General features: G+C 65.4%; 52 protein-coding genes and 1 pseudogene (2 of these 53 cut by a window edge). 33 read left to right on the forward strand and 20 right to left on the reverse strand.

Annotated features, from left to right (window positions below):
- Nucleotides 1-1,051, forward strand: the 3' portion of a protein-coding gene (locus BA022_RS00505; protein WP_088886218.1) for a methyl-accepting chemotaxis protein. Its footprint begins 509 nt before the window's first position; the window shows 1,051 of its 1,560 coding nt (coding positions 510-1,560); the start codon falls outside the window, past its left edge; it ends in the stop codon at nucleotides 1,049-1,051.
- Nucleotides 1,052-1,172: 121 nt separating this feature from the next.
- Here the strand turns inward: BA022_RS00505 and queF are convergent, their stop codons facing one another.
- The 5 genes from queF to BA022_RS00530 form a co-directional block, all read right to left on the reverse strand.
- Entirely contained in the window at nucleotides 1,173-2,018 is an 846-nt protein-coding gene (gene queF, locus BA022_RS00510) for an NADPH-dependent 7-cyano-7-deazaguanine reductase QueF (RefSeq protein ID WP_088886219.1), read from the reverse strand.
- A 58-nt stretch (nucleotides 2,019-2,076) separates the two neighbouring features.
- The gene (locus tag BA022_RS00515) at nucleotides 2,077-2,946 is read right to left on the reverse strand and encodes a 2OG-Fe(II) oxygenase (RefSeq protein ID WP_088886220.1); all 870 of its coding nucleotides are present in this window, start codon (nucleotides 2,944-2,946) and stop codon (nucleotides 2,077-2,079) included.
- A 22-nt stretch (nucleotides 2,947-2,968) separates the two neighbouring features.
- A complete protein-coding gene (locus tag BA022_RS00520; RefSeq protein ID WP_011806411.1) occupies nucleotides 2,969-3,355 on the reverse strand; it encodes a hypothetical protein in 387 nt (128 codons plus the stop codon).
- Nucleotides 3,356-3,386: 31 nt separating this feature from the next.
- On the reverse strand, nucleotides 3,387-4,169 hold the full coding sequence (gene yaaA, locus BA022_RS00525) for a peroxide stress protein YaaA (protein ID WP_173370366.1): 783 nt from the start codon (nucleotides 4,167-4,169) through the stop codon (nucleotides 3,387-3,389).
- A 147-nt stretch (nucleotides 4,170-4,316) separates the two neighbouring features.
- Nucleotides 4,317-7,397 (reverse strand): Rne/Rng family ribonuclease, encoded by a 3,081-nt coding sequence (locus BA022_RS00530; protein ID WP_088886221.1) that lies wholly within the window; start codon nucleotides 7,395-7,397, stop codon nucleotides 4,317-4,319.
- A gap of 589 nt (nucleotides 7,398-7,986) precedes the next feature.
- On the opposite strand from BA022_RS00530, the gene BA022_RS00540 reads away from it, so the two are divergent.
- The 4 genes from BA022_RS00540 to BA022_RS00555 are packed head-to-tail and all read left to right on the forward strand — an operon-like array spanning nucleotide 7,987 to nucleotide 11,092.
- Nucleotides 7,987-9,006: an RluA family pseudouridine synthase gene (locus BA022_RS00540; RefSeq protein ID WP_088886222.1), complete on the forward strand. Its 1,020-nt coding sequence runs from the start codon at nucleotides 7,987-7,989 to the stop codon at nucleotides 9,004-9,006.
- Entirely contained in the window at nucleotides 8,999-9,667 is a 669-nt protein-coding gene (locus BA022_RS00545) for an HAD family hydrolase (protein WP_088886223.1), read from the forward strand. The genes BA022_RS00540 and BA022_RS00545 overlap by 8 nt, the downstream gene beginning before the upstream one ends.
- Nucleotides 9,667-10,044, forward strand: coding sequence for a Rieske (2Fe-2S) protein (locus tag BA022_RS00550; RefSeq protein ID WP_011806407.1), 378 nt, complete (start codon nucleotides 9,667-9,669; stop codon nucleotides 10,042-10,044). Before BA022_RS00545 ends, BA022_RS00550 begins: the two co-directional genes overlap by 1 nt.
- 4 nt (nucleotides 10,045-10,048) lie before the next feature.
- The gene (locus BA022_RS00555) at nucleotides 10,049-11,092 is read left to right on the forward strand and encodes a S49 family peptidase (RefSeq protein ID WP_088886224.1); all 1,044 of its coding nucleotides are present in this window, start codon (nucleotides 10,049-10,051) and stop codon (nucleotides 11,090-11,092) included.
- An 84-nt stretch (nucleotides 11,093-11,176) separates the two neighbouring features.
- Here the strand turns inward: BA022_RS00555 and BA022_RS00560 are convergent, their stop codons facing one another.
- Nucleotides 11,177-11,983: an SAM-dependent methyltransferase gene (locus tag BA022_RS00560; RefSeq protein WP_088886225.1), complete on the reverse strand. Its 807-nt coding sequence runs from the start codon at nucleotides 11,981-11,983 to the stop codon at nucleotides 11,177-11,179.
- Nucleotides 11,980-12,579: a Maf family nucleotide pyrophosphatase gene (locus BA022_RS00565; protein WP_088886226.1), complete on the reverse strand. Its 600-nt coding sequence runs from the start codon at nucleotides 12,577-12,579 to the stop codon at nucleotides 11,980-11,982. Before BA022_RS00565 ends, BA022_RS00560 begins: the two co-directional genes overlap by 4 nt.
- Nucleotides 12,580-12,605: 26 nt before the next feature.
- Here BA022_RS00565 and BA022_RS00570 point away from each other — a divergent pair, with 26 nt between their 5' ends.
- The 28 genes and pseudogenes from BA022_RS00570 to narI all read left to right on the forward strand — a co-directional run bounded on the left by BA022_RS00570 (nucleotide 12,606) and on the right by narI (nucleotide 43,526).
- Complete coding sequence (locus BA022_RS00570) at nucleotides 12,606-13,157, forward strand: YceD family protein (RefSeq protein ID WP_088886227.1); 552 nt, start codon at nucleotides 12,606-12,608, stop codon at nucleotides 13,155-13,157.
- Between the two features lie 132 nt (nucleotides 13,158-13,289).
- On the forward strand, nucleotides 13,290-13,472 hold the full coding sequence (gene rpmF, locus BA022_RS00575) for a 50S ribosomal protein L32 (protein WP_011806402.1): 183 nt from the start codon (nucleotides 13,290-13,292) through the stop codon (nucleotides 13,470-13,472).
- 122 nt (nucleotides 13,473-13,594) lie between these two features.
- A complete protein-coding gene (gene plsX / locus BA022_RS00580; protein ID WP_088886228.1) occupies nucleotides 13,595-14,626 on the forward strand; it encodes a phosphate acyltransferase PlsX in 1,032 nt (343 codons plus the stop codon).
- An 18-nt stretch (nucleotides 14,627-14,644) separates the two neighbouring features.
- Nucleotides 14,645-15,622 carry a beta-ketoacyl-ACP synthase III gene (locus BA022_RS00585; protein ID WP_011806400.1) on the forward strand — a complete coding sequence of 326 codons (978 nt, stop codon included), beginning with the start codon at nucleotides 14,645-14,647 and terminating at the stop codon, nucleotides 15,620-15,622.
- Between the two features lie 57 nt (nucleotides 15,623-15,679).
- Nucleotides 15,680-16,633: an ACP S-malonyltransferase gene (fabD, locus tag BA022_RS00590; RefSeq protein WP_088886229.1), complete on the forward strand. Its 954-nt coding sequence runs from the start codon at nucleotides 15,680-15,682 to the stop codon at nucleotides 16,631-16,633.
- Nucleotides 16,630-17,370: a 3-oxoacyl-ACP reductase FabG gene (gene fabG, locus BA022_RS00595; protein WP_088886230.1), complete on the forward strand. Its 741-nt coding sequence runs from the start codon at nucleotides 16,630-16,632 to the stop codon at nucleotides 17,368-17,370. The genes fabD and fabG overlap by 4 nt, the downstream gene beginning before the upstream one ends.
- 103 nt (nucleotides 17,371-17,473) lie before the next feature.
- Nucleotides 17,474-17,713 (forward strand): acyl carrier protein, encoded by a 240-nt coding sequence (acpP, locus tag BA022_RS00600; RefSeq protein ID WP_003058049.1) that lies wholly within the window; start codon nucleotides 17,474-17,476, stop codon nucleotides 17,711-17,713.
- A gap of 58 nt (nucleotides 17,714-17,771) precedes the next feature.
- Complete coding sequence (gene fabF / locus BA022_RS00605; protein ID WP_088886231.1) at nucleotides 17,772-19,016, forward strand: beta-ketoacyl-ACP synthase II; 1,245 nt, start codon at nucleotides 17,772-17,774, stop codon at nucleotides 19,014-19,016.
- Between the two features lie 621 nt (nucleotides 19,017-19,637).
- Entirely contained in the window at nucleotides 19,638-20,273 is a 636-nt protein-coding gene (rpoE, locus tag BA022_RS00615) for an RNA polymerase sigma factor RpoE (protein WP_088886233.1), read from the forward strand.
- A 40-nt stretch (nucleotides 20,274-20,313) separates the two neighbouring features.
- The gene (locus BA022_RS00620) at nucleotides 20,314-20,937 is read left to right on the forward strand and encodes a sigma-E factor negative regulatory protein (protein WP_088886234.1); all 624 of its coding nucleotides are present in this window, start codon (nucleotides 20,314-20,316) and stop codon (nucleotides 20,935-20,937) included.
- 65 nt (nucleotides 20,938-21,002) lie between these two features.
- Entirely contained in the window at nucleotides 21,003-22,028 is a 1,026-nt protein-coding gene (locus tag BA022_RS00625; protein ID WP_088886235.1) for a MucB/RseB C-terminal domain-containing protein, read from the forward strand.
- A 139-nt stretch (nucleotides 22,029-22,167) separates the two neighbouring features.
- Nucleotides 22,168-23,598, forward strand: coding sequence for a DegQ family serine endoprotease (locus tag BA022_RS00630; RefSeq protein WP_418236226.1), 1,431 nt, complete (start codon nucleotides 22,168-22,170; stop codon nucleotides 23,596-23,598).
- Nucleotides 23,599-24,038: 440 nt separating this feature from the next.
- Nucleotides 24,039-25,847: a translation elongation factor 4 gene (lepA, locus tag BA022_RS00635; RefSeq protein WP_011806391.1), complete on the forward strand. Its 1,809-nt coding sequence runs from the start codon at nucleotides 24,039-24,041 to the stop codon at nucleotides 25,845-25,847.
- Nucleotides 25,848-25,852: 5 nt separating this feature from the next.
- Complete coding sequence (lepB, locus tag BA022_RS00640) at nucleotides 25,853-26,830, forward strand: signal peptidase I (protein WP_088888474.1); 978 nt, start codon at nucleotides 25,853-25,855, stop codon at nucleotides 26,828-26,830.
- Nucleotides 26,831-26,857: 27 nt separating this feature from the next.
- Nucleotides 26,858-27,235: a DUF4845 domain-containing protein gene (locus BA022_RS00645; RefSeq protein WP_088886237.1), complete on the forward strand. Its 378-nt coding sequence runs from the start codon at nucleotides 26,858-26,860 to the stop codon at nucleotides 27,233-27,235.
- Between the two features lie 5 nt (nucleotides 27,236-27,240).
- Nucleotides 27,241-27,927, forward strand: a complete 687-nt coding sequence (gene rnc / locus BA022_RS00650; RefSeq protein ID WP_088886238.1) for a ribonuclease III — start codon at nucleotides 27,241-27,243, stop codon at nucleotides 27,925-27,927.
- Entirely contained in the window at nucleotides 27,924-28,937 is a 1,014-nt protein-coding gene (era, locus tag BA022_RS00655) for a GTPase Era (protein WP_011806387.1), read from the forward strand. The genes rnc and era overlap by 4 nt, the downstream gene beginning before the upstream one ends.
- Before the next feature lie 253 nt (nucleotides 28,938-29,190).
- Complete coding sequence (gene recO, locus BA022_RS00660) at nucleotides 29,191-29,979, forward strand: DNA repair protein RecO (RefSeq protein WP_011806386.1); 789 nt, start codon at nucleotides 29,191-29,193, stop codon at nucleotides 29,977-29,979.
- 216 nt (nucleotides 29,980-30,195) lie between these two features.
- Nucleotides 30,196-31,884 carry a DUF4153 domain-containing protein gene (locus BA022_RS00665; protein ID WP_228403675.1) on the forward strand — a complete coding sequence of 563 codons (1,689 nt, stop codon included), beginning with the start codon at nucleotides 30,196-30,198 and terminating at the stop codon, nucleotides 31,882-31,884.
- A 139-nt stretch (nucleotides 31,885-32,023) separates the two neighbouring features.
- Nucleotides 32,024-32,803: a pyridoxine 5'-phosphate synthase gene (locus BA022_RS00670; protein ID WP_088886240.1), complete on the forward strand. Its 780-nt coding sequence runs from the start codon at nucleotides 32,024-32,026 to the stop codon at nucleotides 32,801-32,803.
- A gap of 51 nt (nucleotides 32,804-32,854) precedes the next feature.
- Entirely contained in the window at nucleotides 32,855-33,247 is a 393-nt protein-coding gene (acpS, locus tag BA022_RS00675; RefSeq protein WP_088886241.1) for a holo-ACP synthase, read from the forward strand.
- Nucleotides 33,248-33,314: 67 nt separating this feature from the next.
- Nucleotides 33,315-34,406, forward strand: a complete 1,092-nt coding sequence (nagZ, locus tag BA022_RS00680) for a beta-N-acetylhexosaminidase (RefSeq protein ID WP_088886242.1) — start codon at nucleotides 33,315-33,317, stop codon at nucleotides 34,404-34,406.
- A gap of 14 nt (nucleotides 34,407-34,420) precedes the next feature.
- A complete protein-coding gene (locus BA022_RS00685; RefSeq protein ID WP_088886243.1) occupies nucleotides 34,421-35,473 on the forward strand; it encodes a 6-phosphofructokinase in 1,053 nt (350 codons plus the stop codon).
- Nucleotides 35,474-35,852: 379 nt separating this feature from the next.
- Nucleotides 35,853-36,152: a carboxymuconolactone decarboxylase family protein gene (locus tag BA022_RS00690; RefSeq protein ID WP_228403677.1), complete on the forward strand. Its 300-nt coding sequence runs from the start codon at nucleotides 35,853-35,855 to the stop codon at nucleotides 36,150-36,152.
- 541 nt (nucleotides 36,153-36,693) lie between these two features.
- Nucleotides 36,694-40,499: pseudogene (locus tag BA022_RS00695) on the forward strand (nitrate reductase subunit alpha).
- Nucleotides 40,496-42,019: a nitrate reductase subunit beta gene (narH, locus tag BA022_RS00700; RefSeq protein ID WP_088886244.1), complete on the forward strand. Its 1,524-nt coding sequence runs from the start codon at nucleotides 40,496-40,498 to the stop codon at nucleotides 42,017-42,019. The pseudogene BA022_RS00695 and the gene narH overlap by 4 nt, the downstream one beginning before the upstream one ends.
- Before the next feature lie 2 nt (nucleotides 42,020-42,021).
- Nucleotides 42,022-42,750, forward strand: a complete 729-nt coding sequence (narJ, locus tag BA022_RS00705) for a nitrate reductase molybdenum cofactor assembly chaperone (RefSeq protein ID WP_088886245.1) — start codon at nucleotides 42,022-42,024, stop codon at nucleotides 42,748-42,750.
- Nucleotides 42,747-43,526: a respiratory nitrate reductase subunit gamma gene (narI, locus tag BA022_RS00710; RefSeq protein ID WP_088886246.1), complete on the forward strand. Its 780-nt coding sequence runs from the start codon at nucleotides 42,747-42,749 to the stop codon at nucleotides 43,524-43,526. Before narJ ends, narI begins: the two co-directional genes overlap by 4 nt.
- A 301-nt stretch (nucleotides 43,527-43,827) precedes the next feature.
- Here narI and BA022_RS19255 read toward each other — a convergent pair whose 3' ends face one another.
- The 13 genes from BA022_RS19255 to BA022_RS00775 all read right to left on the reverse strand — a co-directional run.
- Nucleotides 43,828-44,049, reverse strand: coding sequence for a hypothetical protein (locus BA022_RS19255; protein WP_088886247.1), 222 nt, complete (start codon nucleotides 44,047-44,049; stop codon nucleotides 43,828-43,830).
- A gap of 329 nt (nucleotides 44,050-44,378) precedes the next feature.
- Entirely contained in the window at nucleotides 44,379-45,092 is a 714-nt protein-coding gene (locus tag BA022_RS00720) for an ABC transporter ATP-binding protein (protein ID WP_011806378.1), read from the reverse strand.
- Nucleotides 45,092-45,859, reverse strand: a complete 768-nt coding sequence (livG, locus tag BA022_RS00725; protein WP_088886248.1) for a high-affinity branched-chain amino acid ABC transporter ATP-binding protein LivG — start codon at nucleotides 45,857-45,859, stop codon at nucleotides 45,092-45,094. The genes BA022_RS00720 and livG overlap by 1 nt, the downstream gene beginning before the upstream one ends.
- Nucleotides 45,856-47,097, reverse strand: coding sequence for a high-affinity branched-chain amino acid ABC transporter permease LivM (locus BA022_RS00730; RefSeq protein WP_011806376.1), 1,242 nt, complete (start codon nucleotides 47,095-47,097; stop codon nucleotides 45,856-45,858). Before BA022_RS00730 ends, livG begins: the two co-directional genes overlap by 4 nt.
- Nucleotides 47,097-48,023 carry a high-affinity branched-chain amino acid ABC transporter permease LivH gene (gene livH / locus BA022_RS00735; RefSeq protein ID WP_088886249.1) on the reverse strand — a complete coding sequence of 309 codons (927 nt, stop codon included), beginning with the start codon at nucleotides 48,021-48,023 and terminating at the stop codon, nucleotides 47,097-47,099. The genes BA022_RS00730 and livH overlap by 1 nt, the downstream gene beginning before the upstream one ends.
- A gap of 101 nt (nucleotides 48,024-48,124) precedes the next feature.
- On the reverse strand, nucleotides 48,125-49,246 hold the full coding sequence (locus tag BA022_RS00740) for a branched-chain amino acid ABC transporter substrate-binding protein (protein ID WP_011806374.1): 1,122 nt from the start codon (nucleotides 49,244-49,246) through the stop codon (nucleotides 48,125-48,127).
- A 362-nt stretch (nucleotides 49,247-49,608) separates the two neighbouring features.
- Nucleotides 49,609-50,277 carry a mechanosensitive ion channel domain-containing protein gene (locus BA022_RS00745; RefSeq protein WP_088886250.1) on the reverse strand — a complete coding sequence of 223 codons (669 nt, stop codon included), beginning with the start codon at nucleotides 50,275-50,277 and terminating at the stop codon, nucleotides 49,609-49,611.
- A gap of 39 nt (nucleotides 50,278-50,316) precedes the next feature.
- Nucleotides 50,317-51,342, reverse strand: a complete 1,026-nt coding sequence (locus tag BA022_RS00750) for a GGDEF domain-containing response regulator (RefSeq protein ID WP_088888475.1) — start codon at nucleotides 51,340-51,342, stop codon at nucleotides 50,317-50,319.
- Nucleotides 51,343-51,415: 73 nt separating this feature from the next.
- Nucleotides 51,416-52,963 (reverse strand): lysine--tRNA ligase, encoded by a 1,548-nt coding sequence (gene lysS / locus BA022_RS00755; protein ID WP_088886251.1) that lies wholly within the window; start codon nucleotides 52,961-52,963, stop codon nucleotides 51,416-51,418.
- Nucleotides 52,964-52,999: 36 nt separating this feature from the next.
- Nucleotides 53,000-53,638 carry a sugar transferase gene (locus BA022_RS00760; RefSeq protein WP_088886252.1) on the reverse strand — a complete coding sequence of 213 codons (639 nt, stop codon included), beginning with the start codon at nucleotides 53,636-53,638 and terminating at the stop codon, nucleotides 53,000-53,002.
- Between the two features lie 8 nt (nucleotides 53,639-53,646).
- A complete protein-coding gene (locus BA022_RS00765; RefSeq protein ID WP_088886253.1) occupies nucleotides 53,647-54,810 on the reverse strand; it encodes a DegT/DnrJ/EryC1/StrS family aminotransferase in 1,164 nt (387 codons plus the stop codon).
- A 69-nt stretch (nucleotides 54,811-54,879) separates the two neighbouring features.
- On the reverse strand, nucleotides 54,880-55,578 hold the full coding sequence (locus tag BA022_RS00770; protein WP_088886254.1) for a methyltransferase domain-containing protein: 699 nt from the start codon (nucleotides 55,576-55,578) through the stop codon (nucleotides 54,880-54,882).
- Nucleotides 55,575-56,446: the 3' portion of a glycosyltransferase family 2 protein gene (locus BA022_RS00775; RefSeq protein ID WP_088886255.1), read on the reverse strand. 154 nt of this gene lie beyond the right edge of the window; the window shows 872 of its 1,026 coding nt (coding positions 155-1,026); the start codon falls outside the window, past its right edge — the gene reads right to left on this strand; it ends in the stop codon at nucleotides 55,575-55,577. The genes BA022_RS00770 and BA022_RS00775 overlap by 4 nt, the downstream gene beginning before the upstream one ends.

Here is a 56,446-nt window from a genome sequence, read left to right on the forward strand (position 1 = left end):
ACGCATGGCCGTTACGCTGGCGGTGCTGTCCATCGCGGTACTGTTGCCCGACGCGCTGGGCCTTGCGGGCTGGGCGGCCGTGGCGTGGCGGGCTGCCGCGCTGGGGCTGGGCGCGGGCGTCATGCTGAACTACTTTCACAGCCACTTCTCGACCGCGCTGGAGGAGGCCGAGCGGTTTGCCGGCGACATCGCGGGCTGCAACCTGGCCACCACGGCGCGCACCGACTATTCGGCGTCGCTGGGCGCGCTCATGCGCCGTCTGGTGCAGATCCAGATCAACCTGCGCGCCGTGGTGGGCGATGTGCGCAACGAAGTGCAGGGCTTTTCTGCCGCCGCCACGCAGGTGGCGCAGGGCGGACGCGAACTGTCGGCGCGCACCGAAGCGCAGGCCGGCAGCCTGCAGCAGACCGCCGCCGCCATGGAGGAACTGGCCAGCACCGTGGCCCACACGGCGGATGCGGCGGCGCAGATGGCGAGCGAGAGCGAGCGCAATATGGCCGTGGCCAGCCGCGGCGGCGCCGCCATCGCCGAGGTGGCGCAGTCCATGGAGCACATCCGCCGCTCGTCGGCGCGCATGGGCGAGATCATCGGCGTGATCGAGAGTATTGCCTTTCAGACCAACCTGCTGGCACTCAACGCCGCGGTGGAGGCCGCGCGCGCGGGCGAGCAGGGCCGCGGCTTTGCCGTGGTGGCGGGCGAGGTGCGCGCGCTGGCGCAGCGCAGTGCGACCGCCGCCAAGGAGATCAGCGGCCTGATCGGCCAGACGGTGGACGGCATCGCCGATGGCAACCGGCGCATGGCGCAGGCGGGCCGCACCATCGAGGAGATGGTGGATGCGGTGCGGCGCGTGAGCACCCAGGTGCAGGAGATCACGACCGCCACGCGCGAGCAGTCCGAAGGCATCGGCCAGGTGAACGAGGCCATCGTCCAGCTCGACAGCGTGACGCAGCAGAACGCCGCGTTGGTGGAGGAGTCGGCCGCCGCGGCCCAGGCGCTGCGCGCAGGCGTGACCTCGTTGGGCCGCAGCGTGGATGTGTTCCGCCTGGGCTGACGGGCTGTCCAGCGCGGGGCGCTTTCGGTGAAAAGGCACGCGCGGCTACTGGCTGCATGGGGCCGTGGCGGTGCCGGGCCCTGTGCTGCTACGGGCGCGCTGCTGCCCTGCCAGGGCCGCTTTATTGCCGCGCGGTGCGCACGTTGCGCGGCAGCTGCTGCGGGTGACTGGTGCGCAGGGGGTTGATGTCCAGACCGCCGCGGCGTGTGTAGCGCGCGTACACGGCCAGCTTGATGGGGCGGCAGCGCGTCCAGATGTCCATGAAGATGCGCTCCACGCACTGCTCGTGGAATTCGTTGTGGTTGCGAAAGCTCACCAGGTACTGCAGCAGGCCGGCCTGGTCGATTTGCGCGCCGCTGTAGGTGATCTGCACGCTGCCCCAGTCGGGCTGGCCGGTCACCAGGCAGTTGCTCTTGAGCAGGTGGCTCACCAGCGTCTCGGTCACCGGGGCCTCGTCATGGTGGGCGGCCAGCAGCTCGGGCGCGGGCTGGTAGCGCGTGCATTCCACGTCCAGGCGGTCCAGCAGCAGGCCGTCCAGCTCGTGGATGGGCTCGCGGTCGAAGGCCTCGGGCAGCAGCAGCGTCACGCCCACGGTGCCAGGGTGCTCGGCGCCGCGCCACACGGCCTCGCTCACGTCGGCGCGGATGCATGCGCGCACTTCGGCCTCACTGGCAAAGCGGGTGTTGTTGAAGCTGTTCAGGTACAGCTTGAACGACTTGCTCTCGACGATGTGGGGCGTCTCGCAGGGAACGGTGATGTGGGCGATGGCCACCTGCGGCTTGCCGCGCAGGTTGAGCCACGACAGCTCGAACGCCGTCCACAGGTCCGCGCCGAAGAAGGGGGCGTTGCCGTCGATGCCGATCTCGGCGCGCTTGTCCGCGCGCGGGATGGGAAACAGCAGCGACGCGTCGTACTGGTCGGCATAGGCCGAGGCCTTGCCGAGTTGGGAGTGTTCCGGGGTGTTCATGGTGTGCTATGGATTGGATAGCTGCTGGCGCTTGTCGAATAAGCGCTAGAGGCCCATTTCATTTGAATTCCCGTTCGCGCAGCCATTTGGTGGCGATCCACTTCTCGCCCTCGATCACCGAGGCGCCGCCGTGCAGCGTGCGCGTGCTGGGGTGGGGCCGCTCGTAGCTGAAGAACACCGCATTGCCCTGGCGCGGCGCCACTTCCAGGGGCACGTCGGGAAAGGTGGTGCCGCCGCCCTTGAGCGGGTTGTTCAGGTAGATCACCAGCGTCGCCACGCGCTGGCCGCCGCGGCGCACGATGGTGGAGGTGCCGGGCTGGTCGGGGTCGAAGTAGTCGTAGTGCGGCTTGTATTCCGCGCCGGGGCGGTAGTGCAGCACCTGCAGGCCTTCGCCGTTCTCGATGGGCCAGCGCACCAGGCGGGCGATGCGCTCTTCCAGCCGCTGCACCACGGGCGTCTCGCCGCGCTGAAAGAACATGCCGTCGCTGGTGCGGTCCGCGTTCACCTCTTCGCCGCCGGTGGTGGTCTGCACGGTGAGCGAGCGCGCCATGCGCGGCCGTGCGGCATCGATGATGGCCTGGCATTCCTCGGGCGACAGCAGGTTGCCGAACAGCACCACGCGCGGGTGGGCCATCGACATCAGCACCTCGACCTGGCGGTCGCCCACGTCGATGAAGAGCGGCGCGTCGGCGATGTCGGGCTCGGGCACCGGCACGGCGGGCGGCAGGCCTTGCGGCTGCACTGCGCCGTCCAGATGCGCGCGCAGTACCTCCTCCACCGCGCGCACGGCAACGCTATCGGCCCAGCCCGCATTGCGCATGGCCTCGATCAGTGCGGGCGTGGCGATGCCGGCGCCGTACTGGTCGAGGATCCACTGGCGCAGCTCGGGCGTAACGGACTGGGAGGAGGCGAAGCTGTGATCGGGCATGGGCTTTCGTTGGGGCAGGGTTTCAGGTGCGCTTGAGGCCCAGCACCTGCAGTTCGGCATCGCTCAAGCGCGACAGCACGTCGCTGCGCAGCGTCTGCAGGCGCTGGTGGTGGCGAAAGTCCAGGTCTACACCCTGCAGCGGCTGCACGCCGTCGGACGCGAGCGCATAAGCCTCGCCGGCCGTCTCGTTCACCAGCAGCCACATGCGCCGCACCTGGCCCCGCTGGCCGCCATGCGTGTGCTGGGCGGCAAACGCCTCCGCATCGGCGCGCCGGGTGAAGGTGGCTTTCAGGAATTCTTCACGCATGAACGTGATCCACACGCCCCAGCCTTCGCGCACGGTGGCCTCGAAGGGCTGGTCGACGGCTTGGGTGGCGGGGTAGTGCGCGGTTTCGACGGCGTGGTTCATGGGGGGCGTCCAGGAAAGGAGGGGAACCCGTCTAGCTGCCGGCGGCGTGGCGGCGGAACACGAGCCGGTCGGGCTGGGACGAGGCCGGGTGGAAAGCATAGCCTTCTAGGTCGAATTCCTCCAGCCGCCGCGGGGTGGCCGCGCGCTGCTGGATGGCCCAGCGCGCCATCAGGCCGCGCGCGCGCTTGGCGTAGAAGCTGATGATCTTGTACTGGCCGGCCTTGTGGTCCTCGAACACGCATTCGATCACGCGCGCCTTGAGCACCTTGCGGTCCACGGACTTGAAGTACTCCTGCGAAGCCAGGTTGACCACCACCGGCGTGGCGTCCGCGGCCAGTCGCTGGTTCAGGTGTTCGGCGATGCGCGCGCCCCAGAACTGGTAGAGGTTGGCGCCGGCATCGGTCGCCAGGCGCGTGCCCATCTCCAGGCGATAGGGCTGCATGCGGTCCAGCGGTCGCAGCACACCGTACAGGCCGCTCAGGATGGCGACATGCTGCTGCGCCCACTGCAGGTCTTCGAGGGAGAGCGACTGCGCCTGCAGCCCTTCGTACACGTCGCCGTTGAAGGCCATCACGGCCTGGCGCGCGTTGGCGGCCGTGAAGCGCGGCTGCCAGGCCGCATAGCGCGCCACGTTGAGGGCGGCCAGCGGGTCGCTGATCGACATCAGCGCGGCCACTTCCTGCGGCGACTTCTCGCGCAGCACCGCGATCAGGCGCTGTGCGTCGGGCACGAACGCGGGCAGCGTGTGCGGCAGGCCGGCGGGCAGGGGGGTGTCGTAGTCCAGCGACTTGGCGGGCGACAGCAGGAACAGCACGGTCATTACTCCCAATGTGCGAGCTGCCGTGGCTATCAGCTGAATATGCCTCTAAGGCTTATCCATCAAGCGCCAGCAGCTCATTTATCGATAGCATAAAACGCCACCGGGGGCATGACGCCCCCGGTGTTCTGCCATGGCGCGGGCTTAGGCGGCCGCGTTGTCCTGGTCGAACGGCAGCTGCATCGCACCCAGGTCGCGGCGGGTTTCCACCAGCACCAGCGGACCTTCATCCAGCACCACCACGGGCGCACGCTCGCGCGGCACGTGGACGGGCTTGGGCTCGGCCGCAATCGCGGCCTGCGCGGCGGCGATCTTCTGGGCGTCGGAATTCACCCATTGCAGGCCCGAAGCCTGCGCCACCTGCTGCAGCGTGTCCACGGGCAGCGTGAATGCCTGCACGCGCGGCATGCCACCGGTTGCCGGCGCCACCGCGGTGGCAGCCGGAGCCGGTGCGGGCACAGGTGCCGCTGCAACGGGCGCGGGCGCCGGTGCGGGGGCTGCCACGGCGGCCGGGGGTGGCGTCACTGCGGCCGTGGCTTCGGGCGCGGCCTGCGGCGTTGCCGCCGGGGCAGATGCCGGAGCGGAGGCGAAATAGCTGCGGCGTGCGGGGGCGGAGTCTTCCTCGGCCGCCGCAGCGGGAGCGGGGAGGTCCAGGTCCATCAGCGGCGCGGCAGGCGCTTCGGCATCGGCACCGGTGGCGCTGGCCTCGGCATTGCGCGGGCCGCGCTCGCCACGTTCGCGGCGGTCGCGTCCATAGCGGTCGCGCGAACGGCGCTCGCGGCGCTCCTCGCCGGCGGGGGCCTCGGCGCCGGAAGTACCGACTTCAGCGCCGGACAGGTCCAGGTCCGGCAATGCGGCCAGGGGCGCAGTGTCGGCAAAGTCGGCGCCAGCGGCGGGGGCGTTGGCGTCGATGGTGCGCGGGCCGCGTTCGCGGCGCTCGCCGCCGCGTTCGCCACCGCGCTCACGGCGCTCGCCTCGTTCACCCCGTTCGCGGCGTTCGCCGGTGCGTGCCGTGCGCTCCTCGGTCACTGCCACGTCGGCATCGGTCGTGACCGGGGTGTTGGCCAGGTCGGCCGCAGACTGCACGGGCGGCTGTGCGTTGCGCTCACCGCGCTCGCGGCCGCCACGGCCATCGCGCGGCTCGCGGCGGCTCTCGCCTTCCGCGCGATCGCCACGGCGTTCGCCGTCGCGGCCATTGCGTGGCTCACGCGGTTCGCGGTTCTCGCGGCCCTCGGCGCTGCGCTCGCCGCCACGGCCTTCGCCACGGCGGCCGCGGCCTTCGCCGCCTTCGCGGTTGCCGTTGCGCTCACCGCCACGCTCGCCGCTGCGTTCACCAGTGCGTTCGCCACGGCGACCGCCGCGCTCACCGCGACGCCCTTCGCCGCGTGCGCCGGGTTCCGCGGGCGTCTGCGCGGGGGCCGCCACAGGAGCGGGCGCGGGTGCGGCGCCAAAGCCGAACAGGCTCTTGATCCATGCGAAGAAGCCCTGCTCGGGCGCCGGTGCGGCGGCCGGGCGCTGGGGCGCGGGCGTGGGGGCCGTTGCCGGGCGCTGCTGGCCCTGGCCCTGCGGGCGCGTGGCGCCGCGGGCGGCGCCTTCGGGGCGCGGCTCGGCCACAGGGGCCGGCGCGTCGGGCAACACGCCCTTGATCACGGGCGTCTGCTTGTTGGTGGGCTCCTGCGAGCGGCGCGTGACCTTGGTCTGGTCTTCCTCCACGTCGGCCAGCTTGTAGCTGGCGTCCAGGTTTTCCAGGCGCGGGTCGTCGTGCTTGAGGCGCTCCAGCTTGTAGTGCGGTGTTTCCAGCGACTTGTTGGGGATCAGCACCACGGAGACGCGCTGCTTGAGTTCGATCTTGGCGATCTCGGTGCGCTTTTCGTTCAGCAGGAAGCTGGCCACCTCCACCGGCACCTGGCAGTGCACGGCGGCGGTGCTGTCCTTCATGGACTCTTCCTGGATCATGCGCAGCATCTGCAGCGAGAAGCCTTCCGTGTCGCGCACGTGGCCGGTGCCGTCGCACAGCGGGCAACGGATATGCGCGCCTTCGGACAGCGACGGCTTCAGGCGCTGGCGGCTCATCTCCATGAGGCCGAACTTGCTGATGGTGCCGAACTGCACGCGGGCGCGGTCCTGGCGCAGCGCGTCGCGCAGGCGGTTTTCCACTTCGCGGCGGTTCTTGCTCTCCTCCATGTCGATGAAGTCGATCACGATCAGGCCGCCCAGGTCGCGCAGGCGCATCTGGCGGGCCACTTCGTCGGCGGCTTCCAGGTTGGTGCGGGTGGCGGTTTCCTCGATGTCGCCGCCCTTGATGGCGCGTGCCGAGTTCACGTCCACGCTGACCAGCGCCTCGGTGTGGTCGATCACGATGGCGCCGCCCGAGGGCAGGGTCACGGTGCGCGCGTAGGCGGATTCGATCTGGTGCTCGATCTGGAAGCGCGAGAACAGCGGTGCGTCGTCGCGGTAGCGCTTGACCTTGCCGGCATGCTCGGGCATGACGTGCGCCATGAACTGGTGCGCCTGCTCGTAGATGTCGTCAGTGTCGATGAGGATGTCACCGATGTCGCTGTTGAAGTAGTCGCGGATGGCGCGGATCACCAGGCTGGATTCCTGGTAGATGAGGAAGGCACCCTTGCCGGCCTTGGCGGCGCCATCGATGGCGGTCCACAGCTTGAGCAGGTAGTTCAGGTCCCATTGCAACTCGGGCGCGGAACGGCCGATGCCGGCGGTGCGCGCGATGATGCTCATGCCCTTGGGGTACTCCAGCTGGTCCATCGCCTCCTTGAGCTCGGCGCGGTCCTCGCCCTCGATGCGGCGCGACACGCCCCCGCCGCGGGGGTTGTTGGGCATCAGCACCACATAGCGGCCGGCCAGGCTGATGAAGGTGGTCAGGGCCGCGCCCTTGTTGCCGCGCTCTTCCTTCTCGACCTGAACGATCAGCTCCTGGCCTTCCTTGATCACGTCCTGGATCCTGGCCTGGCTGGGTGATACGCCCTCGGCGAAATACTGTTTGGAGATTTCCTTGAACGGCAGGAAGCCGTGGCGGTCTTCGCCATAGTCAACGAAGCAGGCCTCCAGCGACGGTTCCACGCGCGTGACGACGGCTTTGTAGATGTTGCCCTTGCGCTGCTCGCGCCCTTCGATCTCGATCTCGTAGTCCAGCAGCTTCTGGCCGTCCACGATGGCCAGGCGCCGCTCCTCGGGCTGCGTGGCATTGATGAGCATCCGCTTCATGATGCAATTCCTTTTCGTTGTGTCGTGGCGGCCCGCGCGCAGCGCTCTCTCAGGGCTGCAGCGGCGCGTACCGCCGGTTCCAAACCAAACAGGCTCTACACGAGCCGGAAATGCCTGGACTGACGCATCGAAACGAGGGAATTGCCGGGATGCACCACGACTGCTGGGTTGGCTAACTCAGCAGGCGGGGTGGTGGCGCGTGGATGGGGGCGAGCCGGTCAGCGCGCAGGCGTGCTACTAAAAATGTAGCTGTTGGCGCTTGACCGGCAGGTGTTGGTGGCGATTTGCGTGCACGTGGCAAAGGCTGACGCCCTCGCCACAATGACACCATCCATGCCAGCAACACCCACATGATTTTCGCTTTGATCCGCTGGCCGCAGTGCCCGGGTGGGGTGCGCGGCCAGCTTGGGATTCCGTAGATTCAGTGTTTCGATTTGTCAGCCTGCACGGCCGGCATGCGGACCTTCGCAGGCAACCGGCCTGCAATCTGCGCGCACGACGCCCGTTGGCATCAACCATGCTGCGCGCCGAGCCGGGCTGGGTCCATTAAACTCCAGACAAATCAACCACTTACACATTCGTCGCGCAGGTGAAACACATTATAGGGGGCAAACCGGCCGCAGGCCGCACCCCGCCAGAAGCCCCGGCGGCCCGCATCGTCGAGGTCGACGCCGAATCCGCGGGCCAGCGGCTCGACAATTTCCTCATCCGCCACCTGAAGGGCGTGCCCAAGACCCACGTCTACCGCATCATCCGCAGCGGCGAGGTCCGCCTGAACAAGGGGCGCACCAGCGCCGACGCGCGCGTGGCACCGGGCGACCTGGTGCGTCTGCCCCCCGTGCGCGTGTCCGACAAGGTGCTGGACAAGGCGGAGCGCCCCGCGCCCGCGCGCGAATTCCCCATCCTGCTGGAAGACGAGCACCTGATCGCCATCGACAAGCCCGCCGGCACGGCCGTGCACGGCGGCAGCGGCGTGAGTTTTGGCGTGATCGAACAGTTGCGCCAGGCGCGCCCTCAGGCGCGCTTCCTGGAACTGGTGCACCGGCTGGACCGGGAGACCTCGGGCATTTTGCTGGTGGCCAAGAAGCGCTCGGCGCTCACACATCTGCAGGACCAGTTCCGCGGGCGCGAGACGGGCAAGACCTATCTGGCGCTGGTCACCGGCCACTGGCCCGCCAACAAGAAGGTCATCGACACGCCGCTGCACAAATACCTGCAGGAGGATGGCGAGCGCCGCGTGCGCGTGACCACGCCCGGCGACCCGGACGGCATGCGCTCCGTCACCCTGGTCAAGGTGCGCAGCCAGCTCGCTCCGCGCCCCTTGCAGGGCCTGCCGGCGATGAGCCTGCTGGAGGTGACCATCAAGACCGGGCGCACGCACCAGATCCGCGTGCACCTGTCCTCCCAGGGCCACCCGATCGCGGGCGACGACAAGTACGGCGACTTCGACTTGAACCGGCGCCTGCAGAAGCAAGGCTTGAAGCGCATGTTCCTTCACGCATGGCGGCTACAGTTTGACCACCCGGCCAGCGGCGAGCGCCTGGAATTGCGCGCCGAATTGCCGCCCGAACTGACCGCCTTCCTTTCCGACGACCCCGCACATGCCTGATTTCCGCCCGCGCCGATTCGATCTCATTGCCTTCGACTGGGATGGCACGCTGTTTGACTCCACCGCCATCATCGTGCGCAGCATTCAGGATGCGGTGCGCGATGTGGGCGGCACCGTGCCTACGGATGAAGCCGCCGCCTGGGTGATCGGCATGGCGCTTCCGCAGGCCCTGGCCCATGCGGCCCCCGACGTGCCGCGCGAGCGCTATACGGAGTTGGGCAACCGCTACCGCTACCACTACCTGCAGCACCAGGACGACCTGAGCCTGTTCGACGGCGTGCTGCCCATGCTGGAGGGCCTGCGCACGCGCGGCCACCTGCTGGCCGTAGCCACGGGCAAGAGCCGACGCGGCCTGGACCAGGTGCTGCACCAGGTGCAGCTGCGTGGCATGTTCGACGGTTCGCGCACCGCGGACGAAACCGCCGGCAAACCGCACCCGCTGATGCTGCAGGAGCTGATGGCCGAGTTCGGCGTGGAGCCCGAGCGCCTGCTGATGATCGGCGACACCACGCACGACCTCGCAATGGCCCGCGCCGCGGGCTGTGCCAGCGTGGGCGTGGGCTATGGCGCGCACGACACGGTGGGCTTTGCCGAACTGGGGCCGCTGTGCGTGGCTTCGTCCGTGGCCGATCTGGACCGTTGGCTGCAGGAGCACGCGTAATGGCGACTCCGGTGGAGCAACGCATCGACCTCTGCCCCAGCGAGGCACTGGTGGATGGCGGCCGCGCCGTGGCGTTCGACGTGCGCTACTGCGGCCAGATCTGCCGCGCTTTCGCCATCCGCTATCAGGGCCGCGTGCACGCCTACCTGAACCGCTGTACCCATGTACCGATGGAGATGGACTACCAGGAAGGTCAGTTTTTCGACGACACCGGCCGCTGGCTGCTGTGTGCCACGCATGGCGCGGCCTACCAGCCCGACACGGGAGCCTGCGCTGGCGGTCCGTGCCGCGGCGGGCTGGTGAAGATCGCCTTGTCCGAGGAAGGGGGCCGGGTGCGCTGGCATACTGCCCTCCATCTGCACACCGTAGAGTTTTGACTCCATGACCGATCCCACCCGCACCGAACCCACGGGATTCGAGGGAAATCCGCCCGCAGCGCCCGACCTGTGGGCGCAACAAGCTACAAAAAATGAAGCGAGCAAGGCCGCAGCCGCCCCCGGCTGGGAGCGCGAGACGCTGGAGAAGCTGGTGCTCGGCACCCTGGCCGAGCAGCGCGCGGCGCGCCGCTGGCGCAACTTCTGGCGCCTGGCGTGGGTCCTGTTGGCGGGCGCGGTGATCTGGGCCGCGCTTTCGCGCGAAATGACCGCAACCAGCAAGAGCACGCCGCATACGGCCGTGGTGGACGTGAAGGGCGAGATCGCCGCGGGCGCCGAGGCCAGCGCCGAATTTGTCGTAGCCGCCATGCGCAGCGCATTCGAGGATGCGGGTTCGCAGGCCGTGGTGCTGCTCATCAACTCGCCGGGCGGCAGTCCGGTGCAGGCGGGCATCATCAACGACGAGATCGTGCGGCTGAAGGCCAAGTACAACAAGCCCGTCTATGCCGTGGTCGAGGAAACCTGTGCCTCGGCGGCCTACTACATCGCCGCGGCGGCGGACGTCATCTTCGTGGACAAGGCCAGCATCGTGGGCAGCATCGGCGTGCTGATGGACGGCTTCGGCTTCACCGGCGCCATGGAAAAGCTGGGGGTGGAACGCCGCCTGCTCACCGCCGGTGAGAACAAGGGGTTTCTCGATCCGTTCAGCCCCCAGACCGAAACCCAGCGCGCATACGCCCAGGCCATGCTCGACCAGATCCACCAGCAGTTCATCGGCGTGGTGAAGCAGGGGCGGGGCGACCGGCTCAAGGTCACGCCCGAAACCTTCAGCGGCCTGTTCTGGACGGGCCAGCAGGCGGTGGAGATGGGACTGGCCGACCAACTGGGCAACCTGGACTACGTGGCGCGCGAGGTGGTCAAGGCCGAGGACGTGATCGACTACACCCGCCGTGACAACGTGGCCGAGCGCCTGGCCAAGAAGTTTGGCGCCGCGGTAGGCATGGGCGCCGTGAAGGGCCTGGCTGCGCTGCAGCTGCCGCAGCTGCGTTGATATTGGGTTAAATCAGGCTCCAGCGCTTATCTATCAAGCGCTGCAAGCTATTATTTTTGAATCAACTGGGGCCGTACGTGCGGCCTACGCACCGATGGCGAAGACCGTGGGTACACGGTTGTCCGGCGTGCCGGCGGTGTGTTGGCGCCATTCGCGCACCGTGTGGCTGGCAACTTGCGCATCGGCCAGCGTCAGGCCGCTTGCGCGCGCCAGCCGGGTCTGCGGCTGCAGCCCCTGCAGCAGCGCCTGCCACAGTGCGGCGTTGCGGTAAGGCGTCTCGATGAAAAGCTGTGTCTGGCCCTGCTTGTGGGCCAGAGTTTCCAGCTCGCGCAGGCGTTTGGTGCGCTCGCCTGCGTCCTGCGGCAGATAGCCCACGAAGGCGAAGTTCTGGCCGTTGAGTCCGCTGGCTGCCAGTGCCAGCAATAGCGACACCGGTCCCACCAGCGGTACCACGCGCAGCCCCAGGTCATGCGCCGCGCGCACCACGGAGCTGCCGGGGTCGGCGACGGCGGGCATGCCCGCCTCGCTGACCAGGCCCATGTCGTGCCCTGCCAATGCCGGCGCCAGCAGCGGACGTGCGTCGAACGATGCATGGCCCCGGGCGCCGTGGTCGCCCTTCTTGTGCACTTCGCGCGGCAGTTCGGTGATCTGCTGCGTCTGCAGCGGCGCCCCCAGCGGGTGCAGCGCGTCCACACGCTTGAGGTAGGCGCGGCAGCTCTTGGCGTTCTCGCAAATCCAATGGGTGAGGCGTGCGGCCTGGCGCAACGTGCCCTCCGGTAGGGCTTCGGTCAGGGGTGCCTGACTCTCGCAGCCGAAGTCCAGCGGCGCTGGCACCAGGTACAGGATGCCCCGACCCGGGGTCGGGCCAACCGTTGCAGTGCTTTCGCTCATGGCAGCACCAGCCCTGCGGCGCGCAGCATGCGGCAGGTGCGTATCAAGGGCAGCCCGATCAGGGCGGTGGGGTCGTCGCTGTCGATCGCGTCGAGTAACGCGATGCCCAGGCCCTCGCTCTTGGCGCTTCCGGCGCAATCGTACGGCTGCTCGGCGCGCAGATAGCGCTCGATCTCGTCGTCCGAAAGGTCACGAAAGCGCACCCGCACCGGCGCCAGGTCCACCTGCTCGAAGCCGCAGTCCTGGCAGACCACCGCCACGGCGGTGTGGAACACCACGGTCTTGTCACGCATGCGGCGCAACTGGGCGGTGGCGCGTTCGTGGTTGCCGGGCTTGCCCAGCGGCTCGCCGTCCAGGTCTGCCACTTGGTCGGAGCCGATCACGATGGCCTGCGGATGCAGGCCGGCTACGGCGCGCGCCTTGGCCAGCGCCAGGCGCAGTGCCAGCGCGCGCGGGGCTTCGTCCGGCCGCGGTGTCTCGTCCACCGCGGGGGCAGCCACGTCGAAGGGCAGGCCCAGTCGGGCCAGGAGTTCGCGCCGGTAGCGCGAGGTCGATCCCAATACCAGGGAGCGGGGCAGGGGGGAGAAATCCGGCATGACTGGATTCTCTTACACTGCCCAGCATGACCAAGGAACACTCCCCCGACCGGCTGGACGTCAAGGCTTTTGCACAGGCCGGCGCTCACCTGTCCGGTCATGACACGCTGCTCAAATACAAGCGTCTGGCCGAGGAGGCGCAGGGGCTGCACCCGGATCTGCGCGTGGATTGGGCGGCGGACGGCGAAGTGCGCACCACGCACGGCGTGGGCGGCCAGGTCTGGCTGCGTCTGAAAGCCAGCGCCACCTTGCCGATGACCTGCCAGCGCTGCCTCCATTTCGTGGACGTGCCCCTGGAGGTGGAGCGCGAATTCCGCTTCGTGGCCGATGAAGCCACCGCCGAGGCACTGGATGGCGACAGCGATGAGGATCTGCTGGCATTGAGCCGCGAGTTCGATCTGCGCGAGCTGATCGAAGACGAACTGCTCATGGCCCTGCCGGTGGTGCCGCGCCATGAGGAATGCCCGACAGATGTCACGCTGGCCTCCAGCGACGAGGACTTCGAGCAGGCCAGTGCCGACAAGCCCAATCCGTTCGCAGCCCTGGCTGGGCTTCGCAAGGACAATCCGGACGCCTGAGAAACGGCCCGTTCGGCGGTTTCGATCAAAAAACATTTGAGATATAATCGAGGGCTTCGCGCGAATCCCCTCGTGTCTTCAATGGGCTGATCGCGTTTTTCACCAACCCTTTCAAGACCCTAGGAGCCGATCATGGCTGTTCAGCAAAACAAGAAGTCTCCCTCCAAGCGCGGCATGCACCGTTCGCACAACGCCCTGACGGTGCCTGGCATCGCCGTGGAGCCCACGACCGGCGAAACCCACATGCGCCACCACATCAGCCCCAACGGCTTCTACCGCGGCCGCCAGGTACTGAAGAACAAATCCGAAGCCTGATCCAGGCTGCGCACCCTCCGGGCCCGCTGCTACGAAGAAGGTAGCGCGGGCCTTTGTCGTTTTGGCATGCGCCAAAATGGCCCTTTTATTTAACGGCCGCCTGACGGCTTGACGATTTGCCGATGATCACACTGGCTGTTGACTGCATGGGGGGCGATCATGGCCCCGGCGTCACGCTTCCCGCGTGCCGACAGTTCCTGGAGCATCACCCTGACGCACGCCTGATCCTAGTGGGTGGGCAGGACAGCCTGCAGGGTCTGGTACACGAGCGCGTGACGCATGTCGTGGCGTCGGAGGTGGTCACGATGGACGATGCGGTGGAGGTCGCGCTGCGTCGCAAGAAGGACTCCTCCATGCGCGTGGCCATCCAGCAAGTCAAGGATGGCGTGGCGCATGCGGCCATCTCCGCCGGTAACACTGGCGCGCTGATGGCCATCGCGCGCTATCTGCTCAAGACGCTGGACGGCATCGACCGCCCCGCCATCGCCACCCAGATGCCCAATGCACAAGGCGGTGCCACTACCGTGCTGGACCTGGGGGCGAATGTCGATTGCACGGCCGAGCATTTGCTGCAATTCGCTGTCATGGGATCTGCGTTGGTGTCGGTGCTGCAGGACAGCGATGAACCGCTCGTAGGATTGCTGAACATTGGCGAAGAGGTCATCAAGGGCAACGATGTCATCAAAAAAGCCGGGGAACTGCTGCGTTCTGCGGCCAAATCCGGCGACCTGAACTTTCACGGTAATGTGGAAGGCAACGACATCTTCAAGGGCACTGTGGACATCGTGGTGTGTGACGGTTTCGTTGGCAATGTGGCACTCAAGGCCAGTGAGGGCGTGGCATCGATGATTGCGGGAGCGCTCAAACAGGAGTTTTCGCGCAACATTTTCACAAAAATGGCTGCCATTGTCGCTTATCCGGTGTTATCTGCCATCATGAGGCGCATGGATCACCGACGTTACAACGGTGCCGCCCTGCTCGGACTGCGGGGGCTCGTGTTCAAGAGCCACGGTTCGGCCGACGCGCTGGCTTTCGAGCAGGCTTTGATCCGGGCGTATGATGCGGCCCGCAACAACCTGCTCGACCGCGTCCGCGCGCGGGTTGCGCATGCGGCGCCTTTGCTGGCAGCCGCAGACGCCCAGCCCGCTTCCTGACCGGCCGTGCCTCCCCCAATGACACGCTATTCACGCATTACCGGCACCGGCAGCTATTTGCCGCCGCACCGGGTAACCAATGATGACCTGGTGGCCCAACTGGCGCAGCAGGGCATCGAGACCTCCGATGAATGGATCGTGGAGCGCACGGGCATCCGCGCACGCCATTTCGCCGACCGGGACGTCACCAGCAGCGACCTGGCGTTGGAGGCATCGCGCCGCGCGCTGGAGGCCGCTGGTTGCCAGGCGCAAGATCTTGACCTGATCATCGTCGCCACGTCCACACCGGACATGGTGTTTCCCTCCACCGCCTGCATTCTGCAAAACAAGCTGGGTGCCAATGGCTGCCCCGCCTTCGACGTGCAGGCCGTGTGCAGCGGCTTCGTCTATGCACTCACGGTGGCCGATGCCATGATCCGCTCCGGGGGAGCGCGCCGCGCGCTGGTCGTGGGGTCCGAGGTCTTCAGCCGCATTCTGGATTTCAACGACCGCACCACCTGTGTGCTGTTCGGCGACGGCGCCGGCGCAGTGGTGCTGGAGGCCTCGGAAGCGCCCGGCATCCTTGCGAGCGACCTGCATGCCGATGGCAGCCATGTCGGCATCCTCTGCGTGCCGGGCAACGTCTACGGCGGCCAGATTCTGGGCGACCCTTTGCTCAAGATGGATGGCCAGGCCGTCTTCAAGCTGGCCGTCGGCGTGCTGGAGAAAGCGGCGCGCGCCACGCTGGACAAGGCGGGCATGACCGACGCCGATATCGACTGGCTGATTCCCCACCAGGCCAACATTCGCATCATGCAGAGCACGGCGCGTAAGCTGAAGCTGTCCATGGACAAGGTGGTGGTCACGGTGGATCAGCACGGCAATACGTCGGCCGCCTCCATTCCCTTGGCACTGGACCATGGCGTGCGCAATGGCCAGGTCCAGCCGGGCCAGACGGTGCTGCTGGAAGGGGTGGGCGGCGGCTTCACCTGGGGTGCGGTGCTCCTGAAAATGTAGCTGCCGACGATTGCTGTGCAAGCGCTGGAGCCGCTTTTTGTCTTGAACTGTTTGACCATGTCGAAAACTTTTGCATTTGTGTTCCCCGGCCAAGGCTCGCAGTCGGTGGGCATGCTGGACGCTTGGGGTGACCATCCCGTGGTGGCCGAGACGCTGCGCGAGGCTTCAGAGGCGCTCGGCGAAGACGTCGGTGCGTTGATTCATGCGGGGCCCAAGGAGGCGCTGGCCCTTACCACCAACACCCAGCCGGTGATGCTGGTGGCCGGGATTGCGGCTTGGCGCGTGTGGTGCGCTGAGGGCGGGGCACTGCCGGTTGCCGTGGCCGGGCACTCCCTGGGCGAATACTCCGCGTTGGTGGCCTCGGGTGTTTTGAGTCTGGCCCAGGCAGCTCCGCTGGTGCGCCTGCGTGCCGCCGCCATGCAGGAGGCCGTGCCTGTGGGGGTTGGCGCCATGGCGGCCATCCTCGGACTGGAGTCAGCCAAGGTGATCGCCGGTTGCGCCGAGGCTATGGCCAGCTTTGGTGCTGGATCCACCGATGTGGTGGAAGCCGTGAATTTCAACGATCCCGCTCAGACCGTGATTGCGGGCACCAAGGCGGGTGTTGAGAAAGCCTGCGAAGTGCTCAAGGCAGCGGGCGCCAAGCGCGCACTGCCGTTGCCGGTGTCGGCGCCCTTCCACTCCAGCCTGATGAAGCCCGCCGCAGAAAAACTGCGTGCCGCGCTCACTGCACTGGAATTGGGCGCTCCGCGCATTCCCGTGGTCAACAATGTGGACGTCGCGGTGCAGCAAGACGCAGATGCCATCCGCGATGCACTCTATCGGCAGGCCTTCGGCCCGGTGCGCTGGGTGGAGTGTGTGCAGGCGCTGAGGGCGCGTGGCGTGACGCATGTGATCGAATGTGGGCCCGGCAAGGTGCTGGCCGGGATGACCAAGCGCATCGACCCCGAACTGGTTGGCGCCTCACTGTTTGACCCGGCCACGCTGGCCGAAACCAAGGAACTGCTGGCATGAGTGAATCCGCCTCTCCCCAGATTGCGCTGGTTACCGGCGCCACCCGCGGCATCGGAGCCGCCATTGCCGCCGAGCTCGCCCAGCGGGGCTTGCGCGTGATTGGTACGGCCACCACGGATGAAGGCGCGCAGCGCATCGGCCAGGCCCTGGCGGCCTACGGCGGCAAGGGCGTCAGGTTGAACGTGACCGACGGCGCAGCCGTGGACACGCTGGTGGATGCCATCGTCAAGGAGCATGGAGGCCTGCATGTGCTGGTGAACAACGCGGGCATCACGCGTGACACGCTGGCCATGCGCATGAAGGACGACGACTGGGATGCCGTGCTTGACACCAATCTCAAGGCCGTTTTCCGCGTCAGCCGTGCGGCTATTCGGCCCATGATGAAACAGCGCTTTGGGCGCATCATCAGTATCACCAGCGTGGTGGGCGCATCGGGCAACCCCGGACAGGCCAACTACGCGGCCGCGAAGGCTGGTGTGGCAGGTATGACCCGCGCGTTGGCGCGTGAACTGGGCAGCCGCGGTATCACGGTGAACTGCGTGGCTCCGGGTTTCATTGCTACCGACATGACTGCCGATCTGCCGGAAGAGCAGAAAAAAGCGCTGAAATCCCAGATCGCCATGGGCGAATTGGGGCAGCCCAGTGACATCGCCCATGCCGTGGCTTACCTTGCATCGGCTGGTGCAGGTTATGTGACGGGACAGGAGTTGCATGTCAATGGCGGCATGTACATGTAATTAAAGTCAGTTGACGCCGTTTTGTCCGTACGGCGGGCTGCTACGGGGCTTTACCCGGAGCGGCTAGAATCGCGGATTCATTCACAACCCCCTGAGGGAAACCATGAGCGATATCGAAGCACGTGTCAAAAAAATCATTGCCGAACAACTCGGCGTGGAAGAGTCCCAAGTCACCAACGAAAAAGCCTTCGTGGCAGATCTGGGTGCCGACTCGCTGGACACGGTGGAACTGGTGATGGCGCTGGAAGACGAGTTCGGCATCGAGATCCCTGACGAAGACGCAGAGAAGATCACGACGGTGCAAAACGCCATCGACTACGCCAATACCCACCAGAAGGCCTAAGTCGCTGCCGCCCCGCACTCCCTGGGGCGCGGCATCCCATCAGCAAAAGGTTTAGCGCATGAGCCGTCGTCGCGTTGTCGTGACCGGCCTGGGTTGCATCACCCCCGTTGGCAATACGGTGGCCGATGCCTGGGCCAACATCCTCGCCGGGAAATCCGGCATAGACCTCATCACCAAGTTCGATACGACGAACTTTGCCTGCAAGATAGCTGGCGAGGTCAAGGGTTTTGACCTGGACTCCTTCATCAGTGCCAAAGATGCGCGCACGATGGATACGTTCATCCATTACGGTATCGCGGCAGCCGAAGAGGCAGTGCGCGACGCTGGTCTGCCCACGGGCGAGGCGCTGGACGATGAATTGGCGACCCGCATCGGCTGCATCATTGGCTCCGGTATCGGCGGACTGCCGCTGATCGAGAACACGCATGCGGAGTTGACCAACCGGGGGCCGCGCCGCATCACGCCGTTTTTCGTCCCTGCATCCATCATCAACATGGTGGCTGGCCAGGTGTCGATGCGCTTCGGCTTCAAGGGACCGAACCTGTCGGTGGTCACAGCCTGCACCACGGGCCTGCACTGCATCGGCGAAGCGGCCCGCAAGATCGAATACGGGGACGCCGATGTGATCGTCGCTGGCGGTACGGAGTCCACCGTCTCGCCCCTGGGTGTGGGCGGCTTCGCAGCCATGCGTGCCCTGTCCACGCGCAACGATGATCCGCAGACGGCGTCACGCCCCTGGGAAAAGGACCGCGATGGCTTCGTTCTCGGGGAGGGTGCGGGGGTTCTGGTGCTGGAGGAGTACGAACACGCCAAGGCGCGTGGCGCGCGCATCTACGCCGAGGTGTTGGGCTATGGCATGAGCGCCGACGCCGGGCACATGACGGCACCCAATATGGATGGCCCGCGGCGTGCCATGGTTGCCGCACTGCGCAATGCCGGCGTGAATGTCGACGAGGTGGATTACCTCAATGCGCACGGCACGTCCACGCCGCTGGGGGATCTCAACGAAACCAATGCCATCAAGGCGGCACTGGGTGACCATGCCAAGAAGATGGTGGTGAGTTCGACCAAATCGATGACCGGGCATTTGCTTGGTGGAGCGGGAGGCATTGAGAGTGTGTTCACCGTACTCGCTTTGCACCAGCAGAAGGTGCCTCCTACCACGAATATCTTCGAGCAGGATCCGGAGTGCGATCTGGACTACTGTGCCAACACGGCGCGGGACATGAAGATCGACATCGCAGTCAAGAACAATTTTGGCTTTGGTGGCACCAACGGAACGCTGGTGTTTCGGCGCGTCTGATTGATCGGGCCTGGCGCGGCGGCCGGCGCGTCCGCGAGTCTCTGGATCATCGTGCGGGCTCGTCCTCCCCAGTGTTTGGCTAACGTCCACCATGCGTGAGTCCTTGCACGCTCCCGCCATTCGCTACCCCTATGGCCGCTCGCTCGTGGTGGCCCGCACCCTTTTCTTGTTGGCGCTGGCCGGCATGGCCTGTCTATCGGTCTGGTTGCTATCCCATGGACGTCAGCCCGACCTGGCCATGCGCGCCTGGGTTGGTGCTGTGGCCTGGGTGTTGGGTACGGCGGCGGCCTGGCGCTTCTGGCACCGCCTGCCGGAAGGCTTTTTGGTGTGGGATGGCAGCCTGTGGTGGTTGGAGACTGGGCGAACGGGCATACGTGTGCCCGTGGATCAGTCACCCGCGGTGTATCTTGACTTACAGACCATCCTGACGCTTTCCGTGCAAGGGGCATCCCACACACGGCAATGGCTGTGGATGGAATGCAGGAGCGACCCTCTCCAATGGCCGGCTCTGCGGCGTGCGGTATATTCGCGCGCCCGTGGCGGCCCCCTCGCTGGCGCGCCCGCGAAGCAGACAACCGACGGAATGCCACCCCCGCAGGGTGGCGGAGCATCCCACAAGACATGACGACCCCATCGCCCGCGCCCCAAGAGCCCGCCGACAGTGATCTGCGATTGGTCGAGCGCACCGTCGCGGGGGACCAGCGCGCCTATGAACTTCTGGTCATCAAATACCAGCGGCGCATCGAGCGCCTGGTGGGGCGTATGGTGCGCGATACCGATCTGGTGGCCGACATCACGCAGGAAACCTTTTTGCGCGCCTACCGAGCCTTGCACCAGTTCCGTGGAGAGGCGCAGTTCTATACCTGGCTCTACCGCATCGCCGTGAACACCGCCAAGAAGGCGCTGGTAGACATGAAACGCAATCCGGTTGTCACGGAGAGCGCTCTTCGCGGCAGCAGCGAGTCCGAAGATGAAACTTCCTTCCTGGATCGTGAACTAATCAGCGACGAAACCCCCGAAACCGTGTTGGCGGCCCAGGAAATCGCTGCCGCTGTCAATGCGGCCATGGAGGCACTGCCCGAGGATTTGCGGCAGGCCGTGACTCTGCGGGAGATCGAGGGGTTGAGTTACGAGGAAATTGCCGTAGCCATGGAATGCCCCATCGGTACGGTGCGCTCGCGGATCTTCCGTGCGCGCGAGGCAATTTCCGCGCGGGTCAAGCCTTTGCTGGAGAAGCGCTCCGGCAAGCGGTGGTAGGCGTGTGAATGGCAATGGCGCGGTTTGGCGAGTAAACACCATGAACGACGACATGATGATGCGAGAACAGCTGTCGGCTTTGGCCGATGGGGAGTTGCAGGGCGAAGAATTTGCGCACGCGCTCACCTATGCCGCGAACGCCGAGGGGCGGGCGACGTGGCAGCTCTACCATTTGATAGGTGACACCCTGCGCAGTTCTGAAGCAGCGGGTATGGGAGACCTTGAACTCGTAGACCGCCTGCGCACGCAACTGGCGCGCGAACCGGCGCCCCGTTTGGCGGCCGTGGAGGTAGGTCACGTGGCCTCTATGAAGGCGGGGCGGACGAAAGACAACGCAGTCAACGCCGAAGTGTTCCGCTGGAAGGTGGCGGCAGGGTTCGCGTCGTTTGCCGCAGTCGCGGCTGTTGGATGGAGTGTTTATCTGGGCGCCGAAGGTGACGGCCGCGCGGCAGGCGCGCAGTTGGCGGCGGCCCAGCCAGCCATGACGGCCACGGCGCCCGCTCTGCTGGCCACAGCCGCCGGCCCTGATGGGCAACAGGTCATGTTGCGTGATCCGCGTCTGGATGAGTTGCTCGCGGCGCACAAGCAGTTTGGCAGCACGACTGCACTGCAGATGCCGGCAGGCTTCCTGCGGAACGCCACGTTTGAAGCGCCTGCGCGCTAAAGGGTCGGGCTCATCGTTGGAATGTCTAGGCTAGGGAGTCCAGGCGCGTGATTCGGTGGCGAGTAATGCAGTGCTGCCGCAGGTTGCGGTCATGGTGGTTGGTGTGTGGCGGTTTGATGCTCTGTGGCGTGGCTGCAGCGAACTGCATGTCAGGCCCCGCACCAACGACCCCTGGCGAACCACGCGACGTGGCGGAGTGGGTTGCGCGCATGCACCATGCTTCGCTGTTTCGCAGCTACCGCGGCACGTTCGTGGTTCTTTCTTCCAATGGGGCCATGGTCAGTTCCCGGATCTGGCATGCCTGCGAGGGTGCGCGGCAGATTGAGCGGGTCGAGGCGCTGAGCGGAACACCACGGGTGGTCTTCCGGCGCGAAGAGGAGGTCCGCACCTTCCTTCCGCATGCCCGTGTGGTACGCAGCGAATTGCGCGACGTGCCCGGTGCTTTTCCGCGTGTTGCCGATGCCAAGGGTGTCCATCCTTCGCAGCATTACGCACTGCGAGCCCTCGGGCAGGAGCGCGTGGCCGGGAGGGATGCCGATCGGCTTTTATTCCAGCCCCGTGACGCCTGGCGATTCGGCTACCAAATCTGGGTGGATCGTGTGTCTGGACTGGTTGTCAAGATGCAGACCTTGGACGGCGAAGGTCGGCTCCTGGAGCAGGCGGCATTTTCGGAACTGAATCTGGATGTCCCGGCGGATCTGTCGAGCATCGAACAGATGATGGAGGACTTGCAGGGGTATCGTCTCGTGAAGGTCCCTCTTCAGCGGACGACGGCCGAAGCGCAAGGCTGGACCATGGGCAAGGCGGTGACCGGATTCGTCTCCCAGGGCTGCTATCGCAAAGACGTGATGGCCATGGCGTCTGGCCCGCTATTGCAGTGCATTTACTCAGACGGCTTGGCCACGCTTTCCGTCTTTGTGGAGCCGTTCGATGCCGCACGCCATGCTGCATCTGTGCGCAGTGCCAGCATGGGCGCCACACAAGTGGTGGGCCGGCAGGTGCATAAAACCGCCTGGGTGACCGCTGTGGGGGAAGTTCCCGCCCGCACGCTCCAGCGGTTCATCGAGTCCGTCCAACGCAAGGGCGAGTGATGCGCGCCGTTCCCGGTGTACGGGAACCAATGCGCGCCGCTTTCCCACAAACCGCTATTCCCGCTGTTGCGGGTTGTCTGGAAAAGAAAGGCTGATGATGACGAAACTCCGTGCAAAGCGCGCATGGTGGCCCTGCGCTATGGCCATCGCCTTGACAATGGGCGGCGCAGGCTTGGTGGCGGCGCCCGCTTCGGTACAGGCCCAGCCTGCTGCCGTGGTGCGTGGCCTGCCTGACTTCACCGAACTGGTCGAGCAGGTGGGACCGTCCGTGGTGAACATTCGCACAACCGAGAAGGTGACGGCGAGGCCCTCCATCGGGGGCATGGATGAAGACATGCTGGAGTTCTTCCGGCGTTTTGGTATCCCGGTGCCCAACATTCCACGCCAGCAGGGGCCGCAGCGTCCGCAGCCCGAAGAACAGCCGCGTGGCGTGGGGTCGGGGTTCATTCTGAGTCCTGACGGCTATGTCATGACCAACGCCCACGTGGTGGAGGGGGCGGACGAAGTGATCGTGACGCTGACCGACAAGCGGGAGTTCAAGGCCAAGATCATCGGCTCGGACAAGCGCACCGACGTTGCCGTCGTCAAGATCGACGCCACGGGACTGCCCGCGGTAAAGGTGGGTGACGTGGGCCGTCTTAAAGCGGGTGAATGGGTCATGGCAATCGGCTCTCCCTTTGGCCTGGAAAACACAGTGACCGCCGGCATCGTGAGTGCCAAACAGCGCGATACGGGTGACTATCTGCCCTTCATCCAGACGGATGTGGCCATCAATCCCGGTAACTCCGGCGGCCCTCTGATCAACATGCGGGGTGAGGTGGTGGGCATCAACAGCCAGATCTACTCCCGCTCCGGCGGATTCATGGGTATCTCGTTCGCCATTCCCATTGACGAGGCTATGCGCGTGAGCGAGCAACTGCGCGTGAGCGGTCGCGTGAGCCGTGGCCGCATTGGAGTGCAGATTGGCTCGGTTCCCAAGGATGTGGCGGAGTCCATCGGGCTTGGCAAAACCGACGGCGCGCTGGTGCGTGGCGTGGAGACTGGATCCCCCGCGGAGAAGGCTGGCATCGAGGCGGGCGACGTGATCACGCGCTATGACGGCAAGGCAGTCGAGAAGGTGTCTGACCTTCCCCGCTTGGTGGGCAACACCAAGCCAGGAACCAAGACCCATATCACGGTGTTCCGCCGTGGCGCATTGCGCGACCTGTCGATCACCATCGCCGAGGTGGAGCCTGATGAAAAGGTCGCAGCCAAGGCAGCCGAAGCAGAAGGCAAGGGCAAGTCCTCGACAGCGGCTCAGCAGATCGGCTTGGTCGTTGCCGACCTGACCGCTGCGCAGGCGAAGGAACTGAAGGTGAAGGGAGGGGTGCGCGTGGTCTCTGCCAACGACGCGGCGGCGCGTGCCGGCCTGCGGGCAGACGATGTGATCGTCGCGCTGGCTAACACCGAAGTCCGTAACCTCAAGGATTTCGAAGCGGTACTAGCGAAGGCTGACATGGGAAAACCCATCAACGTGCTTTTCCGTCGCGGCGAATGGGCGCAATATGCACTGATCCGCCCGAACCGCTAGGCAGCGTCGCCAAGGCTCGCAGGAGCCCTGCGATTCCGTAGCGGGGGACGCTCTTTCGCAGGGTCGGTATCAACGGGGCGCTATGTACTTATTGATAGAATAAGTGCCTTTCAAAGGCGCCAATCAATATAACTCCACCTTGAACGTCGCCATGCGGAAAACGCGCTAAGTCATGCACAGGTTTTCCATGGCTTGTTCACTTGTTATTCAGCAATTTGAGATGTGTTGGTTGAATAAGATGTGGATAAGTGCCTCGTTGCAGCCCGGCAACGACCCCGGGCGCTTGTAGGACGCACCCCTTGTCGGGGCCTTTTTGCCTACAATGAAGCTCCAACTATCGCAGTTGCCAAAGATTGTTGGTTCAGGGCGCGTCGCTTGTTTGACGCGCCCTTTTTTCTTGTCATGAGCCTTGCAGTTCAAATACTTGTCGTATCCCGTTGATGAACCACATCAGAAATTTTTCGATCATTGCGCACATTGACCACGGCAAGTCCACGCTTGCTGACCGCATCATCCAACGCTGCGGGGGACTGGCCGACCGGGAGATGGAAGCACAGGTGCTCGACTCGATGGACATCGAGAAGGAGCGCGGGATCACCATCAAGGCGCAGACCGCGGCACTGCAATACAAAGCGCGTGATGGCAAGGTCTACAACCTGAACCTGATCGATACGCCGGGCCACGTGGACTTCTCTTATGAGGTGTCGCGCTCGCTTTCGGCGTGTGAGGGTGCATTGCTGGTGGTCGATGCATCGCAGGGCGTCGAGGCGCAGACCGTGGCCAACTGCTACACCGCGCTGGATCTGGGTGTGGAAGTGCTGCCCGTGCTCAACAAGATGGATCTGCCCCAGGCCGATCCAGACACCGCCAAGGCCGAGATCGAGGATGTAATCGGCATCGACGCAAGCGAAGCCATTGCCATTTCGGCCAAGACAGGCATGGGCATCGACGACGTGCTGGAGCAGATCGTTGCCAAGGTGCCGGCCCCGCGCGGCCAGTCCGAGGCGCCGCTGCGCGCGATGATCATCGATAGTTGGTTTGACTCCTACGTGGGCGTCGTCATGCTGGTCCGTGTGGTCGATGGCCGGTTGCAGAAGGGCGAACGCTTCAAGATGATGGCCAGCGGCGCTGCCTACGAGGCGAACAACCTCGGTGTGTTCACGCCCGCGCAGCAGTCGCGCGATGCGTTGGAGGCGGGCGAGGTGGGCTACATCATCGCCGGCATCAAGGAACTGAAGGCAGCGAAGGTGGGCGACACCATCACGCTGGAAAAGAAGCTGCCCAACAACCTGGGCCCCGCCACGGAGGCGCTGCCGGGCTTCAAGGAAATCCAGCCCCAGGTGTTTGCCGGCCTGTACCCGACGGAAGCCAACCAATACGACGCGCTGCGCGACGCCCTGGAAAAGCTGCAGCTCAACGATGCGTCGCTGCACTTCGAACCCGAGGTTTCGCAGGCGCTGGGCTTTGGCTTCCGGTGCGGCTTCCTGGGGCTGCTGCACATGGAGATCGTGCAGGAACGCCTGGAGCGCGAATTCGACCAGGACCTGATCACCACCGCGCCCAGCGTGGTGTACGAGGTGGTCAAGGGCGACGGCGAGGTCATTATGGTCGAGAACCCGTCCAAGATGCCCGACCAGGGCAAGATTCAGGAGATCCGCGAGCCCATCGTGACCGTGCACCTGTATATGCCGCAGGACTACGTGGGCCCGGTCATGACGCTGGCCAACCAGAAGCGCGGCGTGCAGATGAACATGCAGTACCACGGCCGCCAGGTCATGCTGACCTACGAACTGCCGCTGGGCGAGATCGTGCTGGACTTCTTCGATAAGCTCAAGAGCGTCTCGCGCGGCTATGCCTCGATGGACTATGAGTTCAAGGAGTACCGCCCTTCCGACGTGGTCAAGGTGGACATCCTGCTCAACGGCGAAAAGGTGGACGCGCTGTCCATCATCGTCCACCGCAGCCAGTCGCAATACCGCGGCCGCGCGGTGGCGGCGAAGATGCGCGAGATCATCTCGCGTCAGATGTTCGACGTGGCCATCCAGGCGGCCATCGGCGCCAACATCATCGCGCGCGAGACCATCAAGGCATTGCGCAAGAACGTGCTGGCCAAGTGCTACGGCGGCGACATTACCCGCAAGCGCAAGCTGCTGGAAAAGCAGAAGGCAGGCAAGAAACGCATGAAGCAGATTGGTTCGGTGGAGGTGCCGCAAGAGGCCTTCCTGGCGATTCTGCAGGTTGAGGATTGATCGCTGTGCAAGTCATGCAATACATCACGGCCGCGGTGCTCGCGGCATTCGTGGGCTATGTGGGCGCGTGGTATTTCGGCGCGCTCGAGGGCAACTTCGCGCTGCTGCTGTTCCTGGCTACGGTGGTGACCGGGGCGTACTGGCTGGCCGAGCGCTTCATCTTCCTGCCCCGGCGCCGCCAGGCCGCGCAGGCGCTGGAGGCCGCCGCGGCCCAGCGCCGCGCCGAGTTGGATCGCATGGGCATTCAGAAGGTGGACCAGGACGACCTCCAGGAAGCCAAGGGGCGCATCCTCATGCAGCCCTGGTGGCTGGACTGGACTGCGGGGCTCTTTCCCGTGATCGCCATCGTCTTTCTGCTGCGCTCGTTCCTGTTCGAGCCCTTCAAGATTCCCTCGGGGTCGATGATCCCGACGCTGCTCGTGGGCGACCTGATCCTGGTGAACAAGTTCACCTATGGCCTGCGCCTGCCCGTGATCAACACCAAGATCACTGAAGGCAATCCGCTGCAGCGTGGTGACGTGGTGGTGTTCCGCTACCCGCCGCAACCCAACATGGACTACATCAAGCGCGTGGTGGGTATCCCAGGGGATGAGGTGGCCTACCTGAACAAGCGCCTGACGGTGAATGGCACGCCGGTGCCCACCACGGCACTACCGGACTTCTTCGACCCGGACGCGATGCGCTATTTCAAGCAGTTCGAAGAGCAACTGGGCGCACACCCGCACCGTCTTCTCAACAACCCCGAAGTTCCGGCGTTCGTGCAGGGTGCGAGCAATTACCAATTCCGCGATCAGTGCCGCTACAGCGTCGAGGGCGTGACCTGCAAGGTGCCTGAAGGGCACTACTTCATGATGGGTGACAACCGCGATAATTCGCTCGATTCGCGCTACTGGGGGTTCGTGCCGGACGGGAACATCGTGGGCAAGGCCTTCTTCGTGTGGATGAACTTCGGTAATCTCAAGCGCATCGGACCGTTCAACTAACCAGTATTGGCAGAGAGGGAAGCAGACATGGGAGCACAACGCACCACCACTCGTTCGCGTCAGCGGGGGCTGTCGTTCATCGGCGTGATTTTCGTGGGCCTGATCGCTGTGGCCGCATTCGCGATCGGCGGGCAGTCCGTACCCATCTTCCTGGAATACTTCGCGATCAAGAAGGCCGCAGCGAAGGCGGCGCGCGACGGCTCGACGGTGCCCGAGATCCGCGTGGCATTCGACAGGGCAGCCCAAATCGACGACATCCATTCCATTGCCGGCAAGGACCTGGAAATCACCAAGCGGAACGAGAAGATCGTGGTGTCATTCAGCTATTCGCGTGAAATTGCCCTGGCGGGACCGGCCTTCCTGGTCTACCGCTTCCAGGAATCGACCCAACCCCCGAATTACTAGTCTTAGTGCAACCGGCCAGTCTCTCCACGCTGCAGCAACGCCTGCAGCATCAGTTCTCCGATGCGTCGCTGCTGCAGCGCGCGCTCACCCACCGCAGCTTCAGCGCGGACCACAACGAACGCCTGGAATTCCTGGGCGACTCGGTGCTGAGCCTCGCGGTCTCCAGCCTGCTGTTTCGCCGCATGCGCGACCTGCCCGAAGGGGAGTTGTCGCGCGTGCGTGCACTGCTCGTCAAGCAGGACTCGCTGCACCAGATCGCCGTGCGGCTGCAGTTGCCGCCGGTGCTGCGCCTGGGGGAGGGCGAGGCCAAGTCCGGCGGCAAGCTGCGCCCGTCCATCCTGGCCGATGCATTGGAGGCGATCATCGGCGCGGTGTACCTGGATGCGGGCTATGAGTGCGCCGAACGGCTGGTGCACCGCCTGTTCGAGGGCGTGGAATTGAGTCCGCGCTTGCAGGAGGCTGCGAAGGATGCCAAGACCGCGTTGCAGGAGTGGCTGCAGGGCCGCAAAATGAATCTGCCTCAGTACCGGGTCGTCTCCACCACGGGCGCCGCGCACAACCAGGTGTTCCATGTGGAGTGCGAGGTGGTCGAGTTGCAGCGCGTGGAGCGCGGCAGCGGCGCATCGCGCCGCGCCGCTGAGCAGGCCGCTGCCGGTGCCATGCTGGTCCAGTTGAAAGCGAAAAACGTATGAATGCTACTGAAACCGTAGCTGGTAGCGCAGACGATTCGGGCGCTAGCGGCCAAAATGACCTGGAAGCCATGCTGGCGGCCGCGCGCCCCGGCGGCGATGCCCCGGCCGAGGCCAGCGGGCAGCGCTGCGGGCTGATCGCCATCGTGGGCAAACCCAATGTGGGCAAGTCCACGCTGATGAATGCGCTGGTGGGGCAGAAGATTTCCATCACCAGTCGCAAGGCGCAGACCACGCGCCACCGTATCACGGGCATCCGCACACGCGGCGCCACGCAGTTCGTGTTCGTGGACACGCCGGGCTTTCAGACCCGGCATTCCACCGCGCTCAACAAGTCGCTCAACAAGACCGTGATGGGCGCGATTGGCGACGTGGACCTGATTCTCTTCGTGGTCGAGGCCGGCAGCTTCACGCTGGCCGACGCCAAGGTGCTGTCGCTGTTCAAGCCGGGCATCCCCACGCTGCTCATCGCCAACAAGCTCGATACCGTGCATCGCCGCGCCGAGATCGCACCGTGGCTGCGGGACATGCAGGGCCGCCACCCGTTCGCGGAGTTCGTGCCCATGTCGGCCAAGAACAAGGGCGATATCGAGCGCCTGTACGGCATCTGCGAAAAGTACCTGCCCGAGCAGCCCTGGTGGTATGCCGAGGACGAATTGACCGACCGCAGCGAGAAATTCCTCGCCTCTGAAACCGTGCGCGAGAAGCTGTTCCGCTTCACGGGCGACGAATTGCCCTACACCTCTACGGTGGTCATCGACAAGTTCGATGAGGAAAAGAGCAAGCAGCACAAGCGCTTCATCCGCATCGCGGCCACCATTGTGGTGGAGCGCGACGGTCACAAGGCCATGGTGATCGGCGAAAAGGGCGAACGCCTGAAGCGCATCAGCACCGAGGCACGGCAGGAGCTTGAAAAGCTCATGGATGCCAAGGTGTTTCTGGAGGTCTGGGTCAAGGTGCGTTCCGGCTGGGCCGATGATGAAGCGCGCGTGCGCTCCTTCGGTTATGAATAGGACCGTCCCGTGAACGGCTGTGCCGTCTTCCCCTGCGCGCGGCGCTGCGTTTCGCGGGCACAGGGGTGACGCGGTGGCTGGGCAAGGCTCGCTCCGCGCAGGCTTCTGGCGTGGCCCGTTTCGCTGCTCTCTGACGGGTGGTGCAGTGGCGACGTCACGCGGCGCGGGTGATGCTTGCACACGGATTTTCAAGCAAATCAGCCTCCAGCGCTCATCTGTCAAGCGCTGGGAGCTATTAAAAAAATAGCAATTCATGGCCGCCCGCCGCATCGCCGACGAGCCCGCCTACGTACTCCACAGCTACGACTGGAGCGAATCTAGCCTGATCCTGGAGACGTTCACGCGCCATTACGGCCGCGTGGCGCTGGTCGCCAAAGGGGCGAAGAAGCCCACCTCCAACTTTCGGCCCGTGCTGCTGCCGCTGCAGCCGCTGCGGGTGACCTACACGCTGGGCGGCGAGGGGCATGGTGAGATCCATGCGCTCAAGGGCGCGGAGTGGGCGGGTGGCCATGTCATGCCGACGGGTGATGCGTTGCTGTCGGGCCTGTACCTCAACGAACTGCTCCTGCGGCTGCTGGCGCGTGAGGACACCCACGCGCCGCTGTTCGATACCTATGCCGGCGTGGTGCGCGTGCTGGCAACCGTGGACCACGAGGGGGAACATGGCGATGCGCTGGAGCCCGTGCTGCGCAGCTTCGAGCTGCTGCTGCTGCGCGAGATCGGCCTGCTGCCGGGCCTGGATGCCGAGACCTCCACGCTTGCTCCGCTGCACGCGGCGGCGCGCTACGCGCTCGTGCCGGAAGCCGGCCTGCGCCCGGCCGTGCCGGCCGACCGGGCGGCGCTTTCGGGAGGCCAGTGGCTGGCCCTGCAGGGCGCGCTGGACGAGCCCGCGCGCTACACCGCCACGCTGCGGGCCATCGCGACAGCCGAGGCGCCGGTGGCGGCCGATCTCAAGACGCAGTTGCGTGCGCTGCTGCAATACCACTGCGGCAGCCCCTTGCTGCGCACGCGCCAGCTGATGATGGATCTGCAGAAACTCTGAGAAGTTGTCCTCAGGCTTTCCACGCGGCGCGTGGTCTTAGCTCCGTGCCCAGGCGCCGTGACATATCTTGCCAATGGCACGCGCTGTCGGCGCCCGATGTGCCGTGCAGACGGGCCAGTCCGCGAGAATCGCTTCCGCGATGGGTTTGAGGGCAGCTTTTGAAACACAGACAACGGGAGGGAACAGGGCATGGAGCATGGCAGGGCAAGAGGGTGGATGATTGGCTGGGCGATCGCGCAGGGCGCCGCATTGTGGGCGTTGCATGGGCTGCTGCCGAAGGGCAACGCCGCTGTGCTCTGGCCGCTCTACGCCGTGGTGCTGGTGGTGCCGCCGACCCTGCAACTGCTGGCCGCGCACCGTGCACGCCGCCTGCTGTGGGTGCACGCGGCGGCCCTGGCCATGGTGTTCGCCGCTGCCGCGGCTTATGCGGGCCATGCATCGTTGGGTGAGAACCGCGGCCGCGCCGCCATGGCCCTGGGGGTGCTGCTGTCCTGCAGCTGGTTCGTGCTGCTGCCTTTTGCCGAGCAACGCCTGGCCAGCGGCACCTGGGCGCGCGACTACGCCCGGCTCTTCGCCACGGCCTGGCGCCATGCCTTCCAGTTGCTGTTGGCGGGCCTGTTCGCGGGGTTGTTCTGGGCCCTGCTGTTCCTGCTGGCCGGGCTGTTCAAGGTGCTGGGCGTGTCGCTCTTCATGGACACATTCACCAGCCGCCCGTTCGTCTACATGGCCACCCCGATGGCGTTCAGCCTGGGACTGTCGCTGTACGCGGCGCGGGAAGAGGCGTTGGCGGGTTTCTGGCGTTCGATGCTCCAGGTGCTGGGCTGGCTGTTGCCGCTGGCCTGCCTGATCGCTGTGCTGTTCCTCGTGGCGCTGCCGGTGCGCGGCCTGGCGCCGCTGTGGAAGACTGGGCACGCCACGGCGCTCATGCTCGGTCTCATGGCGTGGCTGGTGTTTCTGTTCAACGTGGCCTGGAGCGACGGCCGGGCGGAAAGCCAGCGCTTCGGCCCCGGGCTGCAGCGCTTTTGCGCGGCCGGCCTGCTGGCAATGCCCGTGTATGCCGCGCTGTGCGCCTATGCGCTGGGACTGCGGGTGGCGCAGTATGGCTGGAGCGCGGACCGCGTCTGGGCCGCGCTGGCCGTGGCCCTGATGGCGGTCTACGCCGTCGGGTATGCGGTGGCCGCACTGCGGCGCGGTGCGCCCTGGATGGCGCTGGCGCGGCGGGTGAACGTGGCAGCGGCCTGGCTGGCCGTTGCGCTGGCCTTGTTGACCTGCACGCCCGTGCTGGACCCGGCGCGCATCGCTGTCGCCAGCCAGCTGGCGCGCCTGCAGGCGCAGCGCGTGGACGTGCAGGCCTTCGACTTCCGCTACCTGCGCTGGGACGCGGGCCGGGCCGGTCGCGCGGCGTTGGAGCAGTTGGCGCAGGAGCAGAGCCACCCCCAGGCCGCGCAGATCCGGGAACAGGCCCAGGCGGCCCAGCAGGACACGCACCGGTACGCGCGGGGCCGTGGAGCGCCTGTTTGGACCGCCGAGACCCTGCGCGCCCGGTTGCAGCCGTTTCCCGCCGAGGCGGCGCCCGATGCCGCATGGCTTGAATTCCTGCTCACCCAGCTGCGGGGGAACCAGCTGTCGCTGACCTGCACCGAGGCCGCGCCCTGTCCCGTGCTGCGCATCGACCTGGACGGTGACGGGCAGGCGGAGCAGGTGCTGCTCAGCGGTTATGCGAGCCAAGTGTTCGCGCGGGACGGTGCGCGGTGGCGGACGGTGGGGCGTCTGCAGGGCAACCTCCGGCATGTGCAGGGCGCGCGGGCCGGGCAGTGGGTGGAGCAGGGCGTCCAGACCCAGCCGCCCCGTTGGCGCGACCTGGTGATCGGCGGCGAGCGCTACTCGGTGCGCGAGACGGACTGAGGTGGCCCGGCGGCGTTGCGCAGGCGCCCCGGCGCGGCCGCAACCCGCGCCGCCGCGCGCCGTGGCCTTGCGCAGCGTCGTCCCCGCCCCCGTCGCAGATTGCTATATTGCCTAGCTTCACGCCACCGCTTCGCATCCCATGACCACCTCCCATGCGCGCACCGCCCTCTCCGTGAACGTCAACAAAGTGGCGCTGGTGCGCAACACCCGCCATCTGGGCATTCCCAGCGTGCTGCGCGCCGCGCAGCTGTGCCTGGAGGCGGGGGCGCAGGGCATCACCGTCCATCCGCGCCCCGACGAGCGGCACATCCGTGCGCACGATGTGTACCAACTGGCCGAGCTGCTCAAGCAATGGCCGCAGGCCGAGTACAACATCGAGGGCAACCCCACGCACAACCTGATGGAGTTCATCCGCCGGGTGCGCCCGCACCAGGCCACCTTCGTGCCCGACAGCCAGGACCAGTTCACCAGCGACCACGGCTGGAGCTTTCCGCAAGATGCCGAGCGCCTGGCGCCCCTGATTGCCGAATGCCGGCAGTTGGGCGTGCGCGTGAGCCTGTTCATGGACCCCGTGCCCGAGCAGATGGCCGCCGCGCGCGCCGTGGGGGCCGACCGCGTGGAGCTGTACACCGAGCCTTACGCCGCCGCCTGGGGCACGCCGCAGCAGGCCGTGCAACTGGAGCGCTACCGTGCTGCCGCACAGGCTGCGCTGGATGTCGGCCTGGGGGTGAACGCGGGCCACGACCTCAGCCGCGACAACCTGGCGGACTTCCTGGCCCACGTGCCTGGCGTGCTGGAGGTGTCCATCGGCCATGCGCTGATCGCCGATGCGCTGGAGTTGGGCTACGGCGACACGGTGCGCGCCTACCAGCGCTGCATCGCCCAGGGCATGACGGAGCGGGGACTCCTGAAACCATAGCTGCTGGCGCTTGTTGGATAAGCGCTAGAGACCTATTTGACTCATAACCCCATGATCTACGGCATCGGTACCGACATCTGCGACGTGCGCCGCATCCGCGCCAGCCTGGCGTGCCATGGCGATCGCTTCGCCGAAAAGGTGCTGGCCGATGGCGAGCTGGCCACCTGGCGCGCCCGCTCGGCACGCTGGCCCGAGCGCGGCGTGCGCTACCTGGCCACGCGCTTTTCTGCCAAGGAGGCGTTCAGCAAGGCCATCGGCTTGGGGCTGCACATGCCCATGACCTGGCGGCACTGCGAGGTGGCCAACCTGCCCAGCGGCCAGCCCACAATCGTGCTGCACGGCGCGCTGCAGGACTGGTTTGCCGCGCGCGGCCTGCGCTGCCACCTGAGCGTGACCGACGAGAGCGACTACGCCGCCAGCTTCTGCGTGGTCGAGAAAGATTGAAGCCAAATCAGCCCGCAGCGCTTGTGTGGCAAGCGCTGGTAGCTATCAAAATGAAAGCATGTAACCCATGACAGAACACGCACCCCTCATCATCGACGTGGCCGGCACGCAGCTCACCGCCACCGATCGCCAGCGCTTGGCCCACCCGCTCGTGGGCGGCGTGATCCTGTTCGCGCGCAACTGGGAGCACCGCGCGCAGTTGCTGGAACTCACCGCCGCCATCAAGGCCGTGCGGGGCGACCTGCTGATCTGCGTGGACCACGAGGGCGGTCGCGTGCAGCGCTTCAAGACCGATGGCTTCACGCACATCCCGCCCATGCGTGCCTTCGGTGAACTGTGGATGGACGACGGCAAGGGCAGCAAGCACCGCGAAGGCAGCGGCGCCCTGCGCGCCATGGACGCCGCCACGGCGGCGGGCTACGTGCTGGGCAGCGAGCTGCGCGCCTGCGGTGTGGACTTCTCCTTCACGCCGGTGCTCGACCTGGACTACGGCGCCAGCGGCGTGATCGGCGACCGGGCCTTTGCCCGCGACCCGCGCGTGGTCGCCATGCTGGCGCGCGCGCTCATGCAGGGCCTGCTGCAGGCCGGCATGGCCAATTGCGGCAAGCATTTCCCGGGCCACGGCTTCGTAGCGGCCGATTCGCACACCGAGATTCCGGTGGACCGCCGCAGTCTCACGGCGATCCTGGCCGACGACGCGGCCCCGTACCCGTGGCTGTCCACGGTGCTCACCAGCGTGATGCCCGCGCATGTGATCTACCCCAAGGTGGACAACCGCCCGGCGGGCTTCTCCACCAAGTGGCTGCAGGACATCCTGCGCGGACGGCTGCGCTTTGACGGCGCCGTTTTCAGCGACGACCTGAGCATGGAAGGCGCGCGCCGTCTCGATGGCGAGGTGGTCAGCTACACCGACGCCGGTGTGGCCGCGCTCAATGCCGGCTGCGACCTGGTGCTGCTGTGCAACCAGAGCCTGGGCGGCGGCGCGGCGGTGGACGAACTCATCGATGGCCTGGCCTCCGCGCAGGCCGCGGGCCGCTGGCAGGCCAGCGGTGCGAGCGAGGCGCGCCGCCTGGCCCTGCTGCCCGAGACACTGCCCCAGCCGTGGGACGACCTCATGGTGCAGCCAGCGTACATGCACGCGCTGGACCTGCTGCCTTAAAACGGGTGGCGGCGATGCGTGTCGGCGTACTCACCGGCGGGGGCGACTGCCCGGGGCTGAACGCGGTGATCCGCGCGGTCACCAAGTCGCTGATCCACCACGGACACTGCGAGGTACTGGGCATCGAAGACGGCTTCGAGGGCCTGATGGGCGAAGCGTCGCGCGCGCGGCTGCTCACCTGGGACCAGGTCTCGGGCATCGTGCACATGGGCGGCACCATCCTGGGCACGAGCAACAGCGCCAACCCGCTGAAGGACGAAGCGACGCTGGCCCAGGTGGAGCGCAACGTGCGCGCGCTGGGCCTGGACGTGGTGGTGGCCATTGGCGGCGACGGCACCATGAGCTTGGCCCATGGCCTGGCGCGGATCGGGCTGCAATGCGTGGGCGTGCCCAAGACCATCGACAACGACATCGCGCTGTGCGAGCGCAGTTTCGGCTTTGACACCGCCGTGGCCACGGCCACCGACGCGCTGCGCCGCATCGAGAGCACCGCTTACAGCCACCACCGCGTCATGATCGTCGAGACCATGGGCCGCCATGCGGGCTGGCTGGCCCTGGAGAGCGGCATTGCCGCCGCGGCCGACGTGATCCTGCTGCCCGAGATCGACTACGACCTGCAGCCCATCATCGAGCGCTGCCGTCGGCGCGAGCAGCGCCAGCGCTACACCATCATCTGCATCGGCGAAGGCGCCAAGGAGCGCGGCGCCGGCCTCACGGTACGCGAGCAGGTGGCCCACAGCCCCGACCCGGTCCGCCTGGGTGGCGTGGGCCATGTGCTGCGCCAGCGGCTGCAGCCGCACCTGCAAAGCGAGGTGCGCACCACCGTGCTGGGCCATGTGCAGCGCGGGGGCGACCCGACCGCGTTCGATCGTGTGCTGGCCACGCGCTTCGGTCACCGGGCGGCGCAACTGGTGATCGATGGCCAGTTCGGCCACATGGTCACGCTACAGGGCGGGCACATCGCCAGTGTCCCCATCGCCCAGGTGGCCAACACCCAGCGCAAGGTGCCGCTGGACCATGAACTGATCGCCATCGCGCGGGCGATCGACGTGTGCCTGGGGGAGTAGATATGCCGGTTGTGCTTCATGTTTAGGAGCTGCTCCCGCTTGATAAGCAAGGCTTAGAGGCAAATTCGATTCGCATTTTGTCCTGCATGCCAATGCGGTCTTATGGCCGTGCCGGCCGGGTGTTCTGCCGCGCATCTGCGACGATCAGGGCTGGCCGGCACGCCGGGCCAGCCAGAGGTAGCCCATCGCTGGCGCCGTTTTTCTGCCGGACAGGCATCGGGAGCCGTATGCGTGAACGAGTGAATCTTGGAAAGAGCGCCCCCGCGCTGTATCAGGCGGTGGTGGAGTGGGACCGGTTGGCGTCCGAGGCTGCGGCACAGGCCGGCATCGCGACGGGGTTCGCGGACCTCCTGCGCCTGCGGGCATCCCAGCTCAACCAGTGCGCCTTCTGTGTCAGGCTGCACGCACGGACGCGCTGGCCAGCCAGGAGAGCGGCGACCGCATTGCGGTGCTGCCCGCGTGGCGTGAAACCGATTACTTCAGCCCGAAGGAGCGCGCCGCTCTGGAACTGGTGGAGGCCGTCACCTTGGTCGCGGACGGGCAGGTGCCCGATGCCGTTTACGCGCAGGCGGCAGGCGTCTTGTCCAAGGAGGAGATAGCCGCCGTTGAATGGCTGGCGGTGGTCATCAACGCCTGGAACCGGATCGCCATCTCCAGCCGCTACCCCGTCAGGGCCTGACGGCGGCGTGCCGCCGCAGCGGCCCATGCTCTTACGTAAAGTCCGCCGCATGGTGGGCGCCGGACAAGCGCGCGGCGGTCTCGCCGGGGGGCCTGGCACCGGCGGAGCTTCGGCATGAGTGCTCCTGTTTCAGGAGCTGATTGCGCTTATCCAGTGGGAGTTTCAAGCCTCCTGGGCTTATTTTTCGGCATGCCGCTCTTCACGGCGGCAGCGCGTCACGTCGTGTATCCGCCCCTTGTGCCGCCGGCTTTCATGTGACGCCCTCCCGGACCGCGGCATGCGCACGGTGGCATTGGCAGGCGCCAGTTCTCAAGCCCCTGTCCTACGCGCGAGCCCGGTGTGGGTGCTTAGCGTCACAACCCTTCCTCTGCCGTATTCCTCCGCAATACGGATACGGCACACCATGGACGCTCGTGCGGACGACACGCCCTGAGCGTGCGGGCATGGCTGGATGGGGAAGAACGTCCACACGAATCAGGTGTGCCTGAACGCACTCACCCTGCCTTTGGCACGAATGAGCCGCACGATAAGGAGCCCTTCGATGAGCCATTTCCTCGATCGCCTGACGTACTTCACCCAGCCGCGCGAGTTCTTTGCCGATGGCCACGGCCACGTCACGGGCGAGGACCGGACCTGGGAGGATGCCTACCGCAACCGCTGGGCGCACGACAAGATCGTGCGCTCCACCCACGGCGTGAACTGTACGGGCAGCTGTTCCTGGAAGATCTACGTCAAGGGCGGCATCGTCACCTGGGAAACCCAGCAGACCGACTACCCGCGCACGCGCCCCGACATGCCCAACCACGAGCCGCGTGGCTGCGCCCGCGGCGCCAGCTACAGCTGGTATCTGTACAGCGCCAATCGCGTGAAATACCCCATGGTGCGTGCCCGCCTGCTGCGTGCCTGGCGTGCGGCCCGCCAGACCATGCGGCCCGTGGAGGCTTGGGCGTTCGTCGTCGGCAACGAGGAGGCTCGCCAGGACTACCAGCGCATGCGGGGTTTGGGGGGCTTTGCCCGCTCGACCTGGGACGAAGTGAACGAGATCATCGCGGCGGCGAACGTGTACACCATCAAGCGCCACGGACCGGACCGCATCATCGGCTTCTCGCCCATCCCGGCCATGTCAATGATCAGCTACGCGGCGGGCTCGCGCTACCTCAGCTTGATCGGCGGCGTGTGCATGAGCTTCTACGACTGGTACTGCGACCTGCCGCCCGCCAGCCCGCAGGTGTGGGGCGAGCAGACCGATGTGCCCGAGTCCGCTGACTGGTACAACTCGGGCTTTCTGATCGCCTGGGGCTCCAACGTGCCGCAGACGCGCACGCCGGATGCGCACTTCTTCACCGAGGTGCGCTACAAGGGCACGACGACGGTCGCCATCACCCCCGACTACTCCGAAGTCGCCAAGCTGGCCGACATCTGGATGAACCCCAAGCAGGGTACCGATGCCGCCGTGGCCATGGCCATGGGGCATGTGATCCTGAAAGAGTTCTACTTTCCCGACCAGGGCGAGAGGAGCCGCTACTTCGACGACTACGTGCGACGCTACACCGACATGCCCATGCTGGTCATGCTCAAGGAGCAAGTGCTGCAGAGCGGCGAGACCGTGATGGTGCCCGACCGCTATGTGCGCGCGTCGGACTTCGACGGTGCGCTGGGTCAGGCCAACAACCCGGAGTGGAAGACCGTCGCGCTGGACGAGGCCGGCCGCGTTGTCGTGCCGCGGGGTGCCATCGGGTTCCGCTGGGGGCCCGAAGGGCATGTGGACCAGGGGCAGTGGAACCTGGAGGCCAAGGAGGCGCAGGAAGGCCGTGATGTCACGCTGCGCCTGTCGCTGCTGGAGGACACACCAGCGGCCTCGGCCACCACGGCACGCGTGGGGTTCCCGTACTTCGGGGCCGCAACCACGGAGCACTTCACGCCCAACGTGCAGCCCGACGTGCTCGTGCGCACGGTGCCGGTGCAAAGCCTGACGCTGGGCGGGCGCAGCGTGCAGGTGGCCAGCGTGTTCGACCTGCAGGTGGCGCACTACGGCATCGCGCGTGGGCTGCCGGGCGAGATGGCCGCGCGCAGCTTCGATGACGACACGCCCTTCACCCCCGCCTGGCAGGAAAAATCACAGGTACGCCGCGCGCACAGGTGATCGCTGTGGCGCGCCAGTTTGCCGAGAACGCGGACAAGACCCACGGCAAGTCCATGGTGATCATCGGTGCGGCCATGAACCATTGGTACCACAGCGACATGAACTACCGCGGTGTGGTCAACATGCTCATGATGTGCGGCTGCATTGGCAAGAGCGGTGGCGGTTGGGCGCACTACGTGGGCCAGGAGAAGCTGCGGCCGCACACCGGCTGGGCGGCGCTGGCCTTCGCGCTGGACTGGATCCGCCCGCCGCGGCAGATGAACGGCACCAGCTTTTTCTATGCGCAGACCGACCAGTGGCGCTACGAGAAGCTGGGCATCGAAGAGGTGCTGTCGCCGCTGGCGGACAAGTCCCAGTACGGCGGCAGCATGATCGACTACAACGTGCGTGCCGAGCGCATGGGCTGGCTACCATCGGCTCCGCAGCTCCAGACCAACCCGCTGCAAGTGGCGCGGGACGCGGCGGCCAAGGGCATGGACCCCAAGGACTACGTGGTGCAGTCGCTGCAGGACGGCACCTTGCGGATGAGCTGCGAGGACCCGGACCATCCTGACAACTGGCCGCGCAACATGTTCGTGTGGCGTTCCAACATCCTGGGCAGCTCGGGCAAGGGGCATGAGTACTTCCTCAAGCATTTGCTGGGCACCAGCAGCGGCGTGCAGGGCAAGGACCTGGGCGCGCAGGATGCCAGACCCAGCGAAGTGGTCTGGCACGACAAGGCGCCTGAGGGCAAGCTGGACCTGCTGGTGACGTTGGACTTCCGCATGAGCACGACCTGCCTGTATTCGGACATCGTGCTGCCCACGGCCACCTGGTACGAGAAGAACGACCTCAACACCAGCGACATGCACCCCTTCATCCACCCGCTGTCCACGGCCGTGGACCCGGGCTGGCAATCGCGCAGCGATTGGGACATTTACAAGGGATTCGCCCAGAAATTCAGCGAAGTCTGCGCGGGCCACCTGGGCGTGGAGCGCGACGTGGTGCTGTCGCCGCTGATGCACGACACCCCGGCCGAGTTGGCACAGCCCTTTGGCGTATCGGAATGGGCACGCGGTGAGTGCGAGCTGGTCCCCGGCAAGACCGGGCCGCAGATCACGGTGGCTGTGCGCGACTACCCCAATGTCTTTCAGCGCTTCACGGCTCTGGGCCCTCTCATGGGCAAGCTGGGCAATGGCAGCAAGGGCATCGCCTGGGACATGCAGGAGGAAGTGGAGCAGCTTGGCGAACTCAACGGCACGGTGGTGGAGGAGGGCGCCACCCGGGGCATGCCGCGCATCGACAGCGACGTCGATGCCTGCGAGACCGTGCTGCTGCTGGCCCCCGAGACCAACGGTCACGTGGCCGTGAAGGCATGGGCTGCCCTGGAAAAGCAGACCGGCCGCCAGCATGTGCACCTGGCCCTGCACCGCGAGGACGAGAAAATCCGCTTTCGCGACATCCAGGCGCAGCCGCGCAAGATCATCAGCTCGCCCACCTGGAGCGGGCTGGAGAGCGAAAAGGTCAGCTACAACGCCGGCTACACCAACGTGCATGAGCTGATCCCGTGGCGCACCCTCACCGGTCGCCAGCAGTTCTACCTGGACCATCCGTGGATGCAGGCGTTTGGCGAAGGCTTCAGCAACTACCGGCCGCCCGTGGACCTGAAGTCCACGGCAGGCATGCAGGGCATCAAGCCCAACGGCAATCCCGAGATCGCGCTGAACTTCATCACCCCCCACCAGAAGTGGGGCATTCACAGCACATATACCGACAACCTGCTCATGCTCACGTTGAGCCGGGGCGGCCCTTGTGTGTGGATGAACGAGGAGGATGCGCGCTCCGTGGGCATCGCGGACAACGACTGGATCGAGCTGTTCAACCTCAACGGCGCCATTGCCGCGCGCGCCATCGTGAGCCAGCGCGTGAAGCCCGGCATGGTCATGATGTACCACGCGCAGGAGAAGATCGTGAACACGCCCGGCTCCGAGATCACGGGCATGCGCGGCGGCATCCACAACTCCGTGACGCGCGTCGTGCTCAAGCCTACGCACATGATCGGCGGCTACGTGCAGTTCAGCTACGCCTTCAACTACTACGGCACCGTGGGCACCAACCGCGACGAGTTCGTGGTGGTGCGCAAGATGAACCGCATCGACTGGCTGGACACCCCCGTGGCTGCTCAGCTCATCAAGCCCACGCTCGACCAGGGAGAAACCGCATGAGAATCCGCGCGCAAATCGGCATGGTGCTGAATCTGGACAAGTGCATCGGCTGCCACACCTGTTCCGTCACCTGCAAGAACGTCTGGACCAGCCGCCCCGGCATGGAGTTTGCCTGGTTCAACAACGTGGAAAGTAAGCCGGGCATCGGCTACCCCAAGGACTGGGAGAACCAGGACCGCTGGAACGGCGGCTGGGAGCGGCGTGCGGACGGCAGCATCCAGCCGCGTCAGGGGGCCAAGTGGAAGATGCTGATGCGCATCTTCGCCAACCCCAACCTGCCGCAGATCGACGATTACTACGAGCCGTTCACCTTCGACTATGCGCACCTGCAGTCCGCGCCGGAAATGCGTGCCGCGCCCACGGCACGCGCGCGCAGCCTGATCACGGGCCAACAGATGGACAAGATCGAGTGGGGACCGAACTGGGAAGAGATCCTGGGTGGCGAGTTCAGCAAGCGCAGCATGGACAAGAACTTCGAGGACATGCAAAAACAGATGTACGCGGAGTATGAGAACACCTTCATGCTGTACCTGCCGCGCCTGTGCGAACACTGCCTGAACCCGTCCTGCGTGGCGTCGTGCCCCTCGGGCTCGATCTACAAGCGTGAGGAAGACGGCATCGTGTTGATCGACCAGGACAAGTGCCGCGGCTGGCGCATGTGCGTCTCAGGCTGCCCCTACAAGAAGATTTACTACAACTGGAAGAGTGGCAAGGCGGAAAAATGCATCTTCTGCTTTCCGCGCATCGAGGCGGGCCAGCCTACGGTGTGCTCCGAGACCTGCGTGGGTCGCATCCGCTACCTGGGCGTGCTGCTGTATGACGCCGACCGCATCCAGGAAGCCGCCAGCGTGGAGCGTGACCGCGACCTGTACGAGGCGCAGCTGGATATCTTCCTGGACCCCAACGACCCGGACGTGATCCGGCAGGCGCAGATCGACGGCATTCCCGACAGCTGGATGCATGCCGCGCGCAAGAGCCCCGTCTACAAGATGGCAGTGCAATGGAAGGTGGCCCTGCCGCTGCATCCGGAGTTCCGTACGCTGCCCATGGTCTGGTACGTGCCGCCGCTGTCCCCCATCAGTGCCGCCGCGAACGCGGGGCAGTTGGGCGTGGGGGGCCATATCCCGGACGTGAGCCAGTTGCGCATCCCTGTGCAGTATCTGGCCAACCTGCTCACCGCCGGCGATACCGCCCCCGTGGTGAGGGCGCTGGAGAGGATGCTGGCCATGCGTTCCTACCAGCGCAGCAAGCACATCGACCGGCGCCAGGATCTGGACGTGTTGCAACAGGTCGGCCTGACGCAGCAGGAGGTCGAGGAGATGTACCACGTGATGGCAATTGCCAACTACGAGGACCGCTTCGTGATCCCGACAGCGCACCGCGAGTACGCGGAAAACGCCTTCAACGTGCGCGGGGGCTGCGGCTTCAGCTTCGGCAACGGCTGCTCCGACGGCGTCAGCAACGTGAGCCTGTTCGGGGTGGAAAAGCGCCGCACCATTCCCATCAAGGCGGAGATCTGAGCATGCCCACACCTCAGGAAGACCCCACCACCGCCGCTGCGCGCGCGGCCAGGCGCCCGGGCGCCATCACGCTGCGCGTGCTGTCGGCGCTGCTCACCTACCCCGACACTGCCTTGCGCGGGCATTACGCCGAGTTCGGTGCACTGCTGGCGGCCGACGGTGTGCTGTCGCGCAGCCGCCGCGGCGAGATCGCCACGTTCGTGCAGCAGCTGCTGCGTATGGACGCGCTGGATGCGGAGTCCGCCTACGTGGAGCTTTTTGACCGAGGGCGCGCCACGTCGCTGCACCTGTTCGAGCATGTGCACGGCGACTCGCGCGACCGCGGCCAGGCCATGGTCGACCTGGGCGACACCTACGCCAAGGCTGGGTTGCTGCTCAACGAGGGCGAGCTGCCCGACTACCTTCCGGCGGTGCTGGAATTCGCGTCCACCCAGCCCGCGCAGGGGGCCAAGGCATTCCTGGACGAAATCGCGCATTTGCTCAATGCCCTCCTGGCGGCGCTGCGCGAACGCCACAGCGGTTATGCCTGCGTGGTCGCGGCGCTGCTGGACCTTGCCGGGCACAAGGCCCAGGCCGTTCCCATCACCACCGAGGCGCCGCTGGATGAAGACTGGCGCGAACCCCCTGCCTTTGACGGTTGCTCCACCGTGGGTCAGGCGCGCCCTGGCGACCCCCAACCCGTGCACATCGTGCGCAGGCAACCATCCCCGTCCCGAGGAGCCAACCCATGACCACGCTGCACGGCTTTCTGTTCCAGGTCTATCCCTACGTCTGCTTCGCGGTGTTCCTCATCGGGAGCCTGATCCGCTTCGAGCAGAACCAATACAGCTGGAAGAGCGACTCGTCGCAGATGCTGCGCTCGGGCTTGCTCAAGTGGGGCAGCAACCTGTTTCACTACAGCATCCTGTTCCTGTTCTTCGGCCACATGGTGGGGCTGTTCACGCCGCATTCGGTATACGGCATCTTCATGAGCGCCTCGACCAAGCAACTGCTGGCCGTGTCTGCGGGGGGCGTAGCCGGCGCGCTGTGCTTCGTGGGGCTGAGCATGCTGCTGTACCGCCGGGTGTTCGATCCGCGCATCCGCTACACCAGCCACACCACGGACATCGCCGTGCTGGTCGTGCTCTGGGTGCAGCTGACCCTTGGCCTGCTCACGCTGCCGCAATCGCTGCGGCATGCCGACGGCAGCGCCATGCTGATCCTGGCCGACTGGGCGCAGCGCATCGTGACGCTGCGGCCTGTGGATTCGAGCGCCATCGCAGCGCTGCACTGGTCCTTCCAGGTGCACATCGTCCTGGGAGTGACCATCTTTTTGCTGTTCCCGTTCAGCCGTCTGGTGCATGTGTGGAGCGGGTTCGCCGCCATCGCGTTCCTGTGGCGGCCGCACCAGGTGGTGCGCTCCCGTCGGCTCAACGTACCGCCTGGGCAGAACCTTCCAGGACAGGCGAGCGGCGTGCCATCCCCTACGGTGGGTGGCGCGATCGACAACCCCTCGGCGTCACGGTGAGCGCCGTGATTTATACGCCACACACCTGCTTCAGTGGCTGCACCTGAGGCGCCACGGCGCAACGCTTGAGGCGTTGTGGAATGGCTTGATGCCGGGATTGCTGGGTAAGAAGAGGGAGGAAGCCGGCGTCACGGAGTTGTGCTCTGGGTGCCAAGCGAGCGGTGGGCCGTGATCGGCCGCGCTGATGGGGACGGGAAACCGTTCGGGAGATTCCTAGACGGATCGGCAGGTGGCAGCGATGGCGACTGCCGGCAGGTGCCGAGGGCGCTCCCGCGCCCAGGCACCCCGGGGGCTACCACATTCAGCGATCCTGCTGGTTCTGCTTGCCGCCCATTTGGTTGGGGCTCTGCTGGCTCTGCAATTTCTGCTGATCCTGCTGGTTCAGGTTCTGTTGCCGGCTCGGATCCTGCTGGCCTTGTTGGCCCTGCTGTTGATTCTGCTGGTTCTGCTGGTTTTGCTGGTTTTGCTGGTTTTGCTGCTGTTGTTGTTGCTGATTCTGGGTTTGGTTGCCTTGCTGTGCCATGGTCGTTCTCCAAAGAGGTGGACAGGCGGGATTGCCTGCAGGTCCATTGAAATGGTCGCGTACAGGGAAACAGGTCAGCGGTTTCCTACCTGCGTGGTAGGAGGCACGCTACTGCGGCGGCCATTCTTTGGGCTGCGACGTGGGGCAGTCCCGGCACTTGCCACGGGAAACGCGGGGGCCTCAGCACCGCACGCGTTGCAAAGCAGGGCGCGCTTGTCGTTCAGGTGGAATCTGAAGACAATATGATTCCAAGCCTTATGGGGTAAGCGCGAGCAGCTATCAAAAGAAAAGCGGCCTGTAGGCCGCTTTCGTGTCGCACCAGCTTTGCGTCAAGCGCCCAGATAGGCCTTGCGCACGTCCGCATTGGTGAGCAGGGCGGCGCCGGTGTCCTCCAGCACCACGCGGCCGTTTTCCAGCACATAGCCGCGGTCGGCGATCTGCAGGGCGCGGTTGGCGTTCTGCTCCACCAGAAACACGGTCACGCCCTCGGCACGGATGGCCTGGATGATCTCGAAGATCTGCGCAATGATCAGCGGCGCCAGGCCCAGCGTGGGCTCGTCCAGCAGCAGCAGGCGGGGCTTGCTCATCAGCGCGCGGCCGATGGCCAGCATCTGCTGCTCGCCACCCGACATGGTGCCGGCACGCTGCGCTGCGCGGTCCTTCAGGCGCGGAAACAGCTTGAACACGTGTTCCATGCCCTCCTCAATGGCCGCGCCGTCCTGGAAGAAGCCGCCCATCTTCAGGTTCTCGACCACGGTCAGGTTCGAGAAGATGCGGCGTCCCTCGGGCGAGACGGCGATGCCCTTGCGCATGATGAGGTGCGTGGGTTGCTGGGTGATGTCCTCACCCTCGAAGCGCACGGTACCGCCGCTGGCGCGCGGCGTGCCGCACAGGGTCATGAGCAGCGAGGTCTTGCCTGCGCCATTGGAGCCGATCAGCGAGACGATTTCGCCTTGGTTCACGTGCAGGCTCACGCCATTCACTGCGCAGATCGCGCCGTAGTGCGTGGACAGGTTTTCTACTTGCAGCATGGGCTGGGCCATCACGCTTCCCCCAGATAGGCCTTGATGACCCGTTCGTCGTTGCGGATGGCGTCGGGCGTGCCCATGGCGATGGGCTTGCCGTATTCCATGACCAGGATGCGCTCGGAAACGCCCATCACCAGCCCCATGTCGTGCTCGATGAGCAGCACCGTCACGCCGTACTGGCGGCGCAGTTGGTCGATCAGCGCCTGCAGATCCTTCTTCTCCTGCGGGTTCAGGCCCGCGGCGGGCTCATCCAGCATGAGCAGGCGCGGCTTGGTGATCATGCAGCGCGCGATCTCCAGGCGGCGCTGGTGCCCGTAGGCCAGGTTGCCGGCCTCGCGGTTCACAAACTCGCGCAGGCCCATGACGTCCAGCCAGTGCATGGCTTGATCGATCTTCTCAGCCTCGCTCCGGCGGTAGCTTGCCGTATTGAACAGGCCCGCCAGCAGCGGCGCCTGCGAATGGTGGTGCTGGGCCACCAGCAGGTTCTCCAGCACCGTCATGCCCTTGAACAGGCGCACGTTCTGGAACGTGCGCACCACGCCCTGGCGCGCGACCTGGTGGCTGGTGTAGCCCGCAATGGCCTGGCCCTGCAGCGCGATCTGGCCGCTGCTGGGCTGGTAGAAGCCGCTGATGCAGTTGAACACCGTGGTCTTGCCCGCACCGTTGGGGCCGATGATGGCAAACACCTCCTGCGGTTTCACGTCGAAGGCCACATGGTCCACCGCCAGCAGGCCGCCGAAGCGCATGCACAGGTCCTTGACCTCAAGCAGGGGGGCGCTCATGCGGGCACCTCCACATGGTGGCGTTTCATGGGCAGCAGGCCCTGCGGGCGCCACACCATCATCAGGATCATGACCAGGCCGAAGATCAGCATGCGGTACTCGGAGAATTCGCGTGCCAGTTCGGGCAACACGGTGAGGATGATGGCCGCCACGATCACGCCCAACTGCGAGCCCATGCCGCCCAGCACCACGATGGCCAGGATCAGCGCAGACTCGATGAAGGTGAACGACTCGGGGTTCACGATGCCCTGACGCGCCGCGAAGAACGCGCCGCCGAAGCCCGCGAACATGGCGCCCAGCGTGAAGGCAGAGAGCTTGATCTTCATGGGGTTCAGGCCCAGCGACCGGCAGGCGATCTCGTCCTCGCGCAGTGCCTCCCAGGCGCGGCCGATGGGCATGCGGATCAGGCGGTTGCTGATGAACAGCGTGACCACCGCGAGCAGCAGCGCCATCAGGTACAAGGCGATCACCATGTGCAGGGAGTTGAACTCCATCCCGAAGAACTGGTGGAAGGTGGTGCCGCCCTCCACGGTGGGCGAGCGTGTCATCTCCAGGCCCAGCACGGACGGCTTGGGGATGCTGGAGATGCCGTCCGGCCCACCCGTCCAGTCGGTCAGGTTGACCAGCAGCAGCCGGATGATTTCGCCAAAGCCCAGCGTCACGATGGCCAGATAGTCACCCCGCAGGCGCAGCACTGGAAAGCCCAGCACGAAGCCGAACAGCGCCGCCGCCGCGCCGGCCAGGGGAAGGGCTTCCCAGAAGCTCCAGCCGGCCCAGTGAAACAGCAGCGCATAGGTGTAGGCACCCACGGCATAGAAGCCCACGAAGCCCAGGTCCAACAGGCCGGCGAAGCCCACCACGATGTTCAGACCGAGGCCCAGCATCACGTAGATCATGGCCAGCGTGGCGATGTCCACCGCGTTGCGGCCGGCGAAGAACGGCCACGATGCCGCGATCATCAGCGCCACGAAGATCAGCACCTTGCGCTGGCCCGGCGCCGCCTGAGGCAGGCTGGGCAGCGACAGCTTGGGCAGCCGCGCGCCCAGCAGCGGGCGCAGCAGTTGCACCACGAACACGGCGAGGCACCCCCACAGCAGCGTGCGCCATTCGGGCACGATGATGGTGCGCGTGCCCGCGCGCTCCAGGTGCAGCGTGAAGATGGGCAGTACCACGATGGCCGCCAGAAAGGTGGCGATCAGCGCGTTCTTGAGATGGGAAGAAAAACCGGTGGCGTGCATCAGACTTTCTCCACTTCAGGCTTGCCCAGCAGGCCCGTGGGGCGCACCAGCAGGATGAGCACCAGCAGGCCGAAGGCCACGATGTCCTTGTACTCCGACGAGATGTAGGCGGCGGCGAAGGTCTCGGCCACGCCCAGGATCACCCCGCCCAGCATGGCGCCGGGAATGGAGCCGATGCCCCCGAGGACGGCCGCCGTGAACGCCTTGATGCCGGCGATGAACCCGATGAAGGGGTTGAGCTTGCCCACGGCGAGCGCGATCAGCACGCCGCCCACGGCTGCCAGCATGGCGCCCAGGATGAAGGTGAACGAGATCACGCGGTTGGTGTCGATGCCCAGCAGGTTGGCCATGTGCATGTCCTGCGAGCAGGCGCGCGAGGCGCGGCCCATGCGCGAGTGCTGGATGTACAGCGTGAGCGCAATCATCAGCACCACCGCCACGGCGATGATGAGGATGCGCGAGTAGGGCACGTAGACCTCGAAGCCGCCTTCACTGTCAAAGCGCAGCGCGCCGGGGATCAGCGAGGGCACGGCCATGTCGCGCGCGCCCTGGCCCAGCGCCACCCAGTTCTGCAGGAAGATGGACATGCCGATGGCCGAGATCAGCGCCACCAGGCGCGGGCTGCTGCGCAGGGGCTTATAGGCCACCTGCTCCACCACGAAGCCGTAGACCCCCGTGATGGCCACCGCTACCACCAGCATCAGGGCGATGATCGCCCACACCGGCAGGCCACTCTGCACGCCGACGGCCGACAGCGTGACCAGGCCGATGTAGGCGCCGATCATGTAGATGTCGCCATGGGCGAAGTTGATCATTCCGATGATGCCGTAGACCATCGTGTAGCCGATCGCGATCAGCGCGTAGATGGCGCCCAGCGAAAGACCATTGAACAGCTGTTGTACCAGCTGGGGTATGAGATCAGACATGCATGCCACCCCTCAACAGGAAAAGGCCCCTCCAGGGGCCGAATGCAATGGACCAAGGGTGCGTGGCTTGCGCAACGCACCCTTGGGACGGGGAGGTGGGTTTACTTGGCGGCCAGGCTCTTGCTGCCGTCCTTGTGCCACTGGAAGACCTGGAAGTCGAAGCTGTTCAGGTCGCCCTGCTTGTTCCAGGACACGGGGCCCAGCACCGTTTCGATGGTGCTCTTGTGCAGGTGGTCGGCCACCTTGGCAGGGTTGTCACCCACGGCCTTGATGCTGTCCAGCAGTGCCTGGGTGGCGGCGAACGAGGTCAGCTGGAAGGCGCCGGACGCATTGCGCTTCTTGTCCTTGAAGGCGGCCACGACGGCAGCGTTCTTGGGGTTGGCAGCGAAATCGGCCGGCAGCGTCACCAGCATGCCTTCCACGGCGTTACCCGCAATGGCGTTCACCTCGGGGTTGCCCACGCCCTCGGGGCCCATCATGCGCACCTTCAGGCCTTGCTCGCCGGCCTGGCGCAGCAGCAGGCCCATCTCGGGGTGGTAGCCGCCGTAGTACACGAAGTCCACGCCAGCGCTCTTGAGCTTGGTGATGACGGCGGAGTAGTCGCTGTCGCCGGCGTTGATGCCTTCGAACAGCGCCACGGTGATGCCGGCCTTCTTCAGGTCGTCACGCACGGAGGAGGCGATGCCCTGGCCATAGGACTGCTTGTCGTGCAGCACGGCGACCTTCTTGGGCTTGGCCTTTTCGGCGATGAACTTGGCAGCGGCAGGGCCCTGTTGGTCGTCACGGCCGATGGTGCGGAAGATGAAGTGGTAGTTCTTGCCGTCGGTGAGCGCCGGGGAGGTGGCCGACGGGGTGATGACGACCACGCCCTCGTTGTTGTAGATGGGAGCGGCAGCGATGGAGGCACCCGAGCACACCGGGCCGATCACGTAGCCGATCTTGGCATTCACCACACGGTTGGCGGCCACGGGGCCTTGCTTGGGTTCGCAGGCATCGTCGATGGAGACCAGCTCGATCTTCTTGCCGCCCACGCCGCCAGCGGCGTTGGCCATCTCGACGGCCGTGGTCACGCCTTCCTTGACCATGTCACCGTACTGCGTCAGCGGGCCAGTGGTGGGCATCACCATGGCGATCTTGACTTGCGCATGCGCGGTGGAGAACAAAGCGGCACCGGCCAGACCCAGTGCGGCAACGACGGTGTGCATGCGGAACGGAATGCTCATAGGACTCTTTCAACTTTGGGTAAAGCGGTCTGAAAAATCAACAGGCCCCGGTGGGGGCCTGAGACGTAGGCCGCAAAGATTAACGGGATGTGTGGTGTTGGCAACAGGGTAACCGGGGGTGGCCCTGCCGGAAGGTTTTTGCTAGGGCTGTTGCCGAAAGACGGGCAGCGTTGTCCGCGGGGCTTACGGCGGACTGACATGCGCGGGGGCGATAGGGTTTTGCCCGTCACCCGGGGCGCAGTGACCGCGCTGTGCGGCCGTGGGGTGCCCGAATATATGTCAAAAAGGCCTGCAGCGCCCGCCAATCAAGCGCAGACAGCTATATTTTGATGAGCATCAACCCCGTCGAGGTACTTGGGCCATCAAGGAAAGCTCGCCGGCTTGGGCGCGGGCGTGCTGGCGGGCTCGCGAGCGGTGGCGGCGCAGGCGGCGGAATCCGGAGCAGGATGTAGCCGTGACTCCGGCACCGGCGTGCCGGCACGCCAGCGGCGCACCACGCGCTGGAAGATCAGTGTGTTGGGAATCTGCAGCAGCGTGCCAGGCTCGGGGGCGGTGGCGTCCTCCAGCGTGGTGTAAAGCAAGTTGATGTCCATCACGCGGCCCAGGGCGCCGGGCTTGTCGGCCGTGTCCAGCAGTTCGATGTGGTCTCCCACGCGGAACGGGCCGACGGTGAAGATCAGAAAGGCGCAAAACAGATTGGACAGCACGCTCCATGCCGCGAAGAACGCCACCGCGCCCACTGTGGCGAAGCCGGTGAAGGCCGTCCACAGCACGGCCGCTGACACCCCCAGGCGCTCCAGCACCAGCAGGCCGGCGCTGCCCAGGATGAGCCAGCGCACCACGGCGTTGATGGGTGTGAGCAGTTCGTGCGGGAACTGGTAGTGGTCGCTGGCCCGCATGATGATGCGCAGCAGCAGGCGCTGCAGCAGCAGCGCGGCCAGGACGATGAGCACAATCTGCACACTGGGCACGATGATGTCGAGCCAGTCGTGCATCCAGACGGGGAGGGCGGTTTTCAGTCGCGGCAGCATGTCGTGGGCAATGAACGGGTGGGCAAGCGCTGGCGCGGCTCAAATCTGCCGCTGCTCGATGGTGTCCATCTGCATCTCGAAGCTGAAGAAGCGGTCCCGGCCCTGGGCCTTGGCGGCATACAGGGCCTCGTCGGCGCGCATGAGCATGGTCTCGGCGCTGGTACCGTCGTCGGGCACGCACGTGGTAATGCCACCCGACAGCGTGAGCGTTTCGCCGTTGGGCGAGCCCGGATGGGCGATGGCGCGGGACTTCAACAGCTTGCCCAGCGCGCGCGCGAACGTCATGGCGCCCGAGCGCGGCGTGTTGGGCAGGATCAGTGCAAATTCTTCGCCGCCATAGCGCGAGGCCACGTCGCGCGGTCGCATGCAGACGTCGTGCAGCACGCGGCCGACCTCCTTCAGGCAGGCATCGCCCTGCACATGGCCCAGGGTGTCGTTGTATCTTTTGAAATGGTCCAGGTCGCACAGCATCAGCGTGAGCGGCACTCCGTCGCGCCGCGCGGCGAGGATCTCGCTGTGCAGGATGCGGTCGAAGCCGCGGCGGTTGACCAGCCCCGTGAGCGGGTCCATCTCCACCATCTCGTTGAGGTGCTGGTTGGCCACGTGCAGCTCTTCGGTCAGTTCCACGAGGCGCCTGCGCATGTCGCGCAGCCGGCGCATGGCGCGCAGCTTGGCGGCCAGAACGATAGGCTTGACGGGCTTGACGAGATAGTCGTCTCCTCCGGCTTCGATGCCGCGCCACACATCCAGGTCGCCATCCAGCCCCGAGAGGAAGATGATGGGCGTCCAGCCGCCGGGTTCTGCCTCGCGCATGCGCTGGGCCACCCAGTAGCCGTCGTTGCCGCCAGGCAGGCGTATGTCCAGCAGCACCAGGTCGGGACGCCGCAGCTTGAACAGCTGTAGCGCCGCGTCGGCCGAGGCGGCCTCCAGTACCTCCGACACCCCCACATGGCGCAGCTCGCCTGCCAGTGTGGCGCGCACGGACGCCTGGTCCTCCACCAGCAGCACGCTGAAGGGCTCAAGCAGGAACTGCGGAAATGCGTTGGCGCTGGCAGGAGGGCTCATGAGGTGGCGCATTGGAGGCCGCTGGTGCGGCGGGATGTCAGCGTGGCCACGTACGGCCACGCATGCCCACGGGTCAGTGCTCGCGCCGCAGGGCCGGGAACAGGATCACGTCACGGATGCTCGGGCTGTCGGTGAGCAGCATCATCAGCCGGTCGATGCCGATGCCGCAACCACCTGTGGGCGGCATGCCGTATTCCAGCGCACGTACGAAGTCGTGGTCGAAGAACATGGCCTCGTCATCGCCCGCGTCCTTGGCAGCCACCTGCGCATGAAAGCGGGCGGCCTGGTCTTCGGCGTCGTTCAGCTCCGAGAAGCCATTGCCGAACTCGCGGCCGGTGATGTAGAGCTCGAAGCGTTCCGTCACCTCGGGGCGCAGGTCGTTGGCGCGCGCCAGAGGGCTGATCTCGGTCGGGTGCTCCATGATGAAGGTCGGCTGCCAGAGCTTGTCCTCCACCTCTTCCTCGAAGTAGAGCACCTGCAGGCTGGCGAGGGTCCGGGTGGACAGGCGGTCCTTCTCCTCGGTCATGCCCAGTTTCTTGAGCGCGCTGATGAGCCAGGCGGCATCGTCCACATGTGCGCCGGCCTCGGTGTGCTGGTAGATGGCCTCGCGGATCGTGAGGCGCTGGAAGGGCTGGGCCAGATCCACCGCGCGGCCACCGTAGGTGAGCTGCAGCGTGCCCGTGGCCTTGAGTGCGGCATCGCGCACCAGCGCCTCGGTGAAATCCATCAGATCGCGGTAGTTCCAGTAGGCCGCATAAAACTCCATCATCGTGAACTCGGGGTTGTGGCGCACCGAGATGCCTTCGTTGCGGAAGTTGCGGTTGATCTCGAACACGCGCTCGAAGCCGCCGACGATCAGGCGCTTGAGGTACAGCTCGGGCGCGATGCGCAGGAACATCTCCTGCTCCAACGCATTGTGGTGGGTGACGAAGGGCTTGGCGTTGGCGCCGCCGGGAATGGGGTGCAGCATGGGCGTTTCCACTTCCAGGAAGCCGTGCTCCATCATGAAAGAGCGGATGCTGCCCACAGCCTTGCTGCGCGCGACGAAGCGGCGGCGCGCGGCCTCGTCGGTCATCAGGTCCACGTAGCGCTGGCGGTACTTGACCTCCTGGTCGGCTACACCGTGGAACTTGTCGGGCATGGGGCGCAGGCTCTTGGTGAGCAGGCGCAGGCGCGACACCTTGACCGATAGCTCGCCGGTCTTGGTCTTCATCAGCGTGCCTTCGGCACCCAGGATGTCACCGAGGTCCCAGCGCTTGAAGTCGGAATAGGCTTCCTCGCCAATGGCGTCGCGTGTCACGTAGAGCTGGATGCGCCCGCCGGTGTCACCCAGCGATCCATCCTGCAGGGTCGCGAAGCTGGCCTTGCCCATGACGCGCTTGAGCATCATGCGGCCGGCCACGCTCACAGTGATCGCCTGCGCTTCGAGCGTTTCTCCATCCAATGTGCCGTACTGCTGCTGCAGCACTGCGGCATGGTGCTGGGGCTTGTAGTCATTGGGAAATGCCACGCCTTGGCCCTGGGCCTGGTTCTCGCGCAGAGCCTTGAGCTTTTCACGGCGTTCGGCGATGAGTTGGTTTTCGTCCTGGGCGGGAGAGGGGGCAGAATTATTTTCAGACATGGCGCCGTTATGGGCAGGAAGGGCAAACAGGCAATTTTAGGGTTTTGGCGAATGGTCGTGCGAAAGGGGCAGGCTCACGGGGTGCCCGAGTATGGCCAAAATGGTCCATGCAACGATGCGAATGTCTAGCCATAGCGTGTGAGATCGGACGTATTGGCGTGCGTACTGCAACTTGATAGGAAGGATCTGCTCGACATAGGTGCGCTCTGGTTGTGGGCTGGCGGCCAGCAACGCGGCCTCGTCGCGAAACGCGATGGAGGCGAGGTCGGTGATGCCTGGGCGCACGCTTAACAACCTCTCGCGCAGGTCCACTGGATACAGCGCCACATAACGTGGCACCTCAGGGCGCGGGCCTACCACGCTCATCTGACCGCACACGACGTTGAAGAACTGTGGCAACTCATCCAGTTTGAAGCGACGTAACACTGCCCCTGCGCGGGTGATGCGTGGATCCCGCCCTACGGTGATCTGCAGACCGGCAACCGGCGCATCAGCATGCATCGTGCGGAACTTGTAGATGTTGAACGGTCGCCCCCTCTGTCCCACGCGCTGCTGGCGAAACATTACCGGCCCAGGCGAATCCCACCGCACCCATAGCGCAATGGCCAGCAGCAAGGGACTGAGCAACAGGAGCGCCAGCGAGGCGAAGGTAATGTCGAACAGGCGCTTGGCCATGGGCACGCTCAAGCCAGCAGCTCGTGCAGCGTAGCAATCACGCGGTCCTGGTCGCTGTCCTGCATCGCTGTAAACAGCGGCAGGCTGACCATGGACTGATAGGCTGCATCGGCATGCGGAAATTGCTCCGGTGAGAGTCCGTAGCGGTCTCGCCAATAGGGATGACGATGCAGGGGGACGTAGTGCACGCTGGTGCCGATGCCCCGGTCGGACAGTGCCTGGATGAGTTCGTCGCGCCCCATGCGCGCGGACGAAGTGAGGCGCACCACGTAAAGGTGCCAGGCATGCACGTCACCTGCCGGAGCATCTGCGGGGAGCACGAGGGGCAGGCCCGCTAGTTGCTTTTGGTAGCGTGTGGCGAGGTGTTGGCGGCGCTGCAAGAACTGGGGCAGCCGCTGCAGTTGTACCAACCCTAAAGCGGCGGCGATATCAGTCAGGTTGTACTTGAAGCCTGGGGCTACCACTTCGTAGTACCACGCGGGTGTTTTGGACGTGAATCGATCGAAAGCGTCGCGGCTCATGCCGTGCAGCCGCATCACACGCATCCGGTCGGCCAGCTGTGGGTTGCGTGTCACTGCCATGCCGCCTTCGCCGGTGGTGATGGTTTTGTTGGCGTAGAAGCTGAAGACGGTCACATCGGAAGCTAGTTGGCCGACCAGTTGACCTTGGTATGTCGTGGGCAAGGCATGCGCGGCATCCTCCACTACTTTCAGGCCGTGCTCGCGTGCAATCGTCAAGATAGCGTCCATATTGCACGATAGACCTCCATAGTGCACTGGCATGATGGCCTTGGTTCGAGGGGTGACGGCTGCGCGGATTTTTGCAGGATCGATGTTCAGGGTCAGCGGATCCACGTCCACTAGTACGGGATCGGCGCCGAGGTAGCGCACGACCTCCACCGTGGCTGTAAAGGTCAGTGTTGGGGCAATCACCTCATCTCCTGGTCCAATACCTAGTGCCTCCAGTGCCAAGTGCAGGCCCGCCGTGGCGGAGTTGACGGCAATAGCTTGAACTGCGCCCCCAAGGAAGTGGGAAAAAGCCTCTTCAAACGCCCGTGCCTTGGGCCCTGTCGTCACCCAGCCAGAACGCAGCGCGTCAATAACTGCGCAGACTTCGGCCTCACTGATATCAGGACGGGCGAAGGGGAGGAAGTGTGCGGCGGGATCGGTCATAGGAATGGCAGGGATGTGAAGCGCGGCAGAGGACAAAATGTGCCTTGTGGAGTGAGAACGTTGTTCCGTTCACGCAGGTTTGACCGCCCAGGTTAAGCAGTGGGTGCGTAAAGGCGGCGCAAGCCGAGACAACGGTGCAATGAGTCCAACCGGCAAGCGCCGCGCGATAGGAGGAGCCAACGTGATTCGGCGTGAATACAGAGTGGCTTCGGGGAAAAGTGTGCGCAACTCGCCCAGTGGCACCTTGCGCACATCCGGGTTGTAGGGATTGTTCATAATGAAGTCATAAACCAGCACGCCTCCCCCTGGAGCCACCCAGCGCCAAAGGGTCCGGGCTAACTCCTTTCGATAGGAGGGATCCAGAAGCGAGCTGAACACCGTAAAAACCAACACGGCTTGTTGGCTGGCTTCCTCAACTCGTGTAATGCAAGCATCTCCTTGAATAAGTGCAACCTTACTGGGCAAGAGTGCACGCGCTGCGGTAGCGCGTTCGGGCAGCAGTTCGATTCCGCTCAGCAATTCAGGCGTGGCACCCAGGCGAAGTAGATCCAACAAATTTCCTCCGCCGCCACAACCCACTTCGGTTATGGGACGCCCTGCAAGAGTTCGCCACCCATGTGCCTGCCAGAGATCCACGATTGCGCGTAAACGCTCCTGGTGCTCCTGCAATGCTGCTGTGTTGGCGAAAAGGCTGTAGCGTTGAGTGTCCGTGTCTCTACTACGTCGGGCATAGCGTGCTTGCACCGCTTGGGTCTCGGGGTTGTTCATCGTGTAATTCTCGCGAACCGTGACGCGGGAGGGCGTTTGTGCAACACATCCCACAGGCCAAGCCAAGTGCCGCAACCGTACCCGAAGTGAAACGCCGCGATCACAGCTGGCAGGTGCGCTAACAGTCGCCAAGAACCCGCGGCTCGTGCTGCAGCGGCACTCGCCATCGATACATATATTCCATAAAGCGCGAGCAGCACTGTGGCAGGCCAACTCGTCCAAGGCATTACCAGTAGGCAAAGCACAAGCGCAGCCACGAATAATGCCGGTACTAATTGGCGTAATGAACCAAACTGACCGTGTTTACGCACTACAAATGGACGCCAGTAACCATACTGATGCTGCTGGGCGTAAAGATGACGCAGGGATTCGCGAGGGTGGTAAACCGAGCGAATCGTGCCGCTTTGCCAAATGCGCCCACCAGACAAGCGTAGGCGTAAGTTGTGTTCATCATCTTGATTGCGAACCAGTGACTCATCAAACAATCCGAAGCGGGAGAAGGCGTCGCGCCGCCAACAGCCCAGGTAGACGGTGTCGACCGTCCCTTCGTAGGCGGGGTCCCGCGAGCGCGCGCCGCCCACTACCCAGCGACACTGGAAGGCTGCGCCGATGGCCTTGCCCATGGGACCAGTGCCGCGTGCGATCCAGGGACCGCCCACGTTGTCGGCCCCGGTACGTTCCAGCGTTGCAATGCAGCACGCCAAATAATCCGGGGCGAACTGTGTATGGATGTCGAGCCGGGTGATTACATCGCCTTGGGCGCGGGCAATACAAGCGTTGAGTCCGGTTGAAACGATGCGGCCAGGGTTGTTTACGTATATCAGACGCCCGTCGCGTAAGCAGCGTTCGTACAGGCGTTCGCGCGTAC

Source organism: Diaphorobacter nitroreducens (assembly GCF_002214645.1).
GTDB lineage: Bacteria > Pseudomonadota > Gammaproteobacteria > Burkholderiales > Burkholderiaceae_C > Diaphorobacter > Diaphorobacter nitroreducens.

What these genes read in the sequence shown, in the direction of transcription:
- BA022_RS00740 (WP_011806374.1), bottom strand. Translation starts at nt 49,246, where the DNA reads ATGAGCATTCCGTTCCGCATGCACACCGTCGTTGCCGCACTGGGTCTG.
- BA022_RS00750 (WP_088888475.1), bottom strand. Translation starts at nt 51,342, where the DNA reads ATGAGCCCTCCTGCCAGCGCCAACGCATTTCCGCAGTTCCTGCTTGAG.
- BA022_RS00630 (WP_418236226.1), top strand. Translation starts at nt 22,168, where the DNA reads ATGGCCATCGCCTTGACAATGGGCGGCGCAGGCTTGGTGGCGGCGCCC.
- rpmF (WP_011806402.1), top strand. Translation starts at nt 13,290, where the DNA reads ATGGCTGTTCAGCAAAACAAGAAGTCTCCCTCCAAGCGCGGCATGCAC.
- BA022_RS00550 (WP_011806407.1), top strand. Translation starts at nt 9,667, where the DNA reads ATGGCGACTCCGGTGGAGCAACGCATCGACCTCTGCCCCAGCGAGGCA.
- plsX (WP_088886228.1), top strand. Translation starts at nt 13,595, where the DNA reads ATGATCACACTGGCTGTTGACTGCATGGGGGGCGATCATGGCCCCGGC.
- rpoE (WP_088886233.1), top strand. Translation starts at nt 19,638, where the DNA reads ATGACGACCCCATCGCCCGCGCCCCAAGAGCCCGCCGACAGTGATCTG.
- fabF (WP_088886231.1), top strand. Translation starts at nt 17,772, where the DNA reads ATGAGCCGTCGTCGCGTTGTCGTGACCGGCCTGGGTTGCATCACCCCC.
- BA022_RS00545 (WP_088886223.1), top strand. Translation starts at nt 8,999, where the DNA reads ATGCCTGATTTCCGCCCGCGCCGATTCGATCTCATTGCCTTCGACTGG.
- BA022_RS19255 (WP_088886247.1), bottom strand. Translation starts at nt 44,049, where the DNA reads ATGGCACAGCAAGGCAACCAAACCCAGAATCAGCAACAACAACAGCAG.
- BA022_RS00770 (WP_088886254.1), bottom strand. Translation starts at nt 55,578, where the DNA reads ATGAACAACCCCGAGACCCAAGCGGTGCAAGCACGCTATGCCCGACGT.
- BA022_RS00620 (WP_088886234.1), top strand. Translation starts at nt 20,314, where the DNA reads ATGAACGACGACATGATGATGCGAGAACAGCTGTCGGCTTTGGCCGAT.
- BA022_RS00730 (WP_011806376.1), bottom strand. Translation starts at nt 47,097, where the DNA reads ATGCACGCCACCGGTTTTTCTTCCCATCTCAAGAACGCGCTGATCGCC.
- BA022_RS00685 (WP_088886243.1), top strand. Translation starts at nt 34,421, where the DNA reads ATGCGTGTCGGCGTACTCACCGGCGGGGGCGACTGCCCGGGGCTGAAC.
- narH (WP_088886244.1), top strand. Translation starts at nt 40,496, where the DNA reads ATGAGAATCCGCGCGCAAATCGGCATGGTGCTGAATCTGGACAAGTGC.
- BA022_RS00555 (WP_088886224.1), top strand. Translation starts at nt 10,049, where the DNA reads ATGACCGATCCCACCCGCACCGAACCCACGGGATTCGAGGGAAATCCG.
- narI (WP_088886246.1), top strand. Translation starts at nt 42,747, where the DNA reads ATGACCACGCTGCACGGCTTTCTGTTCCAGGTCTATCCCTACGTCTGC.
- BA022_RS00720 (WP_011806378.1), bottom strand. Translation starts at nt 45,092, where the DNA reads ATGGCCCAGCCCATGCTGCAAGTAGAAAACCTGTCCACGCACTACGGC.
- BA022_RS00520 (WP_011806411.1), bottom strand. Translation starts at nt 3,355, where the DNA reads ATGAACCACGCCGTCGAAACCGCGCACTACCCCGCCACCCAAGCCGTC.
- BA022_RS00515 (WP_088886220.1), bottom strand. Translation starts at nt 2,946, where the DNA reads ATGCCCGATCACAGCTTCGCCTCCTCCCAGTCCGTTACGCCCGAGCTG.
- BA022_RS00530 (WP_088886221.1), bottom strand. Translation starts at nt 7,397, where the DNA reads ATGAAGCGGATGCTCATCAATGCCACGCAGCCCGAGGAGCGGCGCCTG.
- lysS (WP_088886251.1), bottom strand. Translation starts at nt 52,963, where the DNA reads ATGTCTGAAAATAATTCTGCCCCCTCTCCCGCCCAGGACGAAAACCAA.
- acpP (WP_003058049.1), top strand. Translation starts at nt 17,474, where the DNA reads ATGAGCGATATCGAAGCACGTGTCAAAAAAATCATTGCCGAACAACTC.
- fabD (WP_088886229.1), top strand. Translation starts at nt 15,680, where the DNA reads ATGTCGAAAACTTTTGCATTTGTGTTCCCCGGCCAAGGCTCGCAGTCG.
- nagZ (WP_088886242.1), top strand. Translation starts at nt 33,315, where the DNA reads ATGACAGAACACGCACCCCTCATCATCGACGTGGCCGGCACGCAGCTC.
- fabG (WP_088886230.1), top strand. Translation starts at nt 16,630, where the DNA reads ATGAGTGAATCCGCCTCTCCCCAGATTGCGCTGGTTACCGGCGCCACC.
- BA022_RS00670 (WP_088886240.1), top strand. Translation starts at nt 32,024, where the DNA reads ATGACCACCTCCCATGCGCGCACCGCCCTCTCCGTGAACGTCAACAAA.
- BA022_RS00570 (WP_088886227.1), top strand. Translation starts at nt 12,606, where the DNA reads ATGACCAAGGAACACTCCCCCGACCGGCTGGACGTCAAGGCTTTTGCA.
- BA022_RS00760 (WP_088886252.1), bottom strand. Translation starts at nt 53,638, where the DNA reads ATGGCCAAGCGCCTGTTCGACATTACCTTCGCCTCGCTGGCGCTCCTG.
- livG (WP_088886248.1), bottom strand. Translation starts at nt 45,859, where the DNA reads ATGAGCGCCCCCCTGCTTGAGGTCAAGGACCTGTGCATGCGCTTCGGC.
- BA022_RS00645 (WP_088886237.1), top strand. Translation starts at nt 26,858, where the DNA reads ATGGGAGCACAACGCACCACCACTCGTTCGCGTCAGCGGGGGCTGTCG.
- recO (WP_011806386.1), top strand. Translation starts at nt 29,191, where the DNA reads ATGGCCGCCCGCCGCATCGCCGACGAGCCCGCCTACGTACTCCACAGC.
- BA022_RS00765 (WP_088886253.1), bottom strand. Translation starts at nt 54,810, where the DNA reads ATGACCGATCCCGCCGCACACTTCCTCCCCTTCGCCCGTCCTGATATC.
- lepA (WP_011806391.1), top strand. Translation starts at nt 24,039, where the DNA reads ATGAACCACATCAGAAATTTTTCGATCATTGCGCACATTGACCACGGC.
- queF (WP_088886219.1), bottom strand. Translation starts at nt 2,018, where the DNA reads ATGAACACCCCGGAACACTCCCAACTCGGCAAGGCCTCGGCCTATGCC.
- BA022_RS00665 (WP_228403675.1), top strand. Translation starts at nt 30,196, where the DNA reads ATGATTGGCTGGGCGATCGCGCAGGGCGCCGCATTGTGGGCGTTGCAT.
- BA022_RS00560 (WP_088886225.1), bottom strand. Translation starts at nt 11,983, where the DNA reads ATGAGCGAAAGCACTGCAACGGTTGGCCCGACCCCGGGTCGGGGCATC.
- acpS (WP_088886241.1), top strand. Translation starts at nt 32,855, where the DNA reads ATGATCTACGGCATCGGTACCGACATCTGCGACGTGCGCCGCATCCGC.
- BA022_RS00745 (WP_088886250.1), bottom strand. Translation starts at nt 50,277, where the DNA reads ATGCTGCCGCGACTGAAAACCGCCCTCCCCGTCTGGATGCACGACTGG.
- livH (WP_088886249.1), bottom strand. Translation starts at nt 48,023, where the DNA reads ATGTCTGATCTCATACCCCAGCTGGTACAACAGCTGTTCAATGGTCTT.
- BA022_RS00565 (WP_088886226.1), bottom strand. Translation starts at nt 12,579, where the DNA reads ATGCCGGATTTCTCCCCCCTGCCCCGCTCCCTGGTATTGGGATCGACC.
- BA022_RS00585 (WP_011806400.1), top strand. Translation starts at nt 14,645, where the DNA reads ATGACACGCTATTCACGCATTACCGGCACCGGCAGCTATTTGCCGCCG.
- BA022_RS00625 (WP_088886235.1), top strand. Translation starts at nt 21,003, where the DNA reads ATGCAGTGCTGCCGCAGGTTGCGGTCATGGTGGTTGGTGTGTGGCGGT.
- era (WP_011806387.1), top strand. Translation starts at nt 27,924, where the DNA reads ATGAATGCTACTGAAACCGTAGCTGGTAGCGCAGACGATTCGGGCGCT.
- narJ (WP_088886245.1), top strand. Translation starts at nt 42,022, where the DNA reads ATGCCCACACCTCAGGAAGACCCCACCACCGCCGCTGCGCGCGCGGCC.